This is a genomic window from Psychrobacter immobilis (assembly GCF_904846225.1).
Lineage (GTDB): Bacteria > Pseudomonadota > Gammaproteobacteria > Pseudomonadales > Moraxellaceae > Psychrobacter > Psychrobacter immobilis_F.
The window spans coordinates 1-57,671 of sequence record NZ_CAJGZJ010000002.1; the positions used below are offsets into that span (position 1 = coordinate 1).

Annotated in this window: 45 protein-coding genes (1 of these 45 running past the window's edge); 27 read left to right on the top strand and 18 right to left on the bottom strand. The window is 42.7% G+C overall.

Annotated elements, in window-relative coordinates; genetic code table 11:
* The 4 genes from JMX48_RS01705 to JMX48_RS01720 all read right to left on the bottom strand — a co-directional run.
* The coding region (locus tag JMX48_RS01705; protein WP_227687850.1) for an FHA domain-containing protein at nt 1-515 on the bottom strand (515 nt) is incomplete at its 3' end.
* 137 nt (nt 516-652) lie between these two features.
* A complete protein-coding gene (locus tag JMX48_RS01710) occupies nt 653-1,504 on the bottom strand; it encodes an RsiV family protein (protein WP_201533597.1) in 852 nt (283 codons plus the stop codon).
* Nucleotides 1,505-1,728: 224 nt separating this feature from the next.
* Nucleotides 1,729-3,324, bottom strand: coding sequence for a peptide chain release factor 3 (locus JMX48_RS01715; protein ID WP_201533598.1), 1,596 nt, complete (start codon nt 3,322-3,324; stop codon nt 1,729-1,731).
* A 159-nt stretch (nt 3,325-3,483) separates the two neighbouring features.
* Complete coding sequence (locus JMX48_RS01720; RefSeq protein WP_201533599.1) at nt 3,484-4,410, bottom strand: hypothetical protein; 927 nt, start codon at nt 4,408-4,410, stop codon at nt 3,484-3,486.
* A 277-nt stretch (nt 4,411-4,687) separates the two neighbouring features.
* On the opposite strand from JMX48_RS01720, the gene JMX48_RS01725 reads away from it, so the two are divergent.
* The 4 genes from JMX48_RS01725 (at nt 4,688) to JMX48_RS01740 (ending at nt 10,322) form a co-directional block, all read left to right on the top strand.
* Nucleotides 4,688-5,101, top strand: a complete 414-nt coding sequence (locus JMX48_RS01725) for an organic hydroperoxide resistance protein (RefSeq protein WP_201533600.1) — start codon at nt 4,688-4,690, stop codon at nt 5,099-5,101.
* Between the two features lie 318 nt (nt 5,102-5,419).
* Nucleotides 5,420-8,398 carry a DNA polymerase I gene (gene polA / locus JMX48_RS01730; RefSeq protein WP_413786332.1) on the top strand — a complete coding sequence of 993 codons (2,979 nt, stop codon included), beginning with the start codon at nt 5,420-5,422 and terminating at the stop codon, nt 8,396-8,398.
* A 370-nt stretch (nt 8,399-8,768) separates the two neighbouring features.
* Complete coding sequence (locus JMX48_RS01735; RefSeq protein WP_227687851.1) at nt 8,769-9,311, top strand: hypothetical protein; 543 nt, start codon at nt 8,769-8,771, stop codon at nt 9,309-9,311.
* A 222-nt stretch (nt 9,312-9,533) separates the two neighbouring features.
* Nucleotides 9,534-10,322 carry an SDR family NAD(P)-dependent oxidoreductase gene (locus JMX48_RS01740; protein ID WP_201533601.1) on the top strand — a complete coding sequence of 263 codons (789 nt, stop codon included), beginning with the start codon at nt 9,534-9,536 and terminating at the stop codon, nt 10,320-10,322.
* Between the two features lie 52 nt (nt 10,323-10,374).
* Here the strand turns inward: JMX48_RS01740 and JMX48_RS01745 are convergent, their stop codons facing one another.
* The gene (locus JMX48_RS01745; RefSeq protein WP_201533602.1) at nt 10,375-11,673 is read right to left on the bottom strand and encodes a right-handed parallel beta-helix repeat-containing protein; all 1,299 of its coding nucleotides are present in this window, start codon (nt 11,671-11,673) and stop codon (nt 10,375-10,377) included.
* 160 nt (nt 11,674-11,833) lie between these two features.
* Between JMX48_RS01745 and JMX48_RS01750 the strand changes: the two genes are divergently transcribed.
* Nucleotides 11,834-12,166, top strand: a complete 333-nt coding sequence (locus JMX48_RS01750) for a hypothetical protein (RefSeq protein WP_201533603.1) — start codon at nt 11,834-11,836, stop codon at nt 12,164-12,166.
* Between the two features lie 124 nt (nt 12,167-12,290).
* Here the strand turns inward: JMX48_RS01750 and hemH are convergent, their stop codons facing one another.
* A complete protein-coding gene (hemH, locus tag JMX48_RS01755) occupies nt 12,291-13,310 on the bottom strand; it encodes a ferrochelatase (RefSeq protein WP_201533605.1) in 1,020 nt (339 codons plus the stop codon).
* Nucleotides 13,311-13,807: 497 nt separating this feature from the next.
* On the opposite strand from hemH, the gene metX reads away from it, so the two are divergent.
* The 4 genes from metX (at nt 13,808) to JMX48_RS01775 (ending at nt 18,242) form a co-directional block, all read left to right on the top strand.
* Nucleotides 13,808-15,229: a homoserine O-acetyltransferase MetX gene (gene metX, locus JMX48_RS01760; RefSeq protein WP_227687864.1), complete on the top strand. Its 1,422-nt coding sequence runs from the start codon at nt 13,808-13,810 to the stop codon at nt 15,227-15,229.
* A complete protein-coding gene (metW, locus tag JMX48_RS01765; RefSeq protein WP_201533609.1) occupies nt 15,226-15,840 on the top strand; it encodes a methionine biosynthesis protein MetW in 615 nt (204 codons plus the stop codon). Before metX ends, metW begins: the two co-directional genes overlap by 4 nt.
* A gap of 414 nt (nt 15,841-16,254) precedes the next feature.
* Entirely contained in the window at nt 16,255-16,836 is a 582-nt protein-coding gene (locus JMX48_RS01770; RefSeq protein ID WP_201533611.1) for a tetratricopeptide repeat protein, read from the top strand.
* Nucleotides 16,837-17,243: 407 nt separating this feature from the next.
* The gene (locus JMX48_RS01775) at nt 17,244-18,242 is read left to right on the top strand and encodes a rhodanese-related sulfurtransferase (RefSeq protein WP_413786334.1); all 999 of its coding nucleotides are present in this window, start codon (nt 17,244-17,246) and stop codon (nt 18,240-18,242) included.
* Between the two features lie 86 nt (nt 18,243-18,328).
* On the opposite strand, the gene uraH is transcribed toward JMX48_RS01775, so the two are convergent.
* Together uraH and serA are read right to left on the bottom strand one after the other, a co-directional pair.
* Nucleotides 18,329-18,760, bottom strand: coding sequence for a hydroxyisourate hydrolase (gene uraH, locus JMX48_RS01780; RefSeq protein WP_201533615.1), 432 nt, complete (start codon nt 18,758-18,760; stop codon nt 18,329-18,331).
* Between the two features lie 305 nt (nt 18,761-19,065).
* Nucleotides 19,066-20,292, bottom strand: a complete 1,227-nt coding sequence (gene serA, locus JMX48_RS01785; RefSeq protein WP_201533617.1) for a phosphoglycerate dehydrogenase — start codon at nt 20,290-20,292, stop codon at nt 19,066-19,068.
* A gap of 444 nt (nt 20,293-20,736) precedes the next feature.
* Here serA and JMX48_RS01790 point away from each other — a divergent pair, with 444 nt between their 5' ends.
* The gene (locus JMX48_RS01790) at nt 20,737-22,179 is read left to right on the top strand and encodes an FAD-binding oxidoreductase (RefSeq protein WP_201533619.1); all 1,443 of its coding nucleotides are present in this window, start codon (nt 20,737-20,739) and stop codon (nt 22,177-22,179) included.
* Nucleotides 22,180-22,311: 132 nt separating this feature from the next.
* Here JMX48_RS01790 and JMX48_RS01795 read toward each other — a convergent pair whose 3' ends face one another.
* On the bottom strand, nt 22,312-22,944 hold the full coding sequence (locus tag JMX48_RS01795) for a BLUF domain-containing protein (protein WP_201533621.1): 633 nt from the start codon (nt 22,942-22,944) through the stop codon (nt 22,312-22,314).
* A 525-nt stretch (nt 22,945-23,469) separates the two neighbouring features.
* On the opposite strand from JMX48_RS01795, the gene JMX48_RS01800 reads away from it, so the two are divergent.
* From JMX48_RS01800 to lspA, 4 genes are all read left to right on the top strand, one after another.
* Entirely contained in the window at nt 23,470-25,107 is a 1,638-nt protein-coding gene (locus JMX48_RS01800; RefSeq protein ID WP_201533623.1) for a carbon-nitrogen hydrolase family protein, read from the top strand.
* Nucleotides 25,108-25,341: 234 nt separating this feature from the next.
* A complete protein-coding gene (locus JMX48_RS01805) occupies nt 25,342-25,893 on the top strand; it encodes a protein disulfide oxidoreductase (RefSeq protein ID WP_201533625.1) in 552 nt (183 codons plus the stop codon).
* 462 nt (nt 25,894-26,355) lie between these two features.
* On the top strand, nt 26,356-29,214 hold the full coding sequence (gene ileS / locus JMX48_RS01810) for an isoleucine--tRNA ligase (protein ID WP_201533628.1): 2,859 nt from the start codon (nt 26,356-26,358) through the stop codon (nt 29,212-29,214).
* Nucleotides 29,207-29,857, top strand: a complete 651-nt coding sequence (lspA, locus tag JMX48_RS01815; protein ID WP_201533631.1) for a signal peptidase II — start codon at nt 29,207-29,209, stop codon at nt 29,855-29,857. Before ileS ends, lspA begins: the two co-directional genes overlap by 8 nt.
* A gap of 281 nt (nt 29,858-30,138) precedes the next feature.
* Here the strand turns inward: lspA and JMX48_RS01820 are convergent, their stop codons facing one another.
* A complete protein-coding gene (locus tag JMX48_RS01820) occupies nt 30,139-30,798 on the bottom strand; it encodes a DUF1294 domain-containing protein (protein ID WP_201533634.1) in 660 nt (219 codons plus the stop codon).
* Between the two features lie 280 nt (nt 30,799-31,078).
* Between JMX48_RS01820 and JMX48_RS01825 the strand changes: the two genes are divergently transcribed.
* Both JMX48_RS01825 and JMX48_RS01830 read left to right on the top strand, forming a co-directional pair.
* A complete protein-coding gene (locus JMX48_RS01825) occupies nt 31,079-31,576 on the top strand; it encodes an FKBP-type peptidyl-prolyl cis-trans isomerase (RefSeq protein ID WP_201533637.1) in 498 nt (165 codons plus the stop codon).
* 51 nt (nt 31,577-31,627) lie between these two features.
* Nucleotides 31,628-32,668 (top strand): aldo/keto reductase, encoded by a 1,041-nt coding sequence (locus tag JMX48_RS01830; RefSeq protein ID WP_201533640.1) that lies wholly within the window; start codon nt 31,628-31,630, stop codon nt 32,666-32,668.
* A 162-nt stretch (nt 32,669-32,830) separates the two neighbouring features.
* On the opposite strand, the gene JMX48_RS01835 is transcribed toward JMX48_RS01830, so the two are convergent.
* On the bottom strand, nt 32,831-33,631 hold the full coding sequence (locus tag JMX48_RS01835) for a lysophospholipid acyltransferase family protein (RefSeq protein ID WP_201533643.1): 801 nt from the start codon (nt 33,629-33,631) through the stop codon (nt 32,831-32,833).
* 378 nt (nt 33,632-34,009) lie between these two features.
* Here JMX48_RS01835 and hflX point away from each other — a divergent pair, with 378 nt between their 5' ends.
* The 4 genes from hflX to JMX48_RS01855 all read left to right on the top strand — a co-directional run bounded on the left by hflX (nt 34,010) and on the right by JMX48_RS01855 (nt 38,196).
* Nucleotides 34,010-35,476, top strand: a complete 1,467-nt coding sequence (hflX, locus tag JMX48_RS01840) for a ribosome rescue GTPase HflX (protein WP_201533646.1) — start codon at nt 34,010-34,012, stop codon at nt 35,474-35,476.
* Between the two features lie 413 nt (nt 35,477-35,889).
* Complete coding sequence (locus JMX48_RS01845; RefSeq protein WP_201533649.1) at nt 35,890-36,324, top strand: CidA/LrgA family protein; 435 nt, start codon at nt 35,890-35,892, stop codon at nt 36,322-36,324.
* A 16-nt stretch (nt 36,325-36,340) separates the two neighbouring features.
* Nucleotides 36,341-37,030, top strand: coding sequence for an LrgB family protein (locus JMX48_RS01850; protein WP_201533652.1), 690 nt, complete (start codon nt 36,341-36,343; stop codon nt 37,028-37,030).
* Between the two features lie 353 nt (nt 37,031-37,383).
* Entirely contained in the window at nt 37,384-38,196 is an 813-nt protein-coding gene (locus tag JMX48_RS01855) for a lytic transglycosylase domain-containing protein (protein ID WP_201533654.1), read from the top strand.
* Nucleotides 38,197-38,452: 256 nt separating this feature from the next.
* Here the strand turns inward: JMX48_RS01855 and tsf are convergent, their stop codons facing one another.
* A complete protein-coding gene (tsf, locus tag JMX48_RS01860; RefSeq protein WP_201533655.1) occupies nt 38,453-39,334 on the bottom strand; it encodes a translation elongation factor Ts in 882 nt (293 codons plus the stop codon).
* Between the two features lie 348 nt (nt 39,335-39,682).
* Nucleotides 39,683-40,483, bottom strand: coding sequence for a 30S ribosomal protein S2 (gene rpsB, locus JMX48_RS01865; protein ID WP_201533656.1), 801 nt, complete (start codon nt 40,481-40,483; stop codon nt 39,683-39,685).
* Between the two features lie 25 nt (nt 40,484-40,508).
* Between rpsB and JMX48_RS01870 the strand changes: the two genes are divergently transcribed.
* A complete protein-coding gene (locus JMX48_RS01870; protein WP_201533657.1) occupies nt 40,509-40,682 on the top strand; it encodes a hypothetical protein in 174 nt (57 codons plus the stop codon).
* 231 nt (nt 40,683-40,913) lie between these two features.
* Here JMX48_RS01870 and JMX48_RS01875 read toward each other — a convergent pair whose 3' ends face one another.
* From JMX48_RS01875 to JMX48_RS01885, 3 genes are all read right to left on the bottom strand, one after another.
* The gene (locus JMX48_RS01875) at nt 40,914-42,173 is read right to left on the bottom strand and encodes a multidrug effflux MFS transporter (protein WP_201533658.1); all 1,260 of its coding nucleotides are present in this window, start codon (nt 42,171-42,173) and stop codon (nt 40,914-40,916) included.
* Nucleotides 42,174-42,539: 366 nt separating this feature from the next.
* Nucleotides 42,540-43,352: a crotonase/enoyl-CoA hydratase family protein gene (locus JMX48_RS01880; RefSeq protein ID WP_201533659.1), complete on the bottom strand. Its 813-nt coding sequence runs from the start codon at nt 43,350-43,352 to the stop codon at nt 42,540-42,542.
* Between the two features lie 194 nt (nt 43,353-43,546).
* On the bottom strand, nt 43,547-46,954 hold the full coding sequence (locus tag JMX48_RS01885) for an ATP-binding protein (protein ID WP_201533661.1): 3,408 nt from the start codon (nt 46,952-46,954) through the stop codon (nt 43,547-43,549).
* Nucleotides 46,955-47,492: 538 nt separating this feature from the next.
* Between JMX48_RS01885 and cysM the strand changes: the two genes are divergently transcribed.
* The 6 genes from cysM (at nt 47,493) to JMX48_RS01915 (ending at nt 55,697) form a co-directional block, all read left to right on the top strand.
* Nucleotides 47,493-48,485: a cysteine synthase CysM gene (gene cysM, locus JMX48_RS01890; RefSeq protein WP_227687852.1), complete on the top strand. Its 993-nt coding sequence runs from the start codon at nt 47,493-47,495 to the stop codon at nt 48,483-48,485.
* Nucleotides 48,486-48,509: 24 nt separating this feature from the next.
* Nucleotides 48,510-49,334 (top strand): 3'-5' exonuclease, encoded by an 825-nt coding sequence (locus JMX48_RS01895; protein ID WP_201533663.1) that lies wholly within the window; start codon nt 48,510-48,512, stop codon nt 49,332-49,334.
* Between the two features lie 72 nt (nt 49,335-49,406).
* Nucleotides 49,407-50,948, top strand: coding sequence for a 23S rRNA (uracil(1939)-C(5))-methyltransferase RlmD (gene rlmD / locus JMX48_RS01900; RefSeq protein ID WP_201533666.1), 1,542 nt, complete (start codon nt 49,407-49,409; stop codon nt 50,946-50,948).
* A gap of 517 nt (nt 50,949-51,465) precedes the next feature.
* A complete protein-coding gene (locus JMX48_RS01905; RefSeq protein ID WP_201533669.1) occupies nt 51,466-54,018 on the top strand; it encodes a RelA/SpoT family protein in 2,553 nt (850 codons plus the stop codon).
* A gap of 56 nt (nt 54,019-54,074) precedes the next feature.
* Nucleotides 54,075-55,019, top strand: coding sequence for a bifunctional DNA-formamidopyrimidine glycosylase/DNA-(apurinic or apyrimidinic site) lyase (gene mutM, locus JMX48_RS01910; protein ID WP_201533671.1), 945 nt, complete (start codon nt 54,075-54,077; stop codon nt 55,017-55,019).
* A 234-nt stretch (nt 55,020-55,253) separates the two neighbouring features.
* Nucleotides 55,254-55,697, top strand: a complete 444-nt coding sequence (locus JMX48_RS01915; RefSeq protein ID WP_201533673.1) for a hypothetical protein — start codon at nt 55,254-55,256, stop codon at nt 55,695-55,697.
* A 124-nt stretch (nt 55,698-55,821) separates the two neighbouring features.
* Here the strand turns inward: JMX48_RS01915 and mscL are convergent, their stop codons facing one another.
* The gene (mscL, locus tag JMX48_RS01920) at nt 55,822-56,265 is read right to left on the bottom strand and encodes a large conductance mechanosensitive channel protein MscL (RefSeq protein ID WP_201533675.1); all 444 of its coding nucleotides are present in this window, start codon (nt 56,263-56,265) and stop codon (nt 55,822-55,824) included.
* A 287-nt stretch (nt 56,266-56,552) separates the two neighbouring features.
* Nucleotides 56,553-57,671, bottom strand: the 3' portion of a protein-coding gene (gene typA / locus JMX48_RS01925) for a translational GTPase TypA (RefSeq protein WP_201533677.1). Its footprint extends 732 nt past the window's final position; the window shows 1,119 of its 1,851 coding nt (coding positions 733-1,851); its start codon lies beyond the right edge, outside the window; its stop codon occupies nt 56,553-56,555.

Genomic DNA, 57,671 nt, shown 5'->3' on the forward strand with positions numbered 1-57,671 from the left:
ATTGGTTCTTCGACAATTGGTTCTTCGACAATTGGTTCTTCGACAATTGGTTCTTCGACAATTGGTTCTTCGACAATTGGTTCTTCGACAATCGGTTCTTCGACAATCGGTTCTTCGACAATCGGTTCTTCGACAATCGGTTCTTCGACAATCGGTTCTTCATTACCACCATCAGCAGTAGGCACAACCACCTGAAAGCTAAAGCTTGCAAAACCAATCGTATCATCCACTTGCAACAGACTCGACTTATTGCCTTCGATACGTTCATCATTGATGAATGTTCCGTTTGATGAATCCAAATCTTTTACATACAACTGACCATTTAGTGTGCTCAGCACTGCGTGATTACGCGATACCTCCTTACTGCCAAGTACCACGTCGTTATCGTTGCCGCGTCCAACAGACAGGCTGTCATTGATTGTCAGCGTCAAATCACCAAGTGCCTCGGTTAACGCATTTAGCTGCCAAGTCCCTTTTTCTACCGCTCTATCCGTGCTATCCATATTGTTCACCATGTAATCACTCCTTATTTTTTCTATTAAATTCCAAATACTGCTGGATAATCTTTGCCAATTTTAAAGAGATTTTGTACTTATTTTAATATAAAACGTCATAATTCAGAAAATGACTGCTCAAATGATTATTGACCAAGTTATTTAGGGATAAAACGAGGTTTCAGAATACCATTTAGTTTACTGTATGGAATACTTAATGTGGGCATACCAGAGGAATAAGGGCCGATAGCGTAATGCTGATAACGAATGTCGATACCTTTATCCGTTAATGTCACATTATCGCTCAATGTAAATGGCCAGTTTTTCTCATAGCTGCTGACATTATTATCAAACGTTTTGACCCATGTTTTATAGGCATCATAGGCAAGCGTTTTAAAGCGCGGTTTTTTTCCTGCTACCAGCATATCATCAAGTTTGACTTGTTTTTTAGCGCTAGAATCGAATATCAAATACTCGCTATAAGGCATGCCATGAGCACCGCCGGTAAAGACATAAGTGTTGATTTCGAACATCTCAAAACTATTGACATGCCCTAGATACTCAGGTGTAACCATCAAGCTATACGCCAATGAACTCCCTTCAGGTATGTCCTTAAATTGTGAGCTAGCAAAATCATTTATGGCAGCTTGAACGTCTGTCTGACTGCTTTTCGTTTTGATAGGCGCTGACTCAGACGGCTTACTATTCACGACCAAATTATTGATACGTGTATTGGTAATACTATTAATCCAAGCGTGATTGGTTTCGAGATATTTGATCTCGATTTCTGGACAGTTGTCACGCTCATTACACAGTTCTTGTATATTCTTTGGAAGCTGATAATCGAGATGATTGCTATGGCTGATAAGACTTTCAGCGTTCACAGACATATTGGCTACACCGATCAGTAATCCACTAGTCAACAGCCCAATCAAACGTAGATAACCGCCTCTTATCGCTAAGTTCGATAGTATTGTTTCTTTATTATCAGCTCGATTAAAAGCGCCCATATATCCTCTTCTATAAAATAATAGGTTACTCAATATCTTAACGTAACCATCACGATGTATTGTAGGAACACTGTTGGTGTTTTTAAGGTGTTACTGCTTATTGCATAACTTATCGCACTACCGTTTTGCTAAGCTTTAGACTAGGCCGTGTCCTAAATCACAGCCAATAAAAAAGACACGGCTGGCGTGTCTTTTTTGTTGGTTATACAATGAGATATCTGATTTTAATGCTCACGAGTATTGCTAAAGGTCACTTCTGGATAACGATCTTGCATCAACTGCAAGTTAACCCGAGATGGGGCTAAATAAGTTAAATAGCCACCACCATCTAGCGATAGCTGGTCATGTGCTTTGCGTTTAAACTTAGCCAGCGCTACCTCATCATCACAGTGAATCCAGCGTACCGTAGCAATCGATACCGGCTCAAACACACACTGCACTTTGTATTCTTCTTTGAGACGATGCGCGACCACTTCAAACTGTAGCACACCCACAGCACCCAAGATTAAATCATTATTAATCTGCGGCATAAACACCTGTGTTGCGCCCTCTTCACTCAGCTGCTGTAGACCTTTTTGTAAGGCTTTGGATTTGAGCGGATCTTTGAGCACCACACGGCGGAACAGTTCAGGCGCAAAATGCGGAATACCCGTAAAGCTCAGTACTTCGCCTTCGGTGAAACTGTCACCGATAGAAATCGTTCCATGGTTATGAAGACCAATAATATCACCTGGATAGGCTTCTTCTAACGCTTCGCGGTCACCTGCGAGGAACGTCAAGGCATCGGCAATGCGTATGTCTTTGCCCAGACGTACGTGATTCATTTTCATGCCTTTTTCGTACTTACCTGAGCAAACACGTAAGAACGCGATACGGTCACGGTGACGGGGATCCATATTGGCCTGAATTTTGAAGACAAAACCTGTAAAGTCTGTCTCCGTTGCCGACACTTCACGCTCTTGCGTGGGATGGGCTTTTGGCGGTGGCGCATACTTCACTAAAGTATCGAGCACCATATTGACACCAAAATTACCCAGTGCCGTACCAAACAAGACTGGCGTCATCTCGCCCGCCAAAAATGCTTCTTCGCTAAAGTCTTCTAGCGCCATTTGTACCAGCTCAAGCGATTCCTCAAAAGCGTCAAACATCAGCTGCCCTAGACGCTCACGTATGTCCGGATAATCATAGCCTTCGCGAGTTTCAGAGACGGTCATCTTGCCGCCATTACCTTTTTCATAAAAGTAAGTCTTGTTTTCGGTCAAATGATAGACACCAACAAAGTCTTGCCCCATACCGATAGGCCACGTCATTGGAATGCATTTAATCTTTAGAACCGCTTCAATTTCACTAAGCAGCTCAAGCGGCTCGCGAATCTGACGATCCAGCTTATTAACAAAAGATATAATAGGCGTATCACGCATACGGCAAACTTCCATCAGCTTGATGGTACGTTCTTCCACGCCCTTCGCACCATCCACCATCATCAGCGCACTATCAACGGCGGTCAAGGTACGATAAGTATCTTCACTGAAGTCGGCGTGACCAGGGGTATCCAGTAAGTTGACCATGTGATCTTGATAAGGAAACTGCATGACGGATGTGGTAATCGAGATGCCACGTTCTTGCTCCATGCTCATCCAATCCGAGGTGGCGTGACGATCTGTTTTTCGACCTTTGACCTCACCCACCACTTGAATCGCCTGTCCCCATAACAGTAATTTTTCAGTCATGGTGGTCTTACCCGCATCAGGATGCGAGATAATGGCAAAAGTACGGCGTTTGGCAACTTCTTTGTTTAATTTCTTTGGATCTACGCTCATAGTTTTCGGCTTCAACGGTTGTGTCATTTAGAAGACAATCTAAATAAATATAATAAATAATGGACGTATTGTAGCCGATTTAGCATCAAGGTGCAGAATTAGCGCATAAAAAAACACTCTCCATTCAGTAAATAGAGAGTGTTATTGGCTTTTTTAACCTTAATGGTAGCGTTGTATTTGCGCTGCCAAAAAGTCTCCTGCCACCTCGTTGACTAGCGTGCAATCTACCACACCGCGACGACTGTCAGTATTCGGCTCAGCGATCCCTTTTTCTACATAGTTTGCTTCATAAACAGCATTTTTGTCATCCGTGCCGTTGGTATATTCGACACCATTGTATTGATAAGCAGGCTGATTTTGGTATTCAAAAAACGTCACTTGCGCTACGTCTTGCTTGTTACCAATTCCAGCGCCAAACTCAGACAATCTATAACCTCTATTGTCACTAAAACGTTCTTCGGCGGCTTTAATCCATCTACCAAGCGACGAATATCCCGTCTTGTTTTTTTCATTAAATGCTAAAAACGAGCGTTCGCTGGTCACTACGGGTATATAACAAACAGAACCTGTTGGGAACGCTGTACCAGCTGGAATATCAGGATAATTATTCAAGTCAGTAATAATGCCGCGACGGTTATTTATATTAGTGCCAGCCCTATAACTGTTCGCTTGCAATCCTGTTAAATCTAGCGTTTTATAATTGGTTTCATACTTGAGTTTATTATTACTGTTTTTTTCATAGATAGGACGTTTGACTGTGCGGCCGTCCACCTCGATATCTTTGTTGTCCAGATTCCCTTCAAAGTTGTCTGCCAATACCATTCTGTTTAAGGTATTCAAACTCTGATTACTATAATTATTAACGAGATTTTTTATCTTAATGTCGCGCTCACCATCACGATATGTCTCATCGATGCGTGCAATTGCACTATCATTGGCTTGACTGTCATAGCTCTTAGCAAAGTTGGTCAGCGTAATTTTATTACTGTCACCACCAGACCCATAACTCCCATCGTCTTCTTCGCAGCCCACCAGCATCAAAGCAAGAAGAGAAAAAATGCTCGGTATTACAATTGATCTGTTCATCAACCAATGTCCTTGTGATGGGTAAGATTTTTTATCAATTATTCTGATGATTTTAGTACAAACAGTAACATTGTTAGTTTATATTATTACGGCATTAATTTATAGTAAAAGCTCGGCGACTGTCTCAATTCATAAAAGCAAATATTTAATACTTTGCTTACAAAGCCACACTATATATTTACGACTGACATATAGAGATGAATGAGTGGTTTGTTATGCTAAGTCTCGTATTAAAACATACCAATCAATCATAAAAACTTAAAATAAAGGATGTATTATGCAAACATTATACTCTACCAAAGCAGCAGTTACTGGTGGTCGTGCAGGTAGTGCCAGCCTTCAAGACAGTGATCTAAAGATTAATATGGTTGCTCCTGGTTCAGGTAAAGATGGCAACAACCCAGAACAGTTATTTGCGATGGGTTATGCTGCTTGCTTCGATGGCGCGCTTGGTGCGGTTAAAGGGGCAGAAAAAGCGAAGTTTGATTCTACTACTGAAGTGTCAGTAGAGCTCATGAAAGGTGAAGGCCTAGATTTTCAATTGGCTGCGAAGATTCATGTCGTTGGTGAAAACACAGAACTGTCTGCTGATGAATTTCAAACGCTAGTTGAAAAAGCACACCAAGTTTGCCCATATTCAAAAGCCACTCGTGGCAATATCGAAGTTGAAGTGACCTCAGAAGTAAAATAAGAAGTAAAATAAGAAGTAAAATAAGAAGTCAATATCTAAATGGGTCAAGCAATACTTAAAGGGTTCAACTCCTTGATAGGTCACGACCTTATTTAAACATTTTTACAAATTTTTGTATAAAAGAATCCAGTCAACGCTGGGTTCTTTTTTTGTTTCGGATTTTGGTATAGCTGATCTGACTTGAAAGCGGTACAAAGCAACATTAATGCTAACAATATTGACGCTAGAATATCTCGTAACGGTTAAGCAGTTCGGCACGCGCTGATTTTATCGTTATAATAAGCGTCTATTTTATCTAATAGCTGATAAGTGACTTTTATGACTGATAATACGACTGACAACATGACTGGCAGTGGGCACAATTCCCACCAAGCAATCGACCCTACCACTTTACCGAATTTTGACACGATGCCCAATGTAGCGACCATGGATACCAGTCACGTGGATAAATCTCAACCGCCTTTTATCTTGGTTGATGGGTCTTATTATCTGTTTCGCACGTATCATGCTCTGCCAAAAACCATGCAAAACTCGCAAGGCCTAATAACCAATGCGATTCGTGGCACCCTCAATGCGCTGCTCAAGCTCATGCGTCGTTATCACCCGACTCACATGGCAGTCTGCTTTGATACCAAGTCGCCAACATTTCGCCATCATATGTCATCGGATTACAAGGCGGCTCGTCCACCCATCGATATCGAGTTGGTCGAGCAGATTCCTTATATTCATCGTTTAGTGACCGCATTGGGCATTCCCTTATTACGTATTGAAGGGGCGGAAGCCGACGATATTATCGGTACGCTGGCCCACCGTGCGGTGGAACAAGGTCATCATGTGATCATTTCCACAGGTGATAAAGACATGATGCAGCTGGTTAATGACTGCGTGATACTAGAAGACAGCTTTACGGGTAAAGTGACGGACACTCAAGCAGTCATCGATAAATTCGGCATCAATCCAAACCAAATGATTGATTTTTTGACCTTGATGGGCGATGCCTCTGACGGTATTAAAGGCGTGCCTGGCATCGGTAAAAAAACCGCGAAAGACTTGCTGGTTGAGTACGGCACCATCGACGGTATGCTAAAACATATTGGCTTTATAAAAGGGCGCGGTGCCAAAGGTTTGATTGAGCACGCAGATGATATTCCGTTCAATGCAAAACTGGCAACCATCGTAACGGATTTGGATATCGGTCAAGACTGGAACGACTTAAAAATCAATACCGATCCTTGTGCCTATATTGATGAATTGCGTGAGTTATATAATGAGCTTGAGTTTAGAAATGAGCTGGCATCACTCGATCATCCGAACCATCCAGCCAATGGCTCGCAAAGTGTCGCGGATAGCCAAGCCGATGCCGAATCACAAGCACAAATCGCTAAATCCCTACAATCGACCAAAATTGATACTATAAAAGACAGCAAAAATCACGATAAAGCGTGGCACACTATTTTGGATGAGCCAGCATTTGACAGCTTAGTTAAATTATTAGCGTCTGCGCCTCATTTTGTCATTGATACCGAAACCACCAGTGTTCATTGGCGCGAGGCACAAATCGTCGGTCTATCTTTTGCTGTACAAGCGCATGAAGCCTATTATGTGCCACTTAAGCACAGCTTGGAAGGCGATGAGCTGACTACCAAGCAACTCGACCGCGATACAGTTTTGGCACGCTTAAAGCCTGTTTTAGAAAATCCAAACATCGGTAAAATCGGTCAACATCTAAAATACGATGCCCATATTCTCAGTCACTATGATATTGACCTCGTCGGTGCGATACACGAGCAGCCAAATAATTGGGCAATGGATACCATGCTTGCCAGCTATGTGATTAACGCGGCTGCCACGCGCCACGGAATGGACGATTTGGCGCGGCATTATCTGCAAACCCAAACCATTAGCTATGAAGACGTCGCGGGTAAAGGCGCGAAGCAAGTGACTTTTGATCAGGTTGCCATTGATATCGCTAGTGATTATGCGTGCGAAGATGCCGATATCACTTATCAATTGTTTGACGTGTTCAGTGTGGAGCTTGCTAACGATGCCAATAATGCCAAATTGCTCCATGAGTTAGAGATTCCAACGGCAGAGATACTTTGTCAAATGGAAGCGCATGGTATTCTTATCAAGCGCCCATTCTTAAAAGAGTTATCAAAACGCTTTGACGAAGAAATCATCGCCCTAGAAAAACGCGCATATGAGGTGGCAGGAGAAGAATTTAACTTAGGCTCACCAAAGCAGCTTGGTGAGATGCTGTTTGACAAGCTGGGCGTGGCTGGTGGCAAAAAAACCAAATCTGGTCAATACTCAACTGGTGAAGCGGTACTGTCGAAGATTGATCACCCGTTGGTCGATATCACTTTAGAGTATCGCGGTTTATCTAAGCTTAAAAGCACTTATACTGATGCGCTTGATAATGTCGCCGATAGCGAGACTGATCGTGTGCATACCAGTTATCATCAAGCATTGACCAGCACTGGCCGACTGTCTTCAACGGAGCCCAATTTACAAAACATTCCTATTCGTACCGCGACTGGCCGCTTGATTCGCCAAGCTTTTATTGCGCCAAAAGGTCGCGTAATCTTAGCGGCGGATTATTCACAAATTGAATTGCGTTTGATGGCGCATTTTTCAGGGGATGATAACCTGACTCATGCTTTTAATGAAGGGTTAGACATTCACGCAGCGACTGCCGCTGAAGTGTTAGGAAAAGAGGTGGCGGATGTGACATCAACCGAGCGCCGTAATGCCAAAGCCATTAATTTCGGTTTGCTCTATGGCATGAGCGCCTTTGGTCTTGCCAAGCAGTTACAGATGAGTCGCGGCGAAGCGCAAGACTATATCGATATGTACTTTGAGCGTTATCCTGGTGTCAAAAACTATATGATTAATACGCGTACCAGTGCTTATGAGCACGGCTATGTCGAGACAATATTGGGTCGCAAACTCTATACGCCTGATATCAATCATAGCAATCGTATGGTCAAGCAAGGGGCTGAACGCGCAGCGATTAACGCCCCTCTACAAGGCTCAGCCGCTGACCTGATCAAACTTGCCATGATTGCGGTTGATAAAGTATTGCCGAAAGATCAGGCAAAAATGCTGCTACAAGTTCATGACGAATTGGTGTTTGAAGTTGATGCAGATAAAGTAGACGCGGTTAGCCAATTAATTACCTATGCCATGCAAGATGTCTTAAGGATGACGGCTGCCCAAAAAGGCTGGCACGTTGATTTTGCTGTGCCGTTACTGGTTGAAACGGACAGTGGTCAGAATTGGGATGAAGCGCATTAATCGCTGACTTATAACTTAAACTAAATGCAGTGAATTTAAATGCAGTGCATTGAAACGTCAGGTGAATTGGCTTTTTCAAGTACTTAGCAAGCGTACCGATAAAGTCAATTTGCCCGTTTCGACGGGCAATGACCTAATGGCTTAGCTCCTTATGAATACCACATCAGTCAAAAAAATGAGCCATTACATTCGATTATAATTTTTATATTAACAATATCCTATGACCCATTAGTTATATTAACGAAAACCATGAGATTGATATTGATGTTATAATGACTGTTGACCAGAATATATAGTTGGATCAACGTGAGCCTGAGAGCTCACTTTTTTTGTTTCAAATTTTTCTGTTAAAAATCAGGAGTCTGTTATTTTGGCAACAGAAAGCATTATTGAAATTCCCGGTAATATAATATTAATAATATGCCTGCTACGCTGCTTACAGTATGTGTGGAAAAGCCATGTCAAAAAAATCCAAGCTTTTTGGCTGGCTTCTGCTCTTATATTTTTGACAGTGATACGTCGTGAGTTGAGCTACTTGCCAGACTTATTTGTGCCAAACGATTTTTCGTTTCTCAACCATTCTTATTATTGGTGGGAGCACAGCACTTTATTCGTCATCTCTCTAATCAGCCTTGGCTTGTTGATTTACGCGTGGCAATATCTTTGGTCTGTCCTGAAAAACGTGAATATCTCGCTTTATATTACGGTGGCCATATTGTCAATACTTCAATATATGGGAGAGAACGCGATTGGATTCCCTCATGCCTTTGGTGGTATCTTAGAGGAAGTGTGCGAGACTGCTATCTACGGCATTGCTTTGGTTTATTTATGGCGATTGAACTTCAATGATTATGCCGATTCATTCAATGATGCAAGTGAGCAGCATTATCAAACGTCTACGCGACAACGGTAACGTTTAACTTTTTATGTCATAAGGCAATTATGACTACTTTCATCCAGTGATGTGCTGGATAAGTAAACCGTAAAATGCCCCATAGATTCTTTGATCAAAGCGATTTCCTTACGCAAAATAGAGTCAGACAAATTTGTTATACTGAGTGTCAGTCCGAGGAACAAGGCATTTGATTGTATGACCTCGATTTATTGATGATAAATAATAAATGAGTTGCTTATTATGAATATATTGATTACAGGCGCATCGCGTGGTATCGGTCTAGCCACTGCCAAACATCTAGTAGAAAAAGGGCATAACGTCGGGCTATTTGCTACCAATACGACGACACTTGAGCAGGTCATTAAAGACAAGGCTTTTAAAAAGGCAATCAAACGAAAGCGTGTCATAACGGGTCAGCTTGATGTCACTCGGCCTGACTCGTGGGACGACGCCATCAATCTAATGATGGACAATTTTGATGGTATCGATGTCTTGATTAATAATGCTGGGGTGCTGGTCAGTGGCGCATTGCCAACGACCGATTTGGATGAACAATTGGCTTTAATCGACGTCAATTGTAAAGGTGTGCTGATTGGCTGCCACAAACTGGCACATTATTTAGCCGATAGCAAAAACGGTAAAATCATCAATGTCTCCTCCGCTTCTGCCATCTACGGTCAACCCGAAGTTGCGAATTATGCCGCCAGTAAGTTTTTTGTACGCGGTCTCACTGAAGGCCTGAATATTGAGTATGAGAAACTGGGAATCAAGGTCATCGATGTGATGCCACTTTGGGTCAAATCAGACATGACAGCCGATATTACAGTGACGAGCATCGATCGTTTGGGTATCAATTTGACGGTTAAGGATGTGGCAAAAACTCTCTATAAACTTACCACTCGTCCTAATCATAAATTAAAAAGCGTGCATTACACGGTGGGCATGCCAGCAAAAGCTTTTCAGACATTGGCACAAATCACCCCTGACCCGTTAATACGTTGGGTCAATACTAAAATTGGTGCCAAGTAAATCTGTACGTTATAGGCTTATAGGCATTAAGCTTATTGCATAATCATCATAATTAAAAAGACGGCTGCTCGATACGAGTGGCCGTTTTGCTGGCTTCTCGAACCTTAGTGGCTTGCTCTGCTGTTTTATCGAGAAAAGTATTGTCTTTAACCACCGTGCCTTTTATCGCTCCCGCTGTGCTTTCTTCACGGACTTTAGACCCAATGACGATAGGCGTACCGACCGTTGCTGCAAACTGATTGCCGCTAATAAGCGTGCAGTCATCTTCCACGATAACGCCTTGATCTACTTGCTCAAAGCGATTATTGATAATCTGATTGTCTTTCGCACTGTCCAAATGATAGCTGGCAAACGGGGTTTCTTTGATCAAATAAGCACCGCACTCAAACCCTTTTAAATTACGCGATTGTCTTGATGCGACCCAAACGCCAACGGCCTCCTCTTCAAAAATATTGTTAGCGATAATATTGTCACGACTCGATTCGGTACGCTTAAAATGATTGCTCTGTGCATCATCATCAGCGTGCTCAAAGCAATTGCGATACAAAAGCACGCTACCAGCGCCATTATGAATAAAATGATTGTTCTCAATACGATTGTTGCTTGAAGAATCAACGGCAATGGCTTCGCGATTGGGCTTAAAGGAGCGAAAACCATTGCCCACAAAGACAGAGTTTTTGATCACATTGTCGCGGCTACCAAATTCTAGATATAGTCCAACCGTACCCGCATTTTGAATGTGTACTTTATCAAAAGTAACACCATGCACATGATCACCGACGAACATGCCACTATTGATACTGTTACGGCTACTGACATTTATGACTTTGATGTTGCTTGGTGCAAGCGCTCGATTGGCAGCAGGATCGATGAAATCGCGCGCGTAACGCTGATTGGAATTGCTATATTGGCGAATATTTAGCGCATGACCATAACCATCCACATGACAATTGGCTACGGTAATATCTTTGATAGCGCTATCTGTCTTGGGTTTCATGGTAATAGCACTCGCCTTCGCGGAATCATCGGCGGTGGTACTGAGCACAGCGCCTTGACAATCAAGCGAGCTATGCGAAGTCGCTAGCTCAAAACGTATCGACTTGCTGGTCAAATCACAGCCTTGGCTAAGTACACTATGTCCTTTAACGGTAACCGTCTGTTTGGGTGTTAATTCAGCACAATTTATTGTCGTCGTGGCTGTCGGTAGCTTAGCGTCAATGATAAGTGGCTGACTTAAATCCACATCGCGACTAGAATCACTATAAGCAACGGGCAAACGCTCACAAACCGTTAAGCTCACTAGGCAGCCTAGCAAAGATAAGGAGATAAGTAATTGACGGGTGGTTACCATAGCAAACCTTCTCAATTTTGTGGCTGCCTTACATTTTTTTAACATGCTGTGACACCTTACCACTATTAGCAGCCAACATAACGCGTCACACTAGCTGTGATAAATAAATTATGATAAACAAAACGATCTATTTCCCATTAATAATAATAAGGAATCCAGCATGGAAAATTCAAAAACCCCATTACCAGAAGAGATGGATCATATTCAAGGCGATACCAATATCAATGATAACAGCCAAGAAGTTGATTTAGACAATCCTATGTTACACACGATTGATAATGACGACGTGATCGATAATAGTGTAGGATTTGATAATTCACAAGTCGGTACGGATGCTACCCAAGGTCTGACGCCCATCCATCGCCAAAATATCGATGAATCACGTGTCGATGAAGTACTGGTTCAAGACAATCTCGATGACAATGATTATCCAGATTCTATGGATATTGCAGATAGAGAAGCCGCCGAACGTAGTAATGATGACGATTTTTAAACAAGCTATCTAATATCTAAGTACCAAAAATCCCACCCGATATCATTCATCGAGCGGGATTTTTTATGCTGAATAACTTTTTATTTTACAAAAATCTTCTAAAAACAGTGTGGCCAACTATTATCTACGCCCAACCATCTAACGTTCCTGCCCAGCCTTTGACCAAAGGCGCGGTCATGGCTTCAAACAAGTCCACATGTGCCTCATCAGCGTTCAATGCTGGAATATAATGATACTCTTGCCCGCCTGCGTTAAGAAAAGTCTCACGATTTTCAATAGCCAGTTCCTCCAAGGTCTCGAGACAATCTGCTGAAAACGCAGGGCTAAGAATTTGGACTGAACGCACCCCTGATTTGCCCCACTCTTCTAACACCACATCAGTGTAAGGCTTAATCCATTCTTGCTTACCAAAGCGTGATTGGAAGCTGATAATCCATTCATCTTCGCCCAGTCCTAGCGCTTGTGCCACTTGGGCAGCCGTACATTTGCAACGCTTGGGGTACGGATCGCCTTTATCGGCATATGGCTGCGGTATGCCATGAAAGCTGAACATTAATTTTTCAGGTTTGCCATGCTTGGCTTGAAAGCGGCGGATACTATCTGCTAGTGCTTTAATATATAACGGGTGGGCAAAATAGTCTTTAACCACGGTAATGTTAGGCAAATTACGCTGATTGAGCGACCATTTGGTAATCGCGTCATAGACCGCGCCTGTTGAGGTGGCAGAATACTGCGGAAATAATGGCAGCATCACGAAATGGTCAACACCTTCAGCGCGCAATTCATCCATAACCGCAGGCAAGCCGGGATTGCCATAGCTCATCGCCGCATGTACAGAAACCCGAAACGGCGCCGCGCTTTCAGCCAAACGTGGTTGCAGCATCTCAACTTGGCGATTAAGAATGTTGCGCATTGGCGAATCTCCATCCCAAATACTGGCATAAGCCTTCGCCACGCGTTTAGGACGACTTGGCAACACAAACAGATTTAGAATAATCGCCCACAAAAACCGTGGAATCTCAATGACACGCGGGTCTGATAAAAACTGCTTAAGATAACGGCGTACCGCAGGCGCAGTCGGCTCATCAGGTGTACCAAGGTTAACTAATAGGACAGCAATACGTGGAGGCAATTTAGGTTTCATAGCAGCACTATTTGATTATTAGGTGAATTAGAAAAAAGACTAGATGATCGCGAAAATTAGCAAATGACATATTATCCAGACATATCTCATTATTAAGACATGGTTGAATTAACACTTTGTTAGTGTAGCATTTTATCCATTCATAACGCAGGGTAAAAGCGCCCTTATATCATTTGATATTCAATCACTGCCTTTCTATTATCCATCTACTATGCCGCCATTATCAAACTAAGCTCGAAAGACTGCGCGTGAAGGTTGTACTCATATGCGCATCGCCATACAATAGGCAGGCTCATTGTCATAAAAACAATGTCAGCAAGAATATAGTGTAGGTAAAAGTCATGTCGGCAAAGCAGTCTGTCGACATATTGCCATTTTTATTTTATTGATGATTGTTGTCTTGCGAGGTAGCTTTGAACGCACGCCCTGATAATACCAGTGACCGACTCCCCAAAGATAAGTCCGATTCGACTAGCCCAGTTGATTCGGTAGGCTCAGTGGGAATTGTCACGCCCGAGATTTTTCATTTTGCTGAGCCATTAACCTTGGAGTGCAACCGTACGCTGCCCTCGTTCGATCTCATCATCGAAACCTATGGCACGCCCAATAGCGACAAGTCAAATGCCGTACTTATTTGTCACGCCTTATCAGGCAACCATCACGCGGCAGGTTTTCATAGTGCCGATGACAAGAAGGCCGGCTGGTGGGACAATATGATTGGCCCTAATAAAGCCATCGATACCAATCGATTTTATGTGGTTTGTGTCAACAATATCGGTAGCTGCTTTGGTTCTACAGGTCCAACAACGATTAATCCCGACAGTGCTAACTCAAACGATACTAGCTCAAACGATGCCAATTTAAACGATAAAGGCGAACCCCAAGTATATGGTCCTGACTTTCCGTTGGTTACCATCAAAGACTGGGTAAAAACTCAAGCCATTCTCTCAGACCGCCTTGGTATTGACGTGTGGCACGCTGTCGTCGGCGGCTCGATGGGCGGTATGCAGGCATTACAATGGTCAGTTGATTATCCAGACAGGCTAAAGCGCTGTGTGGTCATTGCTAGTACGCCTAAGCTATCTGCCCAAAACATTGCGTTCAATGAAGTCGCGCGTCAGTCGATTCTCTCTGATCCTGACTTTAAAGATGGACGCTACTTACAAGCAGGCACCTACCCTCGTCGCGGTCTTATCTTAGCGCGGATGGTTGGCCATATCACGTATTTGACCGATGATGCGATGAAAGCCAAATTTGGCCGTGATTTAAAATCTGGCAAGTTTATGTATGGCTACGATGCCGAATTCCAAGTCGAGAGCTACCTACGCTATCAAGGTGAACGCTTTAGCGAAAACTTCGACGCCAATACGTATCTGCTGATGACCAAAGCGCTAGACTATTTTGATCCGACACGTGATTATTCATCCGCAATAAAAATAGAGTCCGAAGAATCATTGGTGCAACTTGAGCACTCAATCAGCGCCTCAATTGAAACTGCCAAAACAGCTTCTGAGATTGACTTAGAAGACCATGCTTTAGAAGATAATGTTTTAGAAGACAATGTTTTAGAAGACAATGCAGCCACTATAAGTGATAACGAACATAATCGTCAGCAAGAACTTACGGCGCTAAAAGCAGCTTTTGACCATACACAATGCCAATATTTGGTGGTGTCATTTACCACTGATTGGCGTTTCGCTCCAGAGCGCTCACAAGAAATTGTCAATGCGTTAATGGCCACGGGCAAGCCTGTTAACTACATCAATGTCGATGCGCCACATGGTCATGACTCTTTCTTATTTGATATTCCGCGTTATATGGGCGCCGTCAAAGGCTTTTTAACCGCGCCATTTATTACTGATAGCTTGCCAAAAAGCAGACCTCACAACAGCCATCAAAAAACAGGAACCTGCTCATGAGAATGGATCATCAATTGGCTGAGCGCTGGATTGCCCCGCAGTCACATGTGCTGGATTTGGGCTGCGGCAATGGCGAGCTGCTCGCGCATTTGCAACAGAATCGCGGCGTGACGGGCTACGGACTTGAGATTGATGAAGAAAAAATCAATGATGGCATTGCTAAAGGTTTGTCTATTATTGAACAAGATCTCAATGACGGTCTAGCGCGTTTCGCGGACAATAGCTTTGACACCGTCGTCATGGCTCGTGCGCTACAAGCAGTAAAAGCACCTGATGTGCTATTGCTCGATATGCTACGAGTGGCTCGCGAGGCTGTTATTACCTTTCCGAATTTTGCGCACTGGCAAAACCGTCTGCATTTGGGACTAAAAGGCATGATGCCCGTCTCAGAAGCCCTGCCTTATGAATGGTATAACACGCCAAACATTCATCTATGTACGTTTAAGGATTTTGAGCAGCTGTGCGCAAAGCATGATATTCATATCATCAATCGCTTTGCTGTTAGTGATTCTGAAAAAGGTCATACTCCGCTCATGAAAACCTTGATACGACAAGCGCCTAACCTATTGGCAGATGTCGCTATTTATCGCGTCACCAAACGGAAATCATAATAATAGTCGGTTTTGGCTAATATGTACTAAAAGTAAAACTGAGGTTAATAGGTAACCATGACATTAGTAAATACAACTTTTAACCTTAACAAAGGTTTGTTTTATTATTACAATTAAGTAACTCTATGATTTTGTTGAGGTCAATGAGGTATAGATAAGAATTGAATCGTGTAATTAGTATTTGAGTTTCGTAAGTTTGGGTGTTAAGCTAGCGAAATAGTGTCGACCGCACACCTATGACAATCATTTATCGATTCAATTAGGATCAATGGCAACACTACAACGATTAATTATATTGCTAATAATTAGGTAAGTTGGTATTGCAAGATTTCACCTAATTGTTATTACCGCCTAAGCTAATTTAGCGGTACAACTTTTTCTTTTGCTTATTAACTGCTTAATTTTGGAGCTGCTATGAAATTATTAAAAGCTGCGTTGTTTACCGCGTTATTTTCTTGTGCCGGTATTGCAAACGCTGAGTTAATATCAAACGTGCCACTTGATACCTCACGTTTTGAGCTAATGCCAGTCAGTGAGCTGTCTGCCAGCGCTGCCCAAGGTAACGATCACGCTCAGTTTTATTTGGCTAAACGCTTACAAAAAGGCCAAGGTATTGCCCAAAATACTCAGCAAGCGATCCAGTGGTACACCAAAGCAGCAAATCAAGGCGTTGCCCCTGCTCAGTTGAACCTTGCCATCATGTACTTGCGCGGTGAAGGTGTAAAACCGAACCTACAACAAGCCCGTGTTTGGTTAGAAAAAGCCGCCATGCGTGGCGACAACCGTGCCAGCTACACGCTTGCATTGTTAGATGAAAAGCAGAAAAATCTTGTTGATGCTTATAAATGGTACGACTTGGCTGCCCGTGATGGTATGTTAGACGAAAAAGTCCGTAACAAAGCACGCGGCAAAATTGGTCAGTTGGCATTGAACTTATCAAGCGCCGATATCGCCAGTGCTCGTAGCAAAGCGGATACTTGGTTTCAGAGTAAATAAATTTAGCAACATATAACTTTATTTTAAAAATAAAAATCCAGCCTTTGCGCTGGATTTTTTGTGTTTAAAAAAATTTCGACTTTTAATGAGCTACTAGTAAGTGTTATAGCGATTCACCGTGAATAAACGTCTAAAAGACATAATCATTAAGATAATATTATTTAATAAGCAATCCACATCCATGTCTTTAACGATGTTATCCGTTATTAAGTAATTCAAAATCCTTCTAAAATTTGCTACACTATGCGCGCATTGATCAATTCCACAATTGCGCCAATGTTATTTTATTAAAAACTTAACTTATTGCACTAGGTTTGCGACCTAGCCAGCAGGAGAAAAATATGAGCACCGCCCAAGATAGCAATAACCCTCTAACCGACAGCAAGTCAGCTCCCGTTTACGACAGCATTATTAACAATATCGTCGTTGCCGCTCTGTATAAATTCACGCGCTTTGCTGACTTTGAGCAATATCGCGCACCAATTTTAAATAATATGCTCGAGCATGATGTTAAAGGCACTTTATTGATTGCCGCTGAAGGTATCAATGGAACCATTTCTGGCACACGTCAAGGAGTTGATAACGTCCTTGAATATTTGCGCAGTATCGAAGCGATTGGCAGCTTTACCTTCAAAGAGTCTTATACCGATGCCCAGCCCTTTTATCGCACTAAGGTGAAGCTAAAAAAAGAAATCGTTACCATGGGTGTAGAAAATATCGACCCATTACAATCGGTCGGTCGCTATGTAAAACCAAGTGATTGGAATGCGTTAATTTCAGACCCTGACGTGATCCTCATTGATACGCGAAACGATTATGAAGTAAAAATCGGTACGTTCCAAAATGCGGTCAATCCAAATACGGAAACTTTCCGTGAGTTTCCAGAATACGTGGCAAAAGAGCTAGACCCAGCTAAGCATAAAAAAGTCGCCATGTTCTGTACCGGTGGCATTCGCTGTGAAAAATCTACCGCCTATATGCGCGAGCAAGGATTTGAAGAGGTCTATCACTTAGAAGGTGGTATCTTGAAGTATCTAGAAGAAATCCCCGCTAGTGACTCTATGTGGCAAGGCGATTGCTTTGTTTTTGACAACCGCGTATCGGTCAATCACAACTTAGAAAAAGGCAGTTATGAGCAGTGTTTTGCGTGCCGTATGCCGATCACTGCCGATGACATGCAAAGCCCTAGCTATATCAAAGGCGAGTCTTGCCCACACTGTATCGATAAGGCCACCGACGAGCAAAAAGCACGTTTCCGTGAGCGTGAGCATCAAATGCAGTTAGCCGCAAAACGTGGCGAAGCTCATATCGGTAGCGATGTCATGGACGTCATAGAAAAACGCAAAGCGGCAAAGACCGAAGCACATCGTCAAGCTGAGGCTGATAATAAAGCCAAATTGGGATAAATTGACAAGTAATAGAATCAAAAAGAAAGCGCCGATCAATATTTGATAGGCGCTTTCTTTTTTAACTTATAACTACTTAATGCAGTTTAGCTACCGCGATAAGTACTATAGCCATATGGTGATAAAGTGATTGGCACATGGAAATGATTTTTGCCTTCGATATTGAAGTTAACTTCAACATAAGGGTAGAATGATTTTAGACCTTGCTCACGGAAATACGGAGTGGTTTCAAAGATAAGTTTATAAGTACCTTTGTGATCGACGCCAGCTTCATTCGGTAAGAAGTTACCGATACGACCCTTGTCATCAGTCTTTTCAGTATCAAGTAACTTCCAGCTACCTGTTTTGTCTTGCATCATCAATCTTACATTGACGTTTGGCGCAGGCTTACCCGTACTAATATCTAAAATATGACTAGATAACTGATAGCTCTCTTGATCGACTGCTGCATAGCTGGCTGTTGCGGTCATGGCTAATACGCCACTCAAAGCAGCAGCTTTTATGATTGTAGCTTTCATAAAACACCTTTTTTAATTGTTGATGAAGGTTTGATTGAATTATTAATAAATAAGTAGTAAATAATTATTACTAATAAGAATTTAGTATATATTGCCAATCGAACCCCATAATGAAGTAAACGTTAAAATTTATAAAAACGCGTATAGAATACGTAGATAACGTAATATAAAAGCCACAAAATTATAACCAAAAAAACAGTTAAAAATGTCCATAAAAAAGCAGACAACGCTGGGCGTCATCTGCTATTGCTATTGTATCTAATCGATCTTTATCGTCTTAAAAATCGGTTATTTATATTGATTCTTTAGAACAAAATACGAACGCGAATGGTTTCTTCTACGTCTTTGAGTTGATCTAACGCCGCATCTGAATCGTTATAATCAACATCCATCACTAGATAGCCCACATCGCCTTCTGTCATTAGGCTCTGCGCTAGGATATTAATCCCTGCTTCAGCAAACAGACGGTTAATCTGTGACAGTACGCCTGGTACGTTTCTGTGGATATGTAGCAGACGATGCGAGTTTTCTTTGAACGGAATAGAAACTTCTGGGAAGTTGACAGCGGTCGCCGTATCACCTTGATCAGAATATCTAACGAACTTGTCTGCGACTTCTAGGCCAATATTGGCTTGCGCTTCTTGCGTTGAGCCACCGACATGCGGCGTCAAGATAACGTTATCAAACTTACGTAATGGGGATTCAAACTCTTCGTCAGCAGATTTTGGCTCTTTTGGGAACACGTCAATCGCTGCGCCTAAGATCTTACCAGACTCAAGCACCGCAGCGAGATCATCAATCTCGACGCAAGTACCGCGAGCGGCATTGATAAAGTAACTGCCTTCTTTCATCTGGGCGAACTGCTCGGCTTTCATCATATAACGCGTACTTGGTACGTCAGGCACGTGCAACGTTACGATGTCAGCTGTTGATAATAGCTCTTCTAAGCTGCCCACTTGTACCGCATTGCCCAGTGGCAATTTGGTCACGGCATCATGATAGATGACTTTCATACCGAAGCTTTCTGCTAAGACAGACAATTGCGAGCCGATAGAGCCATAACCGACGATACCGATCGTTTTGCCACGTACTTCATGTGAGTTGGTCGCAGACTTGCCCCAACCACCGCGATGTACGGTTGCATTTTTTTCAGGAATACCGCGATACAGCATGATGGCTTCGGCCAATACCAACTCAGCCACTGAACGGGTGTTAGAAAATGGCGCGTTAAATACAGGAATACCGAGGTCGCGAGCCGCGTCTAAATCTACCTGATTGGTACCGATACAAAAGCAGCCAATGCCGATAAGCTTATGCGCATGCTCAAGTACTTCACGCGTCAACTGAGTACGCGAACGAATACCGATAAAGTGAGCATCTTTGATTTTTTCAATCAGCTCGTCTTGATCTAGCGCCTGACTGATATTCTCAATATTATGATAACCAGCGCCTTCCAATACTTTTAAAGCATTGGCATGTAGACCTTCGAGCAATAAAAAACGTATTTTGTCTTTTTGTAGTGATAGCGCCATATGAGAACTGTCCTATAATTGTCTTATTAAATTATCTAAAGGATAATCTATGATGGATGAAACGCAAACAGTCTAGATATCTTACACAAAATCCGACGTCGATGTTAGCAGATTAGATGAATTATTGATTATCAAGCCCGAAAAAATTTTATGCTATAGTGAGTTATTGTATTTAAAATCTATTAAACTGTTTTTTACTATTGATGTCCAATTATGTAGGCACAATCGTATCACTTTATAACTGTCGAACTAAGTAACATAACTGTTGAACTGAATAACACAACTGCCGAGCTGGCTAACACTTAGTTATACACGGCCCATTATATGAATCCAATTAAACAAACCCAACTATATAAACATATTTATATGCCCTTAGTTATATCAATTTAGCGATATAATAATCCCCTTTATGCATAGCGCTTACGTTCATACTGAGATTTGACCATGACTTCTTTATCTAGCCAAAGCACCTCTGAAACCAATACCACTGCTGTCCAAGCGATATTAACTACTTTAATTGATGCCCATCAATTTGACCCCACCCAAATCAAAACCGATGCTGAGAGTTTAGAACATTGGGGTAAAGACTGGACCAAGCATTTCGCTCCAGCAGCATCCGCCATCGTCTTTCCAAAGACCACCGAACAAGTGCAAGCAATTGTCCTCCTTGCCAATCAGCACAACATCGTCCTAACCCCCAGTGGTGGTCGTACTGGTCTGTCTGCAGGCGCAGTCGCCGCCAATGGTGAAATCGTCGTTAGCCTCGATAAAATGAACCATATCGGCCAGTTTTATCCTGCTGATCGCATGGTTGAAATTGAAGCCGGCGTCATCACTGAACAACTACAACAGTTCGCCGAATCAAAAGACCTCTACTATCCCGTTGACTTTGCCTCAGCAGGCTCTAGCCAAATGGGCGGCAATATCGGCACCAATGCAGGTGGCATCAAAGTCATTCGTTATGGCATGACCCGCCAATGGATCATGGGACTGACCGTTGTCACCGGTCGTGGCGACATCTTGCATCTCAATCGCGGTATGGTCAAAAACGCCACCGGTTACGACTTGCGTCAATTGTTCATCGGTAGTGAAGGCACGTTAGGTTTTGTCACTCACGCACAAATCAAGCTGGAACGTCAGCCACAAGACTTAAATGTCATGGTGCTTGGCATGGACAGCTTTAACGATGTCATGAATGTCTTATCGGCCTTCCAAGCGAAAATTGATTTGACCGCCTTTGAATTCTTTGATGATATCGCGATTGATAAACTCATGGCACATGGTCAAGTACAAGAACCATTTGAGTCTCGCACCAAGTTTTATACCTTGCTAGAGTTTGAAGCACCATACGAGCCCATCATGGACAAAGCCATGGCCATATTTGAGGATTGTATGGAGCAAGGCTGGATCGTTGACGGCGTTATGAGCCAAAGCTTGGCGCAAGCGGCAGAGCTGTGGAAATTGCGCGAATATATATCAGAGACCATCTCAGTATTCACGCCTTACAAAAACGACGTCTCGGTGCTCATAAGCTATGTGCCTGATTTTATCGAAGAGATTGACCACATTGTCAGCAGTAACTATCCTGACTTTGAAGTCTGCTGGTTTGGTCATATCGGCGATGGTAATTTGCACTTAAATATCTTAAAGCCTGAAAACATGAGCAAAGATGACTTTTTTGCCGAGTGTAAACTTGTCAATAAGCAGGTGTTTGAGACGGTACAAAAATATGGCGGTTCAGTATCTGCTGAACATGGTGTGGGCATGACGAAGAAGCCCTACTTACACTATAGCCGTAGCGAGACTGAAATTGATTATCTGCGAGACATTAAGAAAGTCTTTGATCCTAATAATATTATGAACCGTGGTAAGATTTTTGATATGTAGTGGATAATATTATCATTAGATTGACATTAAAAAGACGCTAAACCTATAGGGCTAGCGTCTTTTTTTAATGTTATAGAATTGAATATTATAGAAGATATACCTTATAAAAATTTTAAGGTTGGTTTATTTTGCTTACCAATAATACAGTAATATCAGTCCCACGATTAGTAAGATACTCAAAAAGCCTTGAACGATTAAAAAAGCTTGATGCGGTGCCACAATATGACGAAACATGTTGCCCATCGCGTTATAAGTAATACCTGCTGCCTGAATATGTGGTGGGTGTTCAAAGGTTTTGATGATTTGCAAAAAATGCGCTGTATGTTCAGGCGACCAATCATGTGGAAAAAACGGCAAATAAGCAGAGAGCTGCGCGGCTTGCTTTTTGCTCGCTGGTGACCATAGCCAACGCTCCAAAAATAGCAAACGCATACGCCAATCGGCAAAGCTGCGGTTGTCTATGGTCTGCAACAATAATACTTCAATATTCTTGTGACGGCTATCTGCAAAAATGCGTTGCTGTAACTCAAATACGTGCGCTTTTTCACCTTCAATGCATTGCAAAAAATGACCGTTGCCATAACATAAGGTACCTGTGATGCCATGTTGTTGATTGTAGTTGCGCGCATGATTTTCTACTTCATCAAATATAGAGGTATTCAAACGTGAGCCAAGTGTCAAAGTGCTGACATAGACCAACTGAACCAGTGTTGAATCTTCTATTTCATCAAACGCACTGATTTTATTGGTATAATTTAAGGGCATAATACAATAATCCTAAAGGGTATAATAAAACCATCCTAAAAATCCATTGATGGACGGCTGAACAAAGTCCATAAAGTAAAACGATACCCAAATAAACAATCTTGACTCACAAAAACCTATCAAATAGTTACTACGTTAGACTGTCATTGATTGGGTAAGTTGTTATGATATCGAGCAAAACGACCTTGCTAAGAATGCAAAGTATTAATGAATGGGACATAGAAATGATAGTAGATTAATATGAGAAATGATTCATGCAGCTAGCCTGAAATAGCTCGTTAGTATTGGGTTCATCTCACTTTAATAAGTGTTTATCGCACCTCTTGTATACTAAAGTTGATAGAAAAATCAAACACAGTGTCGTCGTAACCTATTGTAATGCAATGATAAATCATTGTAACGGTAATACTCTATCATTGAAATAATTTTATTAACTTTGTTACACAAATATTTGCCGACCCGAATCTTGCAACATATTCACATTTGATATCATTGAAACCAGTAAAGAGCCAAAACAGGAATATTATGAGTAAAATAGAAAAATTAGATGACCTTCATCTTACAATCGCTGAGATTAAGAAAAAAGATTATCCTCAACTAAAAGAATTGATGGATCGCGTTTATGTAAACTTAGGCGGCGCTTGGTCAAAGACGACCATTCATACCTTGATTGATGCCTTCCCTGAAGGTCAGATTGCTATGTTTGACCATGACCAACTAATCGGAATTGTGCTGTCCATGCGCGTTGATTACGCAAAGTTTTCAAACCCGCATACGTATGACGATTTGATCGGACAAAAAGAAATCATCAGAGACAATCCTGATGGTGATGCGATTTATGGCTTGGATGCGTTGATTGATCCTGAGTATCGCGGTTATCGCCTTGGTCGTCGGCTTTATGATGCACGCAAAGAGCTGTGCCGACAGTTGAACTTCCGAGCAATTTTGGCCGGTGGACGCATTCCCAATTATTATAACCACAAAGAATTGACGCCAGGCGAGTACATTGATGCTGTTGAAAGTCGCGAAATTCACGACTCTGCTTTGTCCTTTCAGCTCTCTAACGGCTTTATCGTGAAGCGCATTTTGACCGCTTATCTGCCAGATGACAAACAGTCTAAAGGCTTTGCGACTTTGCTTGAGTGGGCAAACATTTATTATGAGCCAAAAGACTACAAGCCTAATACGCGCAAATCTGAAGTACGTATTGGTGGTATTCAGTGGCAAATGCGTGAAGTTGAATCACCTGAAGAGCTATTGCAACAAGTTGAGTTCTTTGTCGATATCATGGCCGATTACAACTCAGACTTTGCCTGTTTACCAGAGTTCTTTAATGCGCCATTGATGGGTCTTTGCGAATCAACCGATCAAAATATCGCCATTCGCTTCTTGGCCGGTTATACCGAGTGGTTCAAAACGGAAGTCTCACATTTGGCCGTCAGCTACAACGTCAATGTCATCGTGGGCTCTATGCCATTATTGGATGAAGACGATACCTTATACAATGTCAGCTATCTCTGTCGCCGCGATGGTACGGTTGAAGAGCAACGCAAAATCCATATCACGCCGCATGAGCGCAGTGCTTGGGTCATTGAAGGTGGTGATGAAGTCAAAGTGTTTGACACTGATGCTGGTCGGATCGGGATTTTGGTCTGCTATGATGTCGAGTTTCCTGAGCTTGCGCGTTTATTAGCGCTTGAAGATATGGATATTTTGTTTGTGCCTTTTTGGACAGACACCAAGAATGGTTATTTGCGTGTACGCCATTGTGCTCAAGCACGGGCGATTGAAAACGAATGCTATGTGATGATTTGCGGGTCAGTGGGCAACTTACCACAAGTTGAGAGCTTAGATATTCAGTACGCGCAGTCGACTATTTTCTCACCCTCAGATTTTGCATTTCCGCATGACGCGATTATGGCAGAAACAACGCCCAACACTGAGATGGTCTTTTTCTCAGATGTGAATTTAGACAAGCTCACTCACGTTCGAAATGAAGGCTCGGTACATAACTTACTTGATCGCCGTGATGATTTGTTCAGTTTAAAATGGAAACGAAAAGCCAAAATTTCAGCGAGCAAGTTAACTGATGAAGAACGCCGTGAAAACTCAGGTAGCGTGCTAATCGGTGATCCGTTGCAAAACCGTGCACAAAAACCTTAATTGATTAAGATAAGCACCCAATAACAAAATAACTTGATAATACGGCTGACCATTCAGCCGTTTATTTTTATCTACAATCGAGCCATTATAAAATACGTACAGTGATACTGGAATAAATTTTGCGCAGCCTCTGGCAGCAACGGCACAGCAAGCCAGAAAAATTTATTCCAGTATCACTGTACGTATTTTTACTTCTTTTATTTAGGACTGACTAGAGCACAAAAAGCAACCGCTATGACGACTGATATTCCAAAGGAAAAAGACAGGCTTAAAAAGACACCGAAGCAAAAGATGTGGTCTGTGTTAAAAACGGTACTGTTATATGGTCTGATATTTTTGGTCATTTATACGGCGATTAATTGGTGGCGACAACCCGTCATGCCAGCCAATCCGCAGCTGCAATTAACTGAGTATCAAGGGCAGACCGTTGATTTGGCGGCACTGAGTGGTGAGCAACCGACGCTCGTGTATTTTTGGGGTACGTGGTGTCCAATCTGTAGTGTGACCTCTCCGACCATAAACAAACTTGCCATAGCAAATAACTACCCTGTCGTCACTATTGCTATTAAATCAGGCTCCAACCAAGAGTTACAAAGTTACCTTAATAAAAATAATTATAACTTTACGACGGTAAATGACCAAGAAGGTCGCATTTTTGCCGATTGGCAGGGACAAGTCACACCGTCATATGTCATTTTAAAAGATGGTGAGATGGCACAAGGTTTGACAGGTATTCAGCCACTTTGGTCATTGAAATTGCGATTATGGCTATCGTCCGTTTTTTAGTATTTAGCAAATAAACACGTAACCGTGCCATATAGTCGATACTGAATAAAATGGATACATGACAATATCCCAGCGCCGTTGTCTCTTTTTTATATTGAACTGACTATACTTATGATTTAATGGCTAATGTATTCTTGAGATAGATAATTGGTTTGGGTTAAAGTCAGCACGACGCTGGTCAGCTCTTTTTCCCCCACCCTTTTTATCATATAATAGCTGCCGTTATCATCGATGCTATTCTAATTATTCTGATAACTGTATTTTAGGTTGCAATCATCTCGTTACCATTTATTATGGACATGAATATACTTATAAGTGACTGACCTTACCACTGGCTTATAAGCAACCTCTTATAAACAAGAAGCGACCATCGATTATCAAACATTTGACCCCATATTATATTTAACATTAATCATCCATTTCAAATGCAACTTCTACCCTTCATTTTAAAAAGACACCTTTATGACTGATAAAAGTACTGATACACCGAACCAAGACTACAAAGACACACTAAACCTTGCCGATACGCCATTTGCAATGCGTGCAAACCTTGCCAAACGTGAGCCTGATTGGTTGGCTGCTTGGGAAGCCGATGACGTGTATGGCAAAATTCGCAAGGCGCGTGCTGGTGCGACCAAGTACATTTTGCACGACGGCCCTCCTTATGCTAATGGTCAGATTCACTTAGGCCATGCGGTTAATAAAGTACTAAAAGACATTATTGTAAAGTCAAAAACGCTATCAGGTTTCGATGCGCCTTATGTTCCCGGTTGGGACTGTCACGGTCTGCCTATCGAACAAAAGGTCGAAGCCAAAGTCGGTAAAGTGGGTCAAAAAGTCTCTGCGACCGAATTTCGTGGTCTCTGCCGCGAATATGCGAGCACGCAAATTGAGTTGCAAAAAGCAGACTTCAAACGTCTGGGCGTGTTTGGTGATTGGGACAACCCTTATCTGACCATGAACTTTCATCAAGAAGCCAACATCGTACGTGCGCTTGCCAAAATTCATGACAACGGTCATGTGACCCGCGGTATGAAGCCCGTGAACTGGTGCTTGGACTGTAGCTCTGCCTTGGCAGAAGCTGAAGTCGAATATCAAGATAAAGTGTCTGATGCGATCTATGTCAGTTTTGATGTGCTTGATACCGAAAAAGTAGCGGCCTTAGCTGAGCTAGATGGCAACATTGCAGCTGTCATTTGGACGACGACGCCTTGGACTTTACCTGCTAACCAAGCAATCGCCGTACATCCTGAGCATGACTATAGCGTGGTCGCCACCGAAAAAGGCAATTTGCTGTTGGCGACTGATTTGGTTGAAACGGCATTAGCTGAATTTAAATTAGAAAGTAAGGGCGTCCTTGCTACCGTATCAGGACGCGAGCTTGAAGGTCTGCGCGCCCAGCATCCATTGATTGTAGACCGTCAAGTGCCGCTTATCTTAGGCGATCACGTGACTACTGACAGCGGTACTGGTCTAGTACATACTGCACCCGGTCACGGTTTAGACGATTATATCGTTGGTCTTAAATATGATTTGCCTGTTGAAAATCCAGTGAGTGGCACGGGTGTTTATTTAGAGAGCGCAGCGGTATTTGCGGGCGAACATATCTATAAAGCCAATCCAAAAATCATCGCAGCCTTGCATGACAATGGTCATTTAATCAGCCACACAAAGATCGAGCACAGCTATCCGCATTGCTGGCGTCATAAGTCGCCGATTATTTTCCGCGCAACCCCGCAGTGGTTTATCAGTATGGAAGCCAAAGGTTTACGTGAGCGCGCGCTTGCCGATATCCCTAGAGTCAATTGGACGCCAGCATGGGGACAAAACCGCATTGAAGCGATGATGAATGGTCGTCCTGACTGGTGTATTTCACGCCAGCGTACATGGGGCGTGCCGATCGCTTTCTTTACGCATAAAGAAACGGGCGAGCTACATCCAAACACGCTTGAGCTGATGGAAGTCGCTGCACAAAAAATCAATGCAGGCGGCGTTGAAGCTTGGTTTGATGCCAGCTGTGAAAACTTCTTAGGCGCGGAAGCTGCTGATTATGACAAAGCAACGGACACCTTAGACGTATGGTTTGACTCAGGTACGACCCATTTTACTGTGCTTGAACAGCGTGATGAGCTGGTCAATCCTGCGGATATCTACTTAGAAGGCTCAGATCAACATCGTGGCTGGTTCCAGACGTCATTACTAACGTCTGAAGCCATGTACGAGCGCCCACCGTTTAAGCAAGTATTGACGCACGGTTTTGTCGTTGATGAAAACGGCCGTAAGATGAGTAAATCACTGGGCAATATCATCACCCCACAAGAAGAGATCAATAAAACAGGCGCTGATATGCTACGTCTGTGGATTGCGTCTAGCGATTATCGTTATGAGATGAGCGCCGGTAAAGCATCGTTTAAAGGTGCGATCGACATGTATCGCCGCATCCGTAATACGCTACGCTTCTTACTTGCCAACACCGATGACTTTGATCCAGCGATCAACAGTATTGATATCAATGAATTGGTCAGTCTTGATAAGTTCATCATTGAGCGGGCGCAAACGGTACAAGCACAAATCATTAGTGCCTACGATGCAATGGACTTTCACCAAGTCACTCAACATGTGACGGCGTTTTGTTCGCAAGATTTGGGTAGCTTCTATCTAGATATTATCAAAGACCGTCAATACACTACGCAGACTGATGGTCAGCCGCGTAGATCAGCACAAACGGCTATTTATCACATCGCCAATGCTTTGATTCGCTGGATTACGCCGATTTTGTCATTCACCGCGCAAGAAGCATGGGAAGTATTGCATGGTAACAATGAAAATAAAGCGGACTATGTGTTCACTGAAGAATGGTACACGTTCCCAGAATTCGAGCTAAGCGACATTAGTAATGAGGACTGGCAGCGTATCATGCTGGCTAAAGACATGGTCAACAAACACATCGAAACGGCGCGTGGTGAAAAAATCATCAATGCCAACTTATCTGCCGATGTGAACCTATATGCTGATGGCGCGATGCAAGATAGTTTAGCCAAGCTGGGCGAAGAGCTTCGTTTCGTTCTCATTACTAGCAAAGCAACACTGAAGCCAATGAGCGATGCCCCTGCTGACAAGGTTACTCTAGAAGGCCAAACTGACAGCGATACAGAAACACCTGTAGACTTAGTGGTCGATGTTAGTGCCGCGACTGGCACCAAATGCGTGCGCTGTTGGCACATCCGTGATGACATCGGTACAGACAGTGCGCACCCTGAATTATGCGCCCGCTGCGTCACCAATGTCAGCGGCGATGGCGAGGTGCGCCACTATGCCTAATTCAAAAGAGCCTAACTCAATAGATACATCGGAAAATAATCAACTGTCCGTTGACGCCGATAATACGCCTAAGCCTGCTCATGCAACCACGGGCAGCTCGACGACACCTAGAAGTCGTTTAATTAAGACGCCAAAAATGATCGCCAATGGTCGTCGTGCCTTTATGTGGTATTTGTTGTCCCTAGTCGTGATTATTATCGATCAGTGGACGAAGTGGTTGGCTGAAACTAAGCTCACCTTTCATGAGCCAGTGCCTGTCATTGAGCCTTTCCTTAATTGGACGCTCGCTTATAACTATGGCGCTGCCTTTAGCTTTTTGGCAGATGCAGGCGGTTGGCAAAAGTGGTTCTTCTCAGGTTTGGCGCTCGTGATGTCGCTGTTTTTGATCGTGTATCTGATTAAAGCCCCTCGCAAAGCCACGTTGCTCTCTTTCGGACTGGCGTTGGTACTTGGCGGTGCGGTTGGTAATTTAATTGATCGTTTATTGCATGGTCATGTGATTGATTTTATTCATGTGCATTATGCCAATGTTTGGGATTATCCGATCTTTAATATTGCCGATATGGGCATCAGTATTGGCGTGGTGTTGATTGTCATTGATATGCTATTTTTAGAAAAAAAGCGTGAAATGCCACGGTCATAATTGCGTGTAGCTAGATAAATCCGTTCAATTTATAAATAAAAAGGTGGGTTACGTATTCGTAATCCACCTTTTTACTATTCTTAATCATTGAGTATGTTACCCATATTCGCATCTTAGTTTTTATTTATATAGTCAAAAAACAATAAATGAGCGCTACAGTAGTGCTGGAATGAATTTTTCGAAGCCTCTGTCTGCAACGGCACAGCAAGCGAGAAAAATTTATACCAGCAGTATCTGACTATTGATGTATCGACTTAACTTTTCACCGACTATAGCAGCCCTTATAATAAATTGGCCAAAGAATCTAAACCACCACCTGCCAATAGGAATAATAATCCTGCCATGTTAATCACGACGGTCAAATAATACGCCACTCGAAACTCCGGCTTTTGCGACTTATGACGTAGATACGTTTGTGCGACCATTGCCCCCACCCAGCCGCCAAGCGCGCTCAATAGATGCAGCGTTGATTCAGGCGTTCGCCAATCACCACTTTGTGCAGCCGCTTTGTCTTTGGCATACATTCCGTAGGTTATAATTCCTAGCGCCGCATACCAAGCAACGACTAGCCAGCTCAGTTTATTGGTTGCCGCCAGTAAGATTAAAACGCCGTAAAATCCAACGCCAAGAAACAAACGTTTTTTTTGTCCCGCTTCAAAGTCCGCTTGATGACTACGTTTGGCGTTACGCTGACGGATTTGCTGATTTTTTTGTGCCATTTTTTGTTGCACAAAGCTTAGCTCTTGCACATCTTTTGCCTGCATCCGCCCTTGATTGTCTCGCGCAATTGTAAAAACGACTTTCTCCCCAATATCAGGGCGACGGCGTGCTTTAAATTCATTGATATGAAAAAATAACGAATCACCATTTTCTGTTTCGATAAAACCAAAGCCTTTATCGTCTTGCCACTTTTTAATGTGGCCTTGTTGCTTGTTTGCCATCACAATCCTACTCTTTTTTAGACTCGCAAAATATATAGTTAAAATATTTCCAAAGCACTACAGCGATACTGATATCAATTTTTGTAGCCTCTGTCTGCGCAGGCACAGCAAGCAAGGAAATTGATATGAGCAGTGTGTGGTGTATCGATATTACTTTTCACCAAATATAGTACACTATTTGCGTTACACTATTTACGCTTACAACCTTTTCCATATGGCTTATCATTTCATACATTGTTTTTTGACTTAACCTTATCTACGCAATAAATGGCTTTTGACTATGACCGAATCTCAATTTATCAATCCCAATGAAGACACACGCATCACTTTTGGCAGTCTTGTTAAGCTGCATTTTGAAGTCTCACTAGAAAACGGTACGATGATTGATTCAACCTTCAGCCGTGACGCTCCGGTGACATTGACCATCGGCGACGAGAGTTTGTTGCCGGGCTTTGAGCAAGTGCTAATGAACTTACGAGCGGGCGATACACGCTCTGCGCATCTTGAGCCAGAACAGGCATTTGGTGATTGGAATCCTGACAATATTCAACATTTCAGCCGTCCCCAATTTGCGCTTATCGCTGATAACCCCGAAATAGGCATGATGGTTGAATTTGAGGATAAAGGCAAGAACACCTTGCCCGGTACCATTAGTGCGATCGATGATGACGAAATCGAAGTGGATTTTAATCACCCCCTTGCTGGGCAATCAGTACTGTTTAAAGTAAAGGTATTCAAAGTTACGCCACCTGGCGTGACTGGTATCCAGTTAATATAATCAGTTAAATGCACGATCAACTATAAAAACGAACTCAAAAAGGATACTTACATGCAATACGAAACGCTGCCACAACTCGATGAAAAAGTCTCTAAAATCTGTCTCGGTACTATGACATGGGGACAGCAAAATACTGAATCTCAAGCACACGAGCAAATGGATTTGGCGCTGAGCGAAGGCGTTAATTTTTGGGATACGGCTGAGATGTACCCTTCACCGCCTGACAAAGACAAGCAAGGCGATACAGAACGCTTTATGGGCACTTGGTTCAATAAGACCAAGCAGCGCGACAAGGTGATCCTTGCCAGCAAAATATCGCCGATGGATTTTTTACGGGATGGTCAGACGCGTTTTACAGCTGAACACATCAGCAGTGCTATCGATAGCAATCTTGAGCGTTTGCAGACCGATTATATTGATATTTATCAGCTACATTGGCCTGAACGCCAAGCGAACTTTTTTGGTCAGCGCGGTTATACCGAAGAGATGGCAGCACAATCACTGGATGATTTAACGCCATTTTTGGAGACCATTCAAGCGTTAAATGATGAAATCAAAAAAGGTCGTATTCGTGCTTATGGCCTGTCGAATGACACGGCTTGGGGCCTGATGCGCTATCTTTGGGAAGCGGATAAAAATGGCTTGATTGCCCCCATTACCGTACAAAACCCCTATAGCTTGCTCAACCGCTTATACGAAGTCAATATGGCAGAGATTGCGCATCGTGAAAATGTTGGTCTGCTTGCTTATTCGCCGCTTGGCTTTGGCGTACTGTCTGGTAAATATCTCGATGGTAAACGTCCCGAAGGCGCTCGTCTCACTATGTATGATCGGTTTGCGCGTTATGTCAATGAACAAGCAAAATCAGCCACGGTTCAGTACGCTAAAATCGCATCTGATGCAGGCTTGGACATGGCACAAATGTCATTGGCCTTTGTCAATTCACGCTCATTTGTGACCAGCAATATCATTGGAGCGACCACGACTGAGCAATTACAATCCAATATCGACAGTGTTAACCTGACGTTAAGCTCAGACGTATTAGAAGCCATTGAAGCGGTGCATGCACAGCAGCCCAATCCATCGCCTTAGTTTGGTATGAATTAGTCGTTTATGAATTAATGGCTCATGAATTGCTACCGAAGTATTTATCATGAAAAGAAAAAGGCGCAAATCGCTAGTATTATCACTGCGATTTGCGCCTTTTTTATTGGTGCTTGTTTCTGACTTAAATAAAGAAAACTCTATTTAATTTCACGCTTTAGGGATTTTTGTTAAAACTCTAGAATGCAGCTCGGCTAGACCTTCTTGCATGCGTGCTTGTAATAAATTGGTCAGCTCACTTTTATTCATGCCTTTGGGATCTATCGGCTCAAGCGGTAATACATAAGCGGTGACGTCTTTACTATCCAGCACCTTTTTTATGCTGTCTTTCATCGTAAGCTTACCGTAATAGGGTAATGCTTCGCTCAAAGTGCCATCTTTATTGACATAAGCAATAACAAGCGGTCGAACAGGGACATCCGCATCTATGGCTGCTTGTAGCAGTGTGCCATGTATACGCTTAATTTTTTTGCCATCCGTCGTGGTCGCTTCTGGAAAAAAGATCACCGAGAATCCCTCGGTTAAAAAACTGGCTATTTGTGCTGCGACCGAGCCTGTATCACCGGAGCCACGCTCAATAAATACCGTACCGGCAGCCTGAGCCAATTTACCAAATATCGGCCATTCACCGATTTCAGCTTTGGATAAAAAGAAAGCAGGGCTTAGCGTACCTACCACAGGAATATCCATCCATGACACATGATTGGATACCCATAAACCATGATGTTGCTCTACCCGCTCGATTGCAACGACCTTTACACCAAACGATCCTGCCATCTTTCGGCAAAAGGTTTGAATATATCGTGGCAGCGTTTCGCGTGGTGGCTGTCTAAATGCTCCGATACGTTGGGCGGCGCGTAGTCCTCCGGCGATAGTCGTCGTCATGCCAGCGATTTGTTTGCCGCGGCCAAATTGCCGTTTGAGTGAAAAGCCTGACTTAGATTGGCTCATCTGTGTCCCTCGTGGTTAAAAACTTATGATTATATATTTTGAACAAGCGCCATGAGTATAGCAAAATTCAGTGCGTCAGTGACGATTTGTGCACTGAATTATAGACAGCTTTTGTTAGAGTAATGAAAGCATTATTTCTCAATTACTTTTACCTTTTTATTATCAAAATATAGACGATGATAATGAGGCATTTGACAATAGAACATTTAATAACCAATGCTGTAACATAAAATCATCACTAATTATGCTGATACGCTTTAATATCAAGCAATCAGGCCTTATATAGATGGTCATATGAACGTTATATCAAAGCTTACTGAGCTGACTTACTGAATTGATAATAGCGATATATTTACTTTATTGAATAGGTGATACTCTTTGGATTATTTTGAAAGACACGAAGGTGGCGAACGCGCCATTATAGTACATTTAGACATCCGCCAGATTCAAGATCCTGACGATTTAGGCGAATTTGAGCTGCTGGCTGATTCAGCAGGCGCAGATCGTTTGGCGCTCGTTACAGGTTCACGTCAAAGACCAGATGCCAGATATTTTGTCGGTAGTGGTAAAGCCGAAGAAATAGCAGAATTGGTACGCGAACATGATGCTGACATCGTCCTTTTTAACCATAGCTTGTCGCCCTCACAAGAGCGTAATATCGAAGCGTTGGTCAAATGCCGTGTGCTTGATCGCACTGGCTTGATTTTAGATATTTTTGCCCAGCGAGCTCGTACCTATGAAGGTAAGCTTCAGGTGGAGCTGGCACAGCTGAATCATCTCTCGACCCGTTTGGTACGTGGTTGGACGCATTTGGAGCGTCAAAAAGGTGGTATTGGCTTGCGTGGACCTGGTGAAACCCAGCTAGAAACAGATCGTCGCTTATTGCAAACACGAGTAAATCAGCTTAAAAGCAAGCTGGAAAAAGTACGTCAAACCCGTGCCCAAGGTCGCGCGCGCAGACAAAAATCTGACGTACCAACCATCTCGCTCGTCGGTTATACCAATGCGGGTAAGTCCACTCTGTTCAATCGTTTGGTTGATGAAAACATTTATGCTGCCGACAAGCTCTTTGCGACGCTCGATCCTACTTTACGCCGTTTAGACTGGCAAGGTGTGGGCCGAGTCGTATTAGTCGATACCGTGGGTTTTGTTCGTCATCTACCGCATGAATTGGTCGAATCTTTTCACGCGACATTAGAGGAGACTCTAGAGGCAGATTTGCTTCTACACGTCATCGACTCGTCAAGTGAAGACATGCACGAGCAAATCGAAGCGGTTAAAGCCGTACTGGCTGAAATCGATAATGATGTGCCTGTGCTCAATGTCTATAATAAGATTGATTTGACCGACGAGCCTGCACATATTGGTTATGCTAGCGAAGGTCAGCCTAATCGTGTTTATGTATCTTCTCGAGAAAATTTAGGCATGGAAGCGCTGTCACTTGCGGTACAGCAGCTGCTGACTGGTAAATTGACCACATTTGATGTCACTTTGCCTTATAATGCGGGTCAATTTAAAAGCACATTATATGAATTGGGTGTCATCTTAGAAGAAAGTTATGATGATAATGGTCATGAGTGTTTGACCATTCGTTTGCCAAGTGAGCGGCTAAGACAGCTGCTTGGTCAAGCCAACTTAAACCCTTTAGATGTATTGCCATTGGCCCAAGCGACATTGCTGATGCCAGTACTTGAAGAGTTTGAAAAATCGGATGAGGATGAAGATCTGACACTGACCGAAGCGGAAGAGAAAGCTTTTGATGAGTTTGATGCGCTAAACTCGGTAGCAGAAAATTCAGAGAAATCAGCCCTAAAAGAAGATCAAGTGCCTAATCCACAGATTTAAGCAACCCGCTTCTTAGAACTGCTTACTTCTTAAAACAACCTCATGGTTATTAGTTGTGAGCGATAAAAGGATGGTATCAATCGATATCATCCTTTTTTATGTGATATATCTTATTATTTTTTATAATCAAAACAATTCAACAGCTCTATAGTCAAAATACCCTAAAAACGCGACGGTGCTACTGATATCAATTTTTTAAGCCTCTGTCAGCAACGACACAGCAAGCGAGAAAAATTAATTCCAGTAATATCTAGTACCTGCTCATCAAGGTATCGATGTATTTTTTTAAATCACGAAAGACCTGATTCTTCTATAAACTTTATTAGTTTGCCTACTCCCTATATAATCGCCTGTGATACATTCGACGAATCTTGCTATTATCTTATTTATCTCTGACTTGGCCAGAATTTCTTATGAAATCTACTCACTCCGCCCATCTGCCCTTGTGGCTAGCATTAATCTTGACTTTAGCGATGGTCATATTTGTCCGTGAGTCTGCCGTTGTAATCTGTCAGTGGGCAGGTATAGAAAAAGCTGCGAACATCGTTGGACTGGTCGCTATGTTCTTTATCCTGATGACTTGGCGACTGCTCAAAGGGTTACCTAATTGGCTGACGCAAGCCAGTAATACCTTATTGGTTGATAGCGGCTTTGCTTTCTTACCCGTTTCTGCTGGTGCAGGCTTATTGCTATTTGCCTTAGGTGATGAGCTATGGGGCGTGATGCTAACGATGATTATCAGTACGTTTATCCCGCTTTGGGGGCTGGCCATACTTGCCCAGCACTGGCTAAATAATAAAGCAAGTATTGATAACACGACCGTTGATGAGCAGAAGGGACAGCGATGAGCTGCGGAGAGATGTCATGATTTTTGATAGTGTATTTATGGCGACCCTTGCGGCGATATTATTGACCTTGGCAGCTCATGTCATTGCTCGTGTGTTGGCACGCAAGCTCTCATGGTTACCGACAGTGATCACCGCCCTTGCGTTAGTTCTTGTTTTTTTGTTCATTCTGCAATGGGATTATGATCATTATTACCGTGCTGCTAAGCCTGTATTTGATCATCTATTAGGATATGTCACCGTACTATTAGCAGTACCATTGGCAGCGATGAGCTTTAAAGGGCTACCTGTCAAAAAACTCACTCTAATCGTTATCCTTGCAAGTGTCGTTGGCGCATTATTACCGATGTCACTGGCGTATCTATTTTCATTAAGTCATGACACGATACTGGCCTTTGCGACTCGTTCAGTGACGACGCCCATTGGATTGAGTGTGGCAGATTTGATTAAAGCACCGTTGGCAATGGCAAACTTAATTATTATTGTGTCAGGCCTAATGGGCGGCACATTAGCGCGTTTTTTATTTCGCGGTATTGATGATGATCGCGCTAAAGGCCTAGCGCTTGGATTGGCCGCCCATGCTTTTGGCACTATAGAGGCGTGGCAAATTAGTCATACCGCTGGACGTTACGCTGCATTTGGACTGGCAGTAAATGGCTTAGTCACCGCGGTCTGGGTTCCTATTTTTATTAGGGCCATTGGTGGTTAAATAATTTAATGTCACTGTATTCACTGCTTATTATTATCTTAGAGCCTGCTTACTCAACCAGCCACCCTAAAAACAGTACTCTATTGATTTATTTACGATTATTTGAAAATAATCGTGATATTTAGGTCTTATTTTGACAATCAAATACGTTGAAAAGTTATTATATGTTATAGTAAGCCATTATTATTTTTTGTATCTATCGCAAGTGGTTTTTAGCTAGACGTGGTTTTTGCTAGGTCGTTATATTCCTTATAGCTGTAAAATCCTACGAACACGATGACCGCTTAAATGCGCAAAACGACACGCCTATAAGCAAAGCAATTTGCTATTATTCTATAAAAAGTGATGACCCTATGATAAACATTGCGACCTTAATTAATCGCTGCATGTCTCCTGTTTTACTTAGTACCATTGCCCTATCCAGCTTCTCTATTGCTGCTCAAGCAGGCAATATGTATATCTATAAAGATAAAGGTGGACAGGTGCTGCTGACCAACGTCAATCCAAGTGGTAATTTTGATAAATTTACTAAAAAAGTAAAAGTGACTTACTACAAAGACTCTAAAATGTACGATGGCAATAGTAATAGCACTGATTACGGTAGCAGTGCTGCCAGCAATAGTGGCAGTCGTAACGCTTATGACAGTTATATTCGGGCCTCTGCCGAGCGAAATGGCATCGATCCAGCACTTGTGAAGGCGATGATGCACACCGAGTCAGCGTTTAACCCGAATGCGCGCTCGCCTGTAGGAGCGCAAGGTCTTATGCAGCTAATGCCTGCAACTGCTCGCCGCTTTAAGGTCAGTAATCCTTGGAATCCTGCTGATAATATTGAAGGTTCAGCCAAATATATCGCTTGGCTACTACGCCGCTTTAATAACAACGTTGAACATGCGGTTGCAGGCTACAACGCTGGTGAAGGTAATGTCGACAAATATGGTGGCATTCCGCCTTTTAAAGAAACACGTAACTATGTCCAAAGAGTGATGAGCCGCTATAACAGCCTGTATAAGAATGATGCAGGACTATCTGGCGCTAGTATGAATGCCAATAATCAGACCAGTAGCACCAATACCAACAATGGCCTACAAAATGTAAGCTTCGGGACTAGCAGCAATATCAATGGTGCCAGTTACTCCAATTCAGCTTATGATGCTTTACGCTAAGTGGCCGTTAAGCCTAAATAAAGTCAAATGTTATCACGCGCTACTGGGATAAATTTTCCATGCTTGCTGCGTAGACAGAGGCGACGCAAAACTTATCCCATTAGCACTATATTTATTTTATAGTGGATCGACTATACAGCACTAAAGTCTAAACGTAAAAAAGCCCGTTAATGTATTAACGGGCTTTTTCATATTTGGCGGCTATCTCATTTAACGTGTCAATGATATAGCCAAACCTTGAATACTAAATGATAATTTACTTGTTCGCGGCTTGAGTAGCAGCAACTTCAGCAGCAAAATCTTCTTGCTTCTTCTCGATGCCTTCGCCAACTTCTAGACGTTTGAAACCAAGTACTTTTACGCCTTCAGATTTTAGTACGTCACCAACTTTTTTCTCATTGTCCATTACGTACGGCTGGCGTAGTAAAGTAACTTCGTCTAGGTATTTACGTAGACCACCTTCGATCATTTTTTCAACGATATTGTCAGGCTTGCCAGATTCTTTTGCTTTGGCTTCGATGATATCTTTTTCGCGTGCCAATACATCAGCAGCAACGTCTTCGTCATCTACTGCAACTGGGTTGAACGCAGCGATATGCATGGCAAGGTTTTTGCCAGTGTCTGCGTTGCCGCCTTCATAAGATACCACGACACCGATACGCAGACCGTGACGGTATGAAGCAATGTTAGCGCCTTCTAACGTCTCAACGCGGCGAATCTGAATATTCTCACCGATTTTTTGTACGAGAGATACGCGTGCTTCTTCAACAGTCTGACCGTCGCCATAAGGCAATTCAGAGATAGTAGCGACATCTGTAACGTTGTTTGCTAATGCAAGGTTGGCTACTTTTTCTGCAAATGCAGTGAAGCTGCCATCTTTTGCAACGAAGTCAGTTTGGCAGTTAACTTCTAACAAGAATGCTTTGTTGTCGCCTTGAGCGATAATAATAGCGCCATCAGCTGCAATGTTACCAGCTTTTTTAGCAGCTTTTGCTTGACCAGACTTACGTAGGTTATCAATGGCAGTTTCGACATCGCCGTTTGATTCTTCCAACGCTTTTTTACATTCCATCATGCCAAGACCAGTACGGTCACGCAATTCTTTTACCATTTTTGCAGATACTTTTACTTCTGACATAAGAGTTACCTCAGTATTGTTATGTATGGGAGTACTAAACTTTTATTTGATACTTGTTGCTATTTATTTGTGCTATACCGCTCTTGTTGTCACGAAGCGCTGATTATTGCTTTTTACAGAAAATACTATGTATAACAAGTACAAAATATAATCATTCCAAAATACAATCAGTACAAATATAAGCGATAATACTCGCCTATTAATGAGCTCTCCATCAACAACAAGGCATGACGAGTAAAACTACATCATGCATATTGTGAGCTTATACGCTGTTAATAACTCTATATGGATACCGATAGAGTAACTATCAAGATATCCTTACAAAGTTAAACCATCTAGGTCAGCTGTTTATTCTGCTGGAGTTGCCGCTTCTTCTGCTTGGGCTTCAGCTGGTGCTTCAGTAGCAGCAGGCGCTTGTTCTGGTTCCGCTTTGCCGCCAGCTTGAGTTTGCGCGTATTCTTTGCCAGCGATGATCGCATCAGCCATAGAAGTTACATACAAAGTCACCGCACGGATAGCATCATCGTTAGCTGGAATGATGTAATCAACGTTATCTGGGCTAGAGTTTGTATCAACGATACCGATAACTGGAATACCCAAGTTTTTGGCTTCTTTGATAGCAATCGCTTCATGATCTACGTCTACAACAAAGATTGCGTCAGGTAAGCCGCCCATATCTTTGATGCCGCCCAATGAACGCTCAAGTTTTTCCATATCACGAGTACGTTCTAACGCTTCACGCTTAGTTAGCTTAGCGAAAGTACCGTCTTCTGCTTGCTTCTCAAGCTCTTTTAGACGGTTGATTGACTGGCGTAGTGTTTTCCAGTTAGTCAACATACCACCTAACCAGCGATGGTCAACGTAAGGCATGCCAGCACGAGCAGCTTGCTCACGGATGATACCACTTGCAGCGCGTTTAGTACCAACGAACAATACTTTGTTTTTCTTAGCAGCTAGGCCGTTTACGTAGGTCAAAGCTTCGTTAAATGCTTTTACTGTGTGCTCTAAGTTAATGATGTGAATCTTGTTACGGGCGCCAAAAATATATGGACCCATTTTTGGATTCCAAAAACGTGTTTGGTGACCAAAGTGAGCGCCAGCTTGTAATAAGTCGCGCATTTCGATTTTGGTTGGATTCTTTGTAGCCATGTGAATATATCCTATTGGTTGGGTTATGCCTCCACATCACAAAAACTGCCTATTCAGCGACACGCATCTGCTAACGGTTAATGCTGATGAATACCGCACTAACTTTTTGCAAATTAATCAAGTCGCCAAACACCCAGCAATTTTTTGCCATGATGTGTGTGTCATTGGTTGGTTTAAAAAAGGCTATTGTCAGATTTAAGCAAAACACCCAAATCTATATGATAAAAATAGCTGTGCGGTATTTTATCATATAACCGATTGAAATCTCCAGTATTTTATTGATTAACTGCATCAGATAAAAGCAAAATATAGCAATATTAAAAGACAAAAAAGCGACACAGACTGTGTCGCTTTTTTAGTTTTTACTTTGCGTTTAGGTAGCTGGTTGTTCAACGAAACTAGCTGTCAAATCACATAGGGAATTTATGGTCTATTCAGCATCATCAAGATTTAGATTGCGGTCTATTTTCCAAACTAAAAAAGTACCCAAGCTCATCAATGCAAACATGGCAATACCAATTTTAAGCACGGGGTTGACTGGAAATAGGTTTAACAATAAGCCACCAAAAATTCCCACTGAAAACATCAGCGAACCTTGTAGGGCACTTGCCATACCAGCACGGCGTTTTTGAAAAGCCAGCGCAATAGCAGAGGCGTTGGGCTGAGTCAAACCCAAACCTGCAATACAAAAGAATATGCATGCCAATACCAACGGCAGCCACGCATCAGTCCCTAAAATGAGGCCTATCACGAATAGCACGCCCGCAGAAATAACTTGCATCATCGCGCCAAAGCGCAGAATGCTTAAAATGCGAAAACGATTAGTGAGCCATTGATTCAATTGGGTCAAACCCACGAAGCCCGCAGCATTCATTCCAAAAAGCCAACCAAAATGTGTCGCTGATACACCATAAGTGTCCATAATCAACTCAGAAGCTGAGCTAATATAAACAAACATTGCCCCCATCAACAGACCGCCGCCAATCGCTGGATAGCTAAAAGTAGGATCTTTTAATAAATCCCAGTATTGGCTCAAGACTTCTTTAGCAGGGCGAACGTTGCGATTCTCTTCTGTCAGTGTTTCAAAAAAGAAAAACTTGGTCAGCAACAAATTCAGGGCACCAAAGGCGGCCAAAAACCAAAAGATAGAATGCCAACTAGAAAACTGTAAAAACACTGCGCCAAGTGATGGGGCTAATATTGGAGCTAAGCCCATTACTAAAATCATAATAGAAAAGGCTTTAGCCGTTTGTTTGGCCGTTAGGCGATCACGAATCGCCGCACGGGTAACCACGGCTCCTACGCAAGCGCCGAGTGCTTGCATGGTTCGCCCGACGAACAACACATACTCATTGTCAGTCGTCGCACACACAATTGAAGCAATGACATACAACGTCATACCTATATATAAAGGTTTAACACGACCAACACGGTCACTAAATGGACCATAAAATAGCTGCCCGAATACCAAGCCCAAAAAATATGCTGGCACAGAATTGGCCATAAATGCTGTAGATACGCCAAAGTCATCGGCCATTGACGGTAAGGCGGGTAGATACATATCGATGGATAATGGCCCTACCGCTACGATAAGCCCCAGCATCATAATCCATGCAACAGGCAGATCAGCAGAGCGTACTCGTTCGGAGGCGATAGAGTTGTTTGGAAGAGAGGGTTTTGAGGCAGACATAGTTAGACCATTTTATATAGTGATGATTACTTTATTACTTAAGCGCTTGTTGGATACATAGAACAGGTAAATATTTTTAAAAACAATAGTGCATCTTTATCTACATATGCGCAAGCGGACAGTGTTATATCGTGCTATCCACTTATATTTCAATAGCGGTATGACCGTAAACAAACCACTCTAACCAGCAGACTGATGTATAGGCAGGTCAATATAAAAAAGAGACAACGGGGCTGGGATAAATTTTTTGTCGCCTCTGTCTACGCAGGCACAGCAAGCAAGAAAAATTTGTCCCAGTCACGCAGTATAGTGTCGTATATACATTTTATTCAGTATCGACTATATCAATCTTTTTAATAAAAAGTTTTAACGGAACTGACGCTTGTCAAATACAGTGCTGACTTGTTTGGCTTTTCTAAGTGCTAGCTTGCGGTTGCGACCGAGCATCATTTTAATCTGCCATACTTTTTCTTTATATAAGGTTGCCTTAGGCTGCTGGTACATGGCGTTAATGATTCGCTTACTTGCTAACACAGCATCAGGAGAGCGCTCTGCAAATTCAGCAGCAAGCGCTTGGGCTTGTTCAAGAGGCGTGTCACTACAATGACTGATAATACCCAACGCTTTGCCTTTATGAGCATCAAAGACGCGCGCGCTCATCGCCAGCTCTTTTAGAATATCTGCCCGCACAATCCCGAATGCAGATTGAGTCAATCCCATGTCCGGTACTAAGCCCCACTTGGCTTCCATGATAGACAATTTACAATCAGAATGACTGATACGCACATCGCAAGCCAACGCCAATTGCAGCCCTGCCCCAATACAATAACCTTCTAATACAGCAATGACAGGAACAGGCAGGTCGCGCCAAATGAGACATACACGTTGGAATAAGCTTTGCCATGGTTTTATAAGCTCCCAAAGCGCAAATACTTGGTTTTTTGGATGATTTAAGTCAGCCAAGTCGATACCCGCACAAAACGTTCCTTCTGCCCCATTTAAAATGACGGCTCGTATTGTTTTATCTGCGCTAATACGATTTGCTACCGCAATCAACTCGTTGATCATTTGAAAGCTCATGGCATTTTTTTTGTGTGGGCGATTTAAAGTAACTGTCAGTATATTATCGGTGATACTAACTTGCAGCGTCTCATACTGATAAGTGGCAATCGCGTTCATAACAGTCCTTATGAAAGAATATGATGTTGATAATGGCAATATTAGCAGGCTTACCCTTATGCTATCGTAGCAATAACTGACTGTTACGGTACGCTCTTTGATAACAAGACGCTCTTTAAGATAGCTGCCAACCATTGATGCAAATAAAATTTAAAATACTTATCCTATGAGTAAGTATCTTTATACCATTTAACTTATATCATTTTCCACGTCATATCGTTTTCACTTAAGCGGTGATAATTAAGCTGAGGATAAGCAGATAAATCTAGCATTTGTAAGTTATTTAATGCGGTTAATAGTGCTCTATAATAAGGCTCAAGCATGGCAAACTGTGCAGGCGTAATGTGCTGAATATTCAACAAACACTTATCTTCTAAATCTTGACTCGCCTGACGTAATTGTGGCACGCCCGTATAACGACTGCCACCCAATATGCGATGAGCGATTTGCGCCAGCATATGACGATCTCGTGTTTCCCACGCTTGAGTTAACGCCTGTTTTTCCTCATTAATAGTGTCAAGCATCATGATGATAAGCTTGGCTGCCAAATCAGGTTTGTTCGCTGAGCGAGTGAGCGCGTCTTGCCAATCTAAAATATCTAGAGGGTTTCTGTCATCATAAGAGCGATCGACTTTGTCATTTGCGGAAGAAAATAAAGATGTATCTCCCTGTTTTTGCAAGCGTAAACTCTCATAGCGTGACTGGGTTTCGCGCGGCGTTTCTCGTCTATAATCTTCACGCGGCTGGCTGTCACGCAAATAGTTATCCCGAATTTTTTTCAATGATAAAGGACGAGTGATTTTTTGCTGATTCAGCATATTAGGTGCGCTTTCTCCGCTATTATCATTACCTTTAATCATTGGATACGCAATCATTGTAGAGTCTGAAGGCCACGTCGAATACGTTTCAGCGTCGCCATGTTGCACATCTGTCAATGGTGAGTGACGACTCTGCAAATCATCAGCCCCGTGTAGACTGGCGTCAGGCAATACCGTTAACTGCGGCATGGTTGTCGTACGTCCAAGCCATTTTTGCAGCACCTGTAATAACTGAGGTTGGCTGATGGGTTTACCAACATAGTCATTGATGCCACTAGCGATCAACTTATCACGCTCATCAGCCAATCCATGAGCCGTCAAAGCAATGATAGGAATACGGCTATCCTCATTTTCAATATTGCGAATTTGTCTCGCCGCCTCATGCCCTGACATACGTGGCATCTGAATATCCATAAATATTAAATCAATGTCGTTTTTGTCCTGAGTAGCCCCTTTATCGTCAACATGTGCCTCTTCCGAATAAAGCGTGCTATTTGATTTTTTACTGACTTCATCACGAGCTTCAGCTTTGGAGAGTTGGGTTTTATTTGATAGGCTCTGCTTGTCATTTTTAGCAGGTTTTTGGTTTTTGGTTTGTTGTTTGCTGATGATTTCTATGGCATCAAAACCACTACTCGCGGTCATGACCTGAATACCAAGCTCGCTAAGTAGCGCATCAAGTACTAGTAGATTGGGCAGATGGTCATCTACTGCCAGCACCGTCACACCCTTCCAACGTGGTTCTTGCATACTTTTGGGTATGCTACGATTTTGCGTATCGAGCATGGCATAGAGCTGTCTTTTGTCTAATGGCTCATACAATATATTGGCATGATAGCGGTTTAATAGTGCTTGGTCGGCGGCAACTTGATAGCCAAATACCGCAAGCTTACCCTGATAATGGAGACGAATCTGCTTGAGTAACGCCATCATATCGTCTTGAGTGTCATCATCAACGATGACCCAATCCCAAAAGTTGCCGCGCTCTTTTAATGACTCAAGCACACCTGGTAACGAGTTGGCTTGAGTCAATGTAACTGGCAGATACTGCAAGCTGGCTTTGAGCACTTGTATAGAGGCAGTATGATTAATCCATACCAACACATTAAATTCATCGGTATCACTTGCAAGCGGTGCCAACACTGGCAGCTCAATCGTCTGACCAGTAGCGGCTTCTAACACGTCAACGTGCGATGGCATGCGAAACCAAAACGTTGCACCCTGATTGGCAATGTTTTCTTGAGCATTATCATGAAAACCGATATCGCCGCCCATCAGACGGGTCAACTGCTTGGAGATGACCAAACCCAAGCCTGTGCCTCCATATTGACGGGTAATTGAGGGATCGCCTTGACTAAAACTTTGAAACAGCATTTTTTGATCGGCTAAAGAAATCCCTTTACCGCTATCTTGCACACTAATCATGAGATAATTGTCTCGATGATCGTCCAAGCTGACACGCACGACCACATCGCCGCTATCAGTAAACTTAATCGCGTTGCCTACAATGTTAGTCAATACTTGCTTGAGGCGTAAGGCATCGCCATTGATACGCATCGGTACGTCGTTGTAGAACAGCACCGCCATACGCAGGCCTTTCTCCGCAGACACAGGAGAGAGCATATCGACCACATCATAAATAGTGTCATAGAGATCAAATTCATGGCGATCAAGTACCAGTTTACCAGCTTCAATCTTAGAAAAATCCAAGACATCGTTTACTAAAGCGAGTAAATGTGCCGAAGACTTGCGTATGGTCTGCACATACAAGTCTTGTTCGGGATTCAATTCCCCATGACGTGCCAGCAAATTAATAAAACCGTCAATACTGTTCAAAGGCGTGCGTAGCTCATGGCTGATATTGGCCAAAAACGCAGATTTGGCTTGGCTGGTTGAGATGGCCGCATCACGTGCATTACGAATAGAGATGTTTTGCATTTCCATCTCATCAAAAGCAAGCCGCAAATCATCCTCAGTTTGTTCGGCATGATCCTTAAGTTCTTGAAAACTTCTATGTAGGCGGCGCAACGTTTTGACTAAATCTTGCTGCAATAAATTCAGCTCGCCATCTGACTCAACGGGAATCGGCTGGTACAAATTATCGACATGCGTACGTTGCAACTGCAAACGTAGCTCATAGATTGGGGCGATCCAACGCTTTGAATAAATATTCAAGCTTAATAGTAGAATTAAAATAGTGAACAACCCAGTAATCACCAATGCCATGGCAATACGATAACGCGCAATATAGAGTGGCTCGTTATCCATATCCACTAACAACCACAACCTCTGCCCTTCAAACTCGCCTAATATGCTGCCATAAGCGGTACCAATGGGCGTCGGTTTTTGCGATACAAAGTCTTCTTTTAGATCTAACGAAGGCCATTCTTCATTTGCTCCATAGCCGACCGCCATGAGTATTTGATTGTTCTCATTAATAATAGCGATGCGCTCGACATATTGCTCAGACTGCATGCGACCCAATTTACTTTGAACACCCTCAAGCGTCGTCACCACTGTTTTCAAGGTCTCATCAGCATTGGCTTCGCTGTTCGCTTGTTGACGCTTTTGTTCTAACAGCTCAGGAATCAGCTCGGCAATTTCTGGCGTATAGCGAATAAGAACAGCTTCTGCCAATACGCTTTGTTCTGAATTGCTCGCCCGCATGGTTTCATAAAAAACCAAAATACCACCGACGGCAGCTAACACACAAATTGGCAAAAACACCAATATGATAAGCTGACCATAGGCGCTACTGGTATCAAAACGTTTTTTGTATGCCATGCTAGCTTTACTCTCTACTGGGGTTTGTGCTACCTATAAATAACAGCGTTAAGCGGCTTTTGCCAATCAATACTGTTCTAAATATCTCAGGTATCTTAGCAGTATTTATGCACGTAAATGCTCTCATCGAAAATCATTATTAATAAATGAAGATAAATCGTAGTCGGAGCCACAGTCGCTGCCAACTCATTATAGCGTTTTACCTTTCGTATATATTGTAATAACGACAACGCCCTTTATTATTTATAGTTAATAGTTAATAGTTAATAGCGATTTTAACTGACCAGCCTTTTTTAAACATCACTCATTTACCAAAATCTCTTGATGCTCTCAGCGTAGCTAAAAACAAAATGATATAATGACGCAACTTTTTACCTGTCGCTATTTGCTCGCGGCCACAATAATACAATTAGCTACTAAATCACTAGCTTACGCTAATAGTTGCTGTATTAAAGCTTGGATTTAAAAAATAGAATTATATTTAAAAAAATAGCTTATCATTTAAATATTCAATTTCGAAAACCCATAAGGATACTGTATGTCCACGACGGCCATGTCCAACGCCAACTTTATTACTCAAGTCACTGCCCTTGCCGATTGCGTGGGTCAAACGCCACTGGTCAAATTGCAACGCTTACCGGAACAAGAGCGACTCACCAATGGTGCCGCATTACTGGCCAAGCTTGAAGGCAATAATCCAGCCGGTTCCGTCAAAGATCGTCCTGCCTTCAACATGATTTATCAAGCAGAACAGCGCGGTGACATCAAGCCGGGTGATACGTTGATTGAAGCCACCAGCGGCAATACTGGCATTGCCTTAGCCATGGTCGCAGCGATGCGCGGCTACCCGATCACGCTACTGATGCCGACCAATTCAACCCAAGAGCGCAAAGACGCCATGATTGCCTATGGCGCAACCCTAATCGAGGTAGATGAAGGCATGGAAGTGGCGCGCGATCTGGCCTTGCAAATGCAGGCAAAAGGTAAAGGCATCGTCTTGGATCAATTTAATAATCCTGATAATAGCCAAGCGCATTACCTGACCACAGGGCCTGAGCTATGGGCGCAAACTGACGGTAAGATTACTCATTTTATTAGCTCTATGGGCACTACAGGTACGATTACTGGTGTGGCGCGTTATCTTAAAGAAAAAAATCCAGACGTCAAAATTATCGGTCTTCAGCCTGATGAAGACGCTTCTATCGCTGGTATTCGCCGCTGGCCTGCCGCCTATATGCCAGGTATCTTTGACGCAGATTTAGTCGATGAGATTATGGATATTGATCAGCATATTGCAGAAATTTATATGCGTAAACTGGCTAAGACCGAAGGTATCTTTGCTGGCGTGTCTTCAGGCGCTGCAGCATGGGCAGCGGTACAAGTTGCGAAAGAAAATCCTAACGCCGTTATTGCTTTTATTGTTTGTGATCGCGGCGATCGTTACTTATCGACTGGTCTGTACAATGTTGATGACAGTAGTAATGTTGGTGACACTAGTATCGATGACAGTGTAGACAATACGGCGCAATAAGCGCATAAATAGTTAGGATTACCTATGTCACAAGCTCTACCATCCGACCCTATCTTGGTCTTTGATATTGAGACTGTCGCTGATACTGAGGCGGCTCGCCGTATCTATCCGCAATTGGCTGAGCTCAATGATGCGAATACGTTAAGCGCGCTGACGGCGATACGGACACAAGAGGCTGGGCATGATTTTATGCGCTTGCCACTGCAACGCATCGTTTGTATTTCTGCTTTATATATCAAAGATGGCACGTTGTCGTTGTTTTCGCTGACGGCAGATAAGTTTAGCGAAAAAGATATTCTTGCCAAGTTTTTTCGAGCATTTAGTGACCTTGAAAAACTGCCTCAGCTCATCAGCTGGAACGGCTCTGGCTTTGATATTCCGGTGCTCATATATCGCGCCATGCAATATGATTTGTCAGCGCCATGGTTGTTTGAAGAAGGCGCACGTATCAAAAACATGCGCTTTGATAACTATGTCAATCGCTTCCACACGCGCCATCTCGATTTGATGGACAGGTTTAGTCAATACGGTGCGAGCCGCCGTGAAGCCATGGATATAGTCGCCAGTTTGTATGGGCTACCCGGCAAGACAGATGTCGATGGCAGTATGGTCGGCGACCTCGTTACCAATGGTGATTGGCAGACACTCTCGATATATTGCGAGTCTGATGTCATGAATACTTGGCTGATCTATCTGCGCTGGTTGCGTTTAACGGGAGCGTTATCTTCAACAGATTTTGATGCGTGGCAACGACAAAGCCATGATTATTTACTCAAATATACCCAAGCAGATGGCAGTCCGCGCCATCAAGACTTCATTGCTGATTGGTCAACTGCGCCCAAATCATAACGCACGATATTATAAGTAATGGCTTCTACTCTCATTTTTCAGTTATTTATCATTTATTATTAAGGCAGGTTTATGCAACCCACCGATTCAAAAAAATCTACAGCGCTTGATGCGACGCAAAAAGCCAGCGATACTCCAGCGATTGCTATTCCACCTAATAAGAAAAAGTCTAAGCCGTCACCAAAAACACGTCGTCGTCTGAAAGAGGCCGAGCCACTGCCTTTTAAGATTGATGGTTTGTCGCACGATGGTCGCGGTGTTGCAGTATACGGTAACGGTTTTGGTACAGAGGACGGTCATGTAGAAGACAAACATGGCAAAAAAATCTTTGTCAGCTTTGCTTTACCGGGTGAAAGTGCTTTGGTTAAATTGACCAATAGCCGTACTAGCTTTGAAGAAGGTGACGCCATTAGCATCACTGCCAATCCACACCCTGAGCGTGCCGTACCACCCTGCCCGCACTTCGGTGTCTGCGGCGGTTGTAATTTGCAGCACTGGCAACCAGACGCACAAATCAATTTTAAACAATCTGTACTGGCCGAAATGCTCCTGCATCAAGCCAATATAGCGCCTGACAATTGGCTCGCCCCAGTGGTTGGTGATCGCCTCGGCTATCGCACCAAAGCTCGACTTGGCGTACGTTATGTCGTCAAAAAAGAAACAGCCTTGGTCGGTTTTCGTGAGCGCTCAAGTAATTTCTTAGCAGAGTTAAACGAGTGCCATATCTTAGATCCGCGTATTGGTTTTGAGATTGAAAATTTAAAAACGCTGATTAGCACCTTAGAGAGCCGTGACAAAATTGCCCAGCTTGAATTGGCAATGGGTGAACAAATCTCTGAACTGCCGGACGGCAATCAACCCGTTGCCCTCATTGTGCGCAACTTAGAACCGTTGTCAGACGCTGATGTCGATAAGCTAAAAGTATTTTTTGCTGCTCGCAATTGGCAGCTATATTTACAGTCTAAGGGCGTTGATAGCATTCAGCGTATCGCCTTGACGGATGCTGATGATATGAGTCAGCAGTTTGGACGCTTGTATTATCAATTACCAGAATATGATCTTACTTTTGAGTTTATCCCGACTGACTTTACGCAAGTCAACTTGTCTGTAAACCGTCAAATGACGAAGCTTGCTTGCGATTTGTTAGACTTAAAAGCGGGTGAACGCGTATTGGATCTGTTTAGTGGACTGGGTAATTTTAGCTTGCCATTAGCGCGCCTCGTTGGTGAAACAGGCTCAGTTGTCGGAGTTGAAGGTAGCGAAGCCATGACCGTACGCGCCGCTGATAACGCACGTCGCAACGGCATCAATAACACTGAATTTTATAGCCAAGACTTGACCCAAGATTGCACTGACAAACCGTGGGCCAATCAAGGCTTCGATGCGCTATTGATTGACCCACCACGTTCTGGTGCGTGGGAAATTATGCAGTATCTGCCCAAATTTAATGCTGAGCGGATTGTTTATGTGTCATGCAATCCTGCGACGCTTGCCCGCGATACAAAAGCATTGCTAGAGCAAGGCTATCGTTTGACTGATGCTGGAGTGATGGACATGTTCTGTCATACTGGTCATGTCGAGTCAATCGCTCGTTTCGAAAAAATAGCCGTTTAATTTATAATTTATAAAAGAGATGTTTGAGATAAAAATAGCCGTATTTATAGCGATTAATGCTTACCGAAAATGTGGGTTAAGCTGTGCTGATAAATAACGGCTATTGACTCTACTTATAGTCAAAATACCTTAAAAAACGCTACGATACTGCTTCTATCAATTTTTTGTAGCCTCTGTCTGCGCAAGCACAGCAAACAAGAAAAATTGATGGAAGCAGTGCATGATGTATCGATAGTGCTTTTCACTGACTATAAAAGCAGACATTACAGAGCCTCGCTTGATTTGTCGCCTCAAAATGAGATAATAATAAACAATCTTCCTATATTTGTTGAATCAAAACATAGTGAATATTTACACTCATAACTTTATATACTTTATGCACACTTTATCGCTGCTAGAAATAGATATTTTTAGCCGCCGTGTTGGTTTATACCTGACACTTTAAAATTATCAACCCGAAGTGTGTGCATAGTAGATGACGTTATAATCAATTCATGATAGCTAAGAGGAGTCGGCTATGGTAAAAATTCGTGAAGGATTACCGTTAGTGGATGGACAGACCACGCAAGTCGATAGTGCAGCACTTGCGGCGCAATTAGTAGCGAGTCAACGCTCTCATCAGTCTGCCAACAGCTATGCTCAAATCCCACTCGATATCAAATACCAGCTGTCTACTCACAAGCTACATACCACTTTTGATCGCTCAGCGTTGCATGCCTTTCACAGTCATGACCCAAAGCTTGAGAACGAGTTTTCTGATAATCCGCTTCTAGACGAAAATAATATTCTCTCAGAAAAAGAGCTCGAAGGGGTTGATTTAGATCAGGTAAGTATCGATATTCCCACCTGGCTAGACAATGTCGCCAAGCGTATTGGGCAAGATTCTGTGCCTAACTTATGCGCTGCTTGTGAGTTTATTCGTAGTCATATGAATACCAGCGAATCTGAGCGTTCAGGCGCCTATGTGACTGGTATTGGTATGACCGATATCTTGACTTATCTTTATCAAGACGAGGACGCTCTAGTCGCTGCGATGCTATATCGCAGCGCACGTAAGTCAATCATAAGCCTTAATGATATTGAAAAAAACTTCAATGCAGACATATCAACTCTTGTCAAAGACACTTTGGCAATGGGTAAACTGTCTGAGATTATTGAAAGCAATAAACGTTTAGAAGATCACTTTGTCAATAATCAGCGTGACCAGCTATCAAACATTTATAGCATGCTCATCTCCGTCACCAACGATGTGCGCGTTGTACTTATCAAATTGGCTGAGCGTACCTTTGCTATGCGTGAGTTGACCTTCTCTAATCAAGAACGTCAGACGCGTGTCGCACGTGAGGTCATGACTATTTATGCCCCACTAGCGCATCGACTGGGCATCGCGCAGCTTAAATGGGAGCTTGAAGACCTAGCTTTTCGCTATCTGGCACCTGAGCGCTATAAAGAAATCGCCAAATTGCTATCCGAAAAACGTAGCGAACGTGAGTCTTATATTCAACGTGTCCAAGACAAGCTCAATGAAGCCCTGTCAGAAGCTGGTATCGAGGCTGAGCTTTCTGGACGCGTCAAACATATCTATTCTATCTACCGAAAAATGAAACTTAAAGGCTTATCCTTTGATCAGCTTTATGATATTCGCGCGCTGCGAGTGTTGGTTACCAATCCTTCAGATTGCTATCATGTGCTAGGATTGGTACACGGTTTGTGGCGTTATATTCCTGAGCAGTTTGACGACTATCTCACCAATCCTAAATCTAATGGTTACCGCTCACTACATACGGCCGTTATTGCTGAGAACAAATCGCTTGAAGTACAGATTCGTACTCATGAAATGCACTTTGAAGCAGAGCTTGGCATGTGTGCGCATGTCAATTACAAAGAAGGCCTGAAGAATAAAAAAGACAATTATCTCAATCAGAGAATCAGCTCTCTGCGTCAGCTGTTGTCTATCAATAATGAAACCCGAAATCATCCACGCTCGTCTTTATTAACAGGCGATGAGATAGATGAGATGGGAATTGACGAAGAAGAGCAACTCGTTGATTTTGATGAATTTGAACGCATTTATATTTTTAGCCGTGATGGTGATATTACTGAACTGCCAAAAGGCGCGACCGTCCTTGACTTTGCCTATTATGTGCACACGCAAGTTGGCAACCGTGCGCAAGCTGCTAGAGTCAATCAGCGTTATGTGCCCCTAACCTATCAGCTCAAAACGGGCGAACAAGTTGAGATTATTACAAAGGCTTCCCGCGAGCCCAATCGCGATTGGCTGGTTGCTTCACTGGGTTATATCCATACCAACCGCGCGCGTTCAAAATTACGGCAATGGTTTAATAAGCAAGACCGTGACAAAAATATTGAAATTGGTCGTCAAATGCTTAGCAAAGAACTTGAGAGGCTATCGGTGCATCCCAATAGCATTGATTTAAATGACTATATTCAGCATTTTCACGTCAATACGACAGATGATATTATCGTTGGCCTAGTCACTGGCGAGATTGGTCTCAATCAGCTCACCAGTCATATTTCTCGGCAGCTACATCTAGAGCCCGAAAAACCGCCAGAAGATTTTGTGCTAAACGTAGATACTAGGGACGGCAGTAAACCCGATGCCTATAAAATTAGTATCAAAGGTTTGGATAATATTGAAATAAATTTAGCAGGTTGCTGTCATCCTGTACACGGCGAGCCAATTGCGGGCTATATCACCTTGTCACGAGGCGTGAGCGTCCATAATCGCGGTTGCCCTGAGTATTTACGGCTCATCGAACGAGATCCTGAACGCGAAATTGAGGCTGCTTGGCGGGTTCAGTCTGGCCGTTATCAGCCTGTTGACATTCATATAGAAGCCTATGATAGACGCGGATTGTTGCGTGATTTGACACAAATTATCGATAAAGAAAACGTCAATATCCGTCAGGTTGAGACGCTGAGCAATGATGACAATATTGCCTTTTTAAAGTTCCATATCGAAGTTTCAGGATTGGCGCATTTATCAAAGCTCTTAGCCAAATTAGAGCAGCAGCATGGTATCTTGCATGCTCGACGAGCCGTCGCTTAAATAAAAGGCGATGCCAAAACATATTTGTTTAACAATAGAGTTTTTATAAAAATACTATGCCTGAATTGCCTGAAGTAGAAACGACCAAAACGAGCCTAACGCCCTTGCTAGGCCAGCGTGTTGCTGATATAAAAATATTCCAGCCAAAACTGCGCTGGGCGATGCCAAATGACTTAGATAATCTAATTAATTACACATTAGATAAGGTTGAGCGTCGAGCAAAGTATTTAATACTGAATTTTTTGCCATTGGTAACCGATAAAGTTAATGCTACTACTCAAGCTGGCATACTAGCACCACGTCAGCTTTTGATTCATTTAGGCATGTCAGGTAGCTTACAGCAGCACAGTTATGGCACTGATAAACGCAAGCACGATCATTTGGTGATAGTTTTTAATGACGCTGATAATCAAAAATCTCAGCTACATTATTATGACCCAAGACGTTTTGGATCAGTTTTATGGTATGAGGATTATAGTGCTAAGCTATTAGATCATCTAGGCCCCGAACCACTATCAGAGGATTTTACTGCTGACTATTTATATCATTTAATTCAGAGAACCAATAGATCTGACAAAGATACGACTGATGAGATCACCAGCAAGGCCGAATCAAACAAGCGACTTCAACCTATTGCACGCCCTATCAAATCGGTCATTATGGAACAACAAATTGTGGTTGGCGTCGGTAATATTTATGCGACAGAAAGTTTATATTTAGCGGGGATTCATCCTGCTACTCATGCCCATAAACTGTCTTATGATCAGATTACTATTTTGGTGGATCATATTAAAGTCATCTTACAAAAGGCGATTAAGCTTGGTGGCTCAACACTAAGAGATTTTACCGTTGCAGATGGTCAAACAGGTTATTTCCAGCAGACATTGAACGTGTACGGTAGACAAGGTGAAACTTGTCCACATTGTGATACGGTGCTCGAAAATATCAAATTAAGTGGCCGAGCCAGTGTTTACTGTCCACACTGTCAACCTATTATCTAAAACCTTGTGATAGCCAACGCATTTCTAAGTCGGTACGGTATTAAACACATTTGCTGTGCGCATTTATATTGCTTATTTACGCGCATCTTGCTTTAATAGCGCTAGGATTTACATAAATACGTCATACTGTTTATTTATCTGTAATATTTACTCTATTTATCGTTGCGGTGATATTTCTTCATAGAAGTGACAGCAACCAGTAATCATACTAACTATGAATTTTAGGATATCGTTATGACTGTTAAAGCTAAGAACCAGTACACAGTTAAACAGAAAGTTTTTACTGTTGTTGCAAGTTTAAGTTTATTGGTCACTAGTATGCAGCCTGCCGCAGCAGCCATAGAGATTGATGAAACAGATTTTGGCCCTTCCTACGGAACGATGGTCGTTGATACTGTGGTGGGTAAACCCCTACAACTTGTCAATGCCGTTGCTGGTACTGCAGCTTATCTTGTGAGTCTGCCCTTCTCTCTTATCGGTGGTAATGCAGATCAAGCACAGCAAAAGCTATTTGTGGAACCTTGGAATGCGATGGGACGCTGCTTAGGATGTACTGTAGCCGAAGACAACTACTATAAGTCGCAAGTGGTTAACAATGACAATACCGTGCGTATCGTCGTTGATCAACCATCAGAGATTCTAATCAATACCAATGATTATGTCGTAGTGACGCCGTAAACTGCTATCGTTTAGACTTTTTGTATGACATCCCTATATTAGAAATAACAACTTTATAAATTGACAATAAAAAAGGCTAACATTGTGTTAGCCTTTTTTATTGTTTCAGCCAAGCTAGAAAAATTTATTTTGGAATAGTAGTATTGCTCAGCTTAGCACTGATCTCACGAAGCAGTTGCACCTCTTCTGAAGGTTGTTTTACCACTTCTTTCACTTCTTCTTTACGACGTAACTTATTAACCATTCTAACCATCATAAAAATAATAAAGGCCAAAATTAAAAAGTTAATCAGAATCGTAATAAAGCTTCCGTATGCTAACACTGGGATGCCCGATTGTTTAATTGCATCATAATTCATAGCCACGCCCTCAGGTACATTACCTAAGACTAAGAACATATTCTTAAAATTGATTTCACCACCTGCTATAAACGCAACGATCGGCATTATAATGTCTTCAACCAAAGACTTTGTAATAGTAGCGAAGGCTCCACCGATAATGACACCGACTGCCAAGTCCATCACATTACCTTTTATAGCAAACTCTTTAAACTCAGAAACCATACTCATTATTTTCTCCTCAAAATACTAATCGGTAACCAGATAAGTAACTCAATAGCTGACCCAATATTGAGCTCTAAGAGTAATAGTTAGAAACACTACTACTGTCGATCATTGTTTTTTTATTATATAAAAATTACAGCCCAAAAAAAAGCAATATAAAATGAACTTTATTTAGTCCACTCTATACTGCTAGTTTTTTAGCTATTTGGATACCAATCATAAAATCATAATGGCATCAAATGCTTCTATAAAATATCAATCCACTAAATCACTTGGTGATTTATAGATTGATATTAAGCACCTTTCTTACCACGACCGTGACGCTTACGCTCGCTTTCAGTTAAATAGCGTTTACGAAGACGAACGGCTTTTGGTGTTACTTCAACTAACTCGTCGTCTTGAATGAACTCAAGTGCCTGCTCAAGAGTGAACTTGACAGCTGGTGTCAAAGTCAAAGCTTCATCAGTACCACTAGCACGAACGTTGGTTAACTGTTTAGCAGTAGTAGGATTGACGGCCATATCGTCGTTACGAGAGTTGAGACCAACAATCATACCTTCATAAACTTCAAGCTGTGGCTCAGCAAATAACTTACCACGCTTCTGTAGATTAAACAGGGCAAAGCCTAGGCAAGTACCGGTTGCCATAGAAACCAATACACCGTTAGAGCGACCACCAACATCACCGATCTTTTGCGGACCATAATGTGAGAAGCTTGACGTCATGATGCCACTACCTGAGGTCAGTGTTAGGAACTCTGAGCGGAAACCAATCAAACCACGAGCTGGCATGGTTGCTTCAATGCGCATACGACCTTTACCGTCAAGTTCCATATTGGTCATCTCGCCTTTACGTAGACCAATCTGCTCCATGATAGAACCTTGATGTCCGTCTTCAATATCAAAGACAACGTTTTCATATGGCTCATGTAGCTTACCATCAACTTCTTTAACGATAACTTCTGGGCCTGATACACCCATCTCGAAACCTTCACGGCGCATGTTTTCAATAAGCACAGACAAATGAAGCTCACCGCGACCTGATACTTTAAATTTATCAGGAGACTCAGTATCTTCTACACGTAACGCAACGTTATGAATCAGTTCACGCTCAAGACGCTCGCGGATGTTACGTGACGTGACAAACTTACCATCACGACCAGCGAAAGGTGAGTTGTTTACTTGGAAGTTCATAGATACGGTTGGCTCATCTACCGTTAGTGCTGGTAGGGCCTCAACGTTAGTAGGATCACAAATCGTGTCTGAAATATTAAGCGCATCAATACCTGTAATACAGACGATGTCACCCGCTTGTGCATCTTCTACTTCGATGCGGTCAAGACCGTGATAGCCCATAATCTTTAAGATACGGCCATTACGCGTTTTACCGTGCTTATCAATAACAGTGACTTG

Bases quoted from the DNA above. Each gene is read 5' to 3' on its own strand.
- JMX48_RS01710 (WP_201533597.1), bottom strand. From the start codon at position 1,504: ATGGGCGCTTTTAATCGAGCTGATAATAAAGAAACAATACTATCGAAC.
- JMX48_RS01715 (WP_201533598.1), bottom strand. From the start codon at position 3,324: ATGAGCGTAGATCCAAAGAAATTAAACAAAGAAGTTGCCAAACGCCGT.
- JMX48_RS01720 (WP_201533599.1), bottom strand. From the start codon at position 4,410: ATGAACAGATCAATTGTAATACCGAGCATTTTTTCTCTTCTTGCTTTG.
- JMX48_RS01725 (WP_201533600.1), top strand. From the start codon at position 4,688: ATGCAAACATTATACTCTACCAAAGCAGCAGTTACTGGTGGTCGTGCA.
- polA (WP_413786332.1), top strand. From the start codon at position 5,420: ATGACTGATAATACGACTGACAACATGACTGGCAGTGGGCACAATTCC.
- JMX48_RS01740 (WP_201533601.1), top strand. From the start codon at position 9,534: ATGAATATATTGATTACAGGCGCATCGCGTGGTATCGGTCTAGCCACT.
- JMX48_RS01745 (WP_201533602.1), bottom strand. From the start codon at position 11,673: ATGGTAACCACCCGTCAATTACTTATCTCCTTATCTTTGCTAGGCTGC.
- JMX48_RS01750 (WP_201533603.1), top strand. From the start codon at position 11,834: ATGGAAAATTCAAAAACCCCATTACCAGAAGAGATGGATCATATTCAA.
- hemH (WP_201533605.1), bottom strand. From the start codon at position 13,310: ATGAAACCTAAATTGCCTCCACGTATTGCTGTCCTATTAGTTAACCTT.
- metW (WP_201533609.1), top strand. From the start codon at position 15,226: ATGAGAATGGATCATCAATTGGCTGAGCGCTGGATTGCCCCGCAGTCA.
- JMX48_RS01770 (WP_201533611.1), top strand. From the start codon at position 16,255: ATGAAATTATTAAAAGCTGCGTTGTTTACCGCGTTATTTTCTTGTGCC.
- uraH (WP_201533615.1), bottom strand. From the start codon at position 18,760: ATGAAAGCTACAATCATAAAAGCTGCTGCTTTGAGTGGCGTATTAGCC.
- serA (WP_201533617.1), bottom strand. From the start codon at position 20,292: ATGGCGCTATCACTACAAAAAGACAAAATACGTTTTTTATTGCTCGAA.
- JMX48_RS01790 (WP_201533619.1), top strand. From the start codon at position 20,737: ATGACTTCTTTATCTAGCCAAAGCACCTCTGAAACCAATACCACTGCT.
- JMX48_RS01795 (WP_201533621.1), bottom strand. From the start codon at position 22,944: ATGCCCTTAAATTATACCAATAAAATCAGTGCGTTTGATGAAATAGAA.
- JMX48_RS01800 (WP_201533623.1), top strand. From the start codon at position 23,470: ATGAGTAAAATAGAAAAATTAGATGACCTTCATCTTACAATCGCTGAG.
- JMX48_RS01805 (WP_201533625.1), top strand. From the start codon at position 25,342: ATGACGACTGATATTCCAAAGGAAAAAGACAGGCTTAAAAAGACACCG.
- ileS (WP_201533628.1), top strand. From the start codon at position 26,356: ATGACTGATAAAAGTACTGATACACCGAACCAAGACTACAAAGACACA.
- lspA (WP_201533631.1), top strand. From the start codon at position 29,207: ATGCCTAATTCAAAAGAGCCTAACTCAATAGATACATCGGAAAATAAT.
- JMX48_RS01820 (WP_201533634.1), bottom strand. From the start codon at position 30,798: ATGGCAAACAAGCAACAAGGCCACATTAAAAAGTGGCAAGACGATAAA.
- JMX48_RS01825 (WP_201533637.1), top strand. From the start codon at position 31,079: ATGACCGAATCTCAATTTATCAATCCCAATGAAGACACACGCATCACT.
- JMX48_RS01830 (WP_201533640.1), top strand. From the start codon at position 31,628: ATGCAATACGAAACGCTGCCACAACTCGATGAAAAAGTCTCTAAAATC.
- JMX48_RS01835 (WP_201533643.1), bottom strand. From the start codon at position 33,631: ATGAGCCAATCTAAGTCAGGCTTTTCACTCAAACGGCAATTTGGCCGC.
- JMX48_RS01845 (WP_201533649.1), top strand. From the start codon at position 35,890: ATGAAATCTACTCACTCCGCCCATCTGCCCTTGTGGCTAGCATTAATC.
- JMX48_RS01850 (WP_201533652.1), top strand. From the start codon at position 36,341: ATGATTTTTGATAGTGTATTTATGGCGACCCTTGCGGCGATATTATTG.
- JMX48_RS01855 (WP_201533654.1), top strand. From the start codon at position 37,384: ATGATAAACATTGCGACCTTAATTAATCGCTGCATGTCTCCTGTTTTA.
- tsf (WP_201533655.1), bottom strand. From the start codon at position 39,334: ATGTCAGAAGTAAAAGTATCTGCAAAAATGGTAAAAGAATTGCGTGAC.
- rpsB (WP_201533656.1), bottom strand. From the start codon at position 40,483: ATGGCTACAAAGAATCCAACCAAAATCGAAATGCGCGACTTATTACAA.
- JMX48_RS01870 (WP_201533657.1), top strand. From the start codon at position 40,509: ATGCCTCCACATCACAAAAACTGCCTATTCAGCGACACGCATCTGCTA.
- JMX48_RS01875 (WP_201533658.1), bottom strand. From the start codon at position 42,173: ATGTCTGCCTCAAAACCCTCTCTTCCAAACAACTCTATCGCCTCCGAA.
- JMX48_RS01880 (WP_201533659.1), bottom strand. From the start codon at position 43,352: ATGAACGCGATTGCCACTTATCAGTATGAGACGCTGCAAGTTAGTATC.
- JMX48_RS01885 (WP_201533661.1), bottom strand. From the start codon at position 46,954: ATGGCATACAAAAAACGTTTTGATACCAGTAGCGCCTATGGTCAGCTT.
- cysM (WP_227687852.1), top strand. From the start codon at position 47,493: ATGTCCACGACGGCCATGTCCAACGCCAACTTTATTACTCAAGTCACT.
- JMX48_RS01895 (WP_201533663.1), top strand. From the start codon at position 48,510: ATGTCACAAGCTCTACCATCCGACCCTATCTTGGTCTTTGATATTGAG.
- rlmD (WP_201533666.1), top strand. From the start codon at position 49,407: ATGCAACCCACCGATTCAAAAAAATCTACAGCGCTTGATGCGACGCAA.
- JMX48_RS01905 (WP_201533669.1), top strand. From the start codon at position 51,466: ATGGTAAAAATTCGTGAAGGATTACCGTTAGTGGATGGACAGACCACG.
- mutM (WP_201533671.1), top strand. From the start codon at position 54,075: ATGCCTGAATTGCCTGAAGTAGAAACGACCAAAACGAGCCTAACGCCC.
- JMX48_RS01915 (WP_201533673.1), top strand. From the start codon at position 55,254: ATGACTGTTAAAGCTAAGAACCAGTACACAGTTAAACAGAAAGTTTTT.
- mscL (WP_201533675.1), bottom strand. From the start codon at position 56,265: ATGAGTATGGTTTCTGAGTTTAAAGAGTTTGCTATAAAAGGTAATGTG.